At 56.4% G+C, this 55,741-nt stretch carries 60 protein-coding genes and 1 other RNA gene; 35 read left to right on the forward strand and 26 right to left on the reverse strand.

Translation table 11 applies throughout. The features are described 5' to 3' along the window. Positions 1–76 precede the first annotated feature (76 nt). From RQ738_RS02760 to RQ738_RS02845, 18 genes are all read right to left on the reverse strand, one after another. The gene (locus RQ738_RS02760; RefSeq protein ID WP_314161850.1) at positions 77–256 is read right to left on the reverse strand and encodes a DUF3012 domain-containing protein; all 180 of its coding nucleotides are present in this window, start codon (positions 254–256) and stop codon (positions 77–79) included. Positions 257–277: 21 nt separating this feature from the next. Beyond that, positions 278–1,675: a magnesium transporter gene (mgtE, locus tag RQ738_RS02765; protein WP_314161851.1), complete on the reverse strand. Its 1,398-nt coding sequence runs from the start codon at positions 1,673–1,675 to the stop codon at positions 278–280. 136 nt (positions 1,676–1,811) lie between these two features. Then, the gene (gene ptsP / locus RQ738_RS02770; RefSeq protein ID WP_314161852.1) at positions 1,812–3,557 is read right to left on the reverse strand and encodes a phosphoenolpyruvate--protein phosphotransferase; all 1,746 of its coding nucleotides are present in this window, start codon (positions 3,555–3,557) and stop codon (positions 1,812–1,814) included. 11 nt (positions 3,558–3,568) lie between these two features. Beyond that, positions 3,569–3,838 carry an HPr family phosphocarrier protein gene (locus tag RQ738_RS02775; protein ID WP_314161853.1) on the reverse strand — a complete coding sequence of 90 codons (270 nt, stop codon included), beginning with the start codon at positions 3,836–3,838 and terminating at the stop codon, positions 3,569–3,571. Beyond that, positions 3,835–4,227 (reverse strand): PTS fructose transporter subunit IIA, encoded by a 393-nt coding sequence (locus RQ738_RS02780; RefSeq protein ID WP_314161854.1) that lies wholly within the window; start codon positions 4,225–4,227, stop codon positions 3,835–3,837. Before RQ738_RS02780 ends, RQ738_RS02775 begins: the two co-directional genes overlap by 4 nt. Further along, positions 4,224–5,078 carry an RNase adapter RapZ gene (gene rapZ / locus RQ738_RS02785; protein WP_314161855.1) on the reverse strand — a complete coding sequence of 285 codons (855 nt, stop codon included), beginning with the start codon at positions 5,076–5,078 and terminating at the stop codon, positions 4,224–4,226. The genes RQ738_RS02780 and rapZ overlap by 4 nt, the downstream gene beginning before the upstream one ends. Then, positions 5,075–6,037, reverse strand: a complete 963-nt coding sequence (gene hprK / locus RQ738_RS02790; RefSeq protein WP_314161856.1) for an HPr(Ser) kinase/phosphatase — start codon at positions 6,035–6,037, stop codon at positions 5,075–5,077. Before hprK ends, rapZ begins: the two co-directional genes overlap by 4 nt. Position 6,038: 1 nt before the next feature. Continuing rightward, on the reverse strand, positions 6,039–6,503 hold the full coding sequence (ptsN, locus tag RQ738_RS02795; RefSeq protein ID WP_314161857.1) for a PTS IIA-like nitrogen regulatory protein PtsN: 465 nt from the start codon (positions 6,501–6,503) through the stop codon (positions 6,039–6,041). Positions 6,504–6,523: 20 nt separating this feature from the next. Continuing rightward, positions 6,524–6,865 carry a ribosome hibernation-promoting factor, HPF/YfiA family gene (hpf, locus tag RQ738_RS02800; protein ID WP_314161858.1) on the reverse strand — a complete coding sequence of 114 codons (342 nt, stop codon included), beginning with the start codon at positions 6,863–6,865 and terminating at the stop codon, positions 6,524–6,526. A gap of 34 nt (positions 6,866–6,899) precedes the next feature. Then, positions 6,900–8,387: an RNA polymerase factor sigma-54 gene (locus RQ738_RS02805; RefSeq protein WP_314161859.1), complete on the reverse strand. Its 1,488-nt coding sequence runs from the start codon at positions 8,385–8,387 to the stop codon at positions 6,900–6,902. Between the two features lie 87 nt (positions 8,388–8,474). After that, on the reverse strand, positions 8,475–9,200 hold the full coding sequence (gene lptB / locus RQ738_RS02810) for an LPS export ABC transporter ATP-binding protein (protein WP_314161860.1): 726 nt from the start codon (positions 9,198–9,200) through the stop codon (positions 8,475–8,477). Continuing rightward, on the reverse strand, positions 9,197–9,724 hold the full coding sequence (gene lptA / locus RQ738_RS02815; protein WP_314161861.1) for a lipopolysaccharide transport periplasmic protein LptA: 528 nt from the start codon (positions 9,722–9,724) through the stop codon (positions 9,197–9,199). Before lptA ends, lptB begins: the two co-directional genes overlap by 4 nt. Next, the gene (gene lptC, locus RQ738_RS02820) at positions 9,714–10,283 is read right to left on the reverse strand and encodes an LPS export ABC transporter periplasmic protein LptC (RefSeq protein WP_314161862.1); all 570 of its coding nucleotides are present in this window, start codon (positions 10,281–10,283) and stop codon (positions 9,714–9,716) included. The genes lptA and lptC overlap by 11 nt, the downstream gene beginning before the upstream one ends. Next, complete coding sequence (gene kdsC, locus RQ738_RS02825; RefSeq protein ID WP_314161863.1) at positions 10,280–10,804, reverse strand: 3-deoxy-manno-octulosonate-8-phosphatase KdsC; 525 nt, start codon at positions 10,802–10,804, stop codon at positions 10,280–10,282. Before kdsC ends, lptC begins: the two co-directional genes overlap by 4 nt. Before the next feature lie 14 nt (positions 10,805–10,818). Then, entirely contained in the window at positions 10,819–11,790 is a 972-nt protein-coding gene (locus RQ738_RS02830) for a KpsF/GutQ family sugar-phosphate isomerase (protein WP_314161864.1), read from the reverse strand. A gap of 100 nt (positions 11,791–11,890) precedes the next feature. Further along, entirely contained in the window at positions 11,891–12,856 is a 966-nt protein-coding gene (locus RQ738_RS02835) for a calcium/sodium antiporter (RefSeq protein WP_314161865.1), read from the reverse strand. A 456-nt stretch (positions 12,857–13,312) separates the two neighbouring features. Further along, positions 13,313–14,029, reverse strand: a complete 717-nt coding sequence (locus RQ738_RS02840; protein WP_314161866.1) for a VacJ family lipoprotein — start codon at positions 14,027–14,029, stop codon at positions 13,313–13,315. Between the two features lie 245 nt (positions 14,030–14,274). Next, on the reverse strand, positions 14,275–14,460 hold the full coding sequence (locus tag RQ738_RS02845; protein ID WP_314161867.1) for a hypothetical protein: 186 nt from the start codon (positions 14,458–14,460) through the stop codon (positions 14,275–14,277). Positions 14,461–14,547: 87 nt separating this feature from the next. Between RQ738_RS02845 and RQ738_RS02850 the strand changes: the two genes are divergently transcribed. From RQ738_RS02850 to RQ738_RS02920, 15 genes are all read left to right on the forward strand, one after another. After that, positions 14,548–15,153 carry a hypothetical protein gene (locus RQ738_RS02850; protein WP_314161868.1) on the forward strand — a complete coding sequence of 202 codons (606 nt, stop codon included), beginning with the start codon at positions 14,548–14,550 and terminating at the stop codon, positions 15,151–15,153. A gap of 106 nt (positions 15,154–15,259) precedes the next feature. Further along, entirely contained in the window at positions 15,260–16,090 is an 831-nt protein-coding gene (locus tag RQ738_RS02855) for an ABC transporter ATP-binding protein (protein ID WP_314161869.1), read from the forward strand. After that, positions 16,090–16,872, forward strand: a complete 783-nt coding sequence (gene mlaE, locus RQ738_RS02860) for a lipid asymmetry maintenance ABC transporter permease subunit MlaE (RefSeq protein WP_314161870.1) — start codon at positions 16,090–16,092, stop codon at positions 16,870–16,872. The genes RQ738_RS02855 and mlaE overlap by 1 nt, the downstream gene beginning before the upstream one ends. 175 nt (positions 16,873–17,047) lie before the next feature. After that, entirely contained in the window at positions 17,048–17,524 is a 477-nt protein-coding gene (gene mlaD / locus RQ738_RS02865) for an outer membrane lipid asymmetry maintenance protein MlaD (protein WP_314161871.1), read from the forward strand. 4 nt (positions 17,525–17,528) lie between these two features. Next, positions 17,529–17,843: an STAS domain-containing protein gene (locus tag RQ738_RS02870; protein WP_314161872.1), complete on the forward strand. Its 315-nt coding sequence runs from the start codon at positions 17,529–17,531 to the stop codon at positions 17,841–17,843. An 87-nt stretch (positions 17,844–17,930) separates the two neighbouring features. After that, positions 17,931–18,185 carry a BolA family protein gene (locus RQ738_RS02875; protein ID WP_314161873.1) on the forward strand — a complete coding sequence of 85 codons (255 nt, stop codon included), beginning with the start codon at positions 17,931–17,933 and terminating at the stop codon, positions 18,183–18,185. Positions 18,186–18,279: 94 nt separating this feature from the next. Further along, positions 18,280–19,539, forward strand: a complete 1,260-nt coding sequence (gene murA, locus RQ738_RS02880) for a UDP-N-acetylglucosamine 1-carboxyvinyltransferase (RefSeq protein WP_314161874.1) — start codon at positions 18,280–18,282, stop codon at positions 19,537–19,539. 14 nt (positions 19,540–19,553) lie between these two features. Further along, entirely contained in the window at positions 19,554–20,201 is a 648-nt protein-coding gene (hisG, locus tag RQ738_RS02885) for an ATP phosphoribosyltransferase (RefSeq protein WP_314161875.1), read from the forward strand. Between the two features lie 3 nt (positions 20,202–20,204). Continuing rightward, entirely contained in the window at positions 20,205–21,506 is a 1,302-nt protein-coding gene (hisD, locus tag RQ738_RS02890; RefSeq protein WP_314161876.1) for a histidinol dehydrogenase, read from the forward strand. Positions 21,507–21,766: 260 nt separating this feature from the next. Continuing rightward, complete coding sequence (gene hisC, locus RQ738_RS02895) at positions 21,767–22,849, forward strand: histidinol-phosphate transaminase (RefSeq protein WP_314161877.1); 1,083 nt, start codon at positions 21,767–21,769, stop codon at positions 22,847–22,849. 239 nt (positions 22,850–23,088) lie between these two features. Beyond that, positions 23,089–23,376: a ferritin-like domain-containing protein gene (locus RQ738_RS02900; protein WP_314161878.1), complete on the forward strand. Its 288-nt coding sequence runs from the start codon at positions 23,089–23,091 to the stop codon at positions 23,374–23,376. Between the two features lie 238 nt (positions 23,377–23,614). Then, entirely contained in the window at positions 23,615–24,226 is a 612-nt protein-coding gene (locus tag RQ738_RS02905; RefSeq protein WP_314161880.1) for a carbonic anhydrase, read from the forward strand. A gap of 362 nt (positions 24,227–24,588) precedes the next feature. Next, complete coding sequence (locus RQ738_RS02910; protein ID WP_314161881.1) at positions 24,589–24,990, forward strand: hypothetical protein; 402 nt, start codon at positions 24,589–24,591, stop codon at positions 24,988–24,990. Between the two features lie 238 nt (positions 24,991–25,228). Further along, the gene (gene nifJ, locus RQ738_RS02915; RefSeq protein WP_314161883.1) at positions 25,229–28,885 is read left to right on the forward strand and encodes a pyruvate:ferredoxin (flavodoxin) oxidoreductase; all 3,657 of its coding nucleotides are present in this window, start codon (positions 25,229–25,231) and stop codon (positions 28,883–28,885) included. Then, entirely contained in the window at positions 28,878–29,882 is a 1,005-nt protein-coding gene (locus tag RQ738_RS02920; RefSeq protein WP_314161884.1) for a dihydroorotate dehydrogenase-like protein, read from the forward strand. The genes nifJ and RQ738_RS02920 overlap by 8 nt, the downstream gene beginning before the upstream one ends. Positions 29,883–29,931: 49 nt before the next feature. On the opposite strand, the gene RQ738_RS02925 is transcribed toward RQ738_RS02920, so the two are convergent. Further along, entirely contained in the window at positions 29,932–31,089 is a 1,158-nt protein-coding gene (locus tag RQ738_RS02925; protein ID WP_314161916.1) for a Do family serine endopeptidase, read from the reverse strand. Between the two features lie 119 nt (positions 31,090–31,208). On the opposite strand from RQ738_RS02925, the gene RQ738_RS02930 reads away from it, so the two are divergent. The 7 genes from RQ738_RS02930 (at position 31,209) to RQ738_RS02960 (ending at position 35,918) form a co-directional block, all read left to right on the forward strand. Beyond that, positions 31,209–31,958 carry a Nif3-like dinuclear metal center hexameric protein gene (locus RQ738_RS02930; RefSeq protein WP_314161885.1) on the forward strand — a complete coding sequence of 250 codons (750 nt, stop codon included), beginning with the start codon at positions 31,209–31,211 and terminating at the stop codon, positions 31,956–31,958. A gap of 44 nt (positions 31,959–32,002) precedes the next feature. Further along, on the forward strand, positions 32,003–32,134 hold the full coding sequence (locus tag RQ738_RS02935; protein WP_314161887.1) for a hypothetical protein: 132 nt from the start codon (positions 32,003–32,005) through the stop codon (positions 32,132–32,134). Between the two features lie 42 nt (positions 32,135–32,176). Beyond that, entirely contained in the window at positions 32,177–32,770 is a 594-nt protein-coding gene (gene petA, locus RQ738_RS02940; protein WP_314161888.1) for a ubiquinol-cytochrome c reductase iron-sulfur subunit, read from the forward strand. Positions 32,771–32,775: 5 nt separating this feature from the next. Further along, a complete protein-coding gene (locus tag RQ738_RS02945; RefSeq protein ID WP_314161918.1) occupies positions 32,776–34,002 on the forward strand; it encodes a cytochrome b in 1,227 nt (408 codons plus the stop codon). Further along, positions 33,999–34,745 (forward strand): cytochrome c1, encoded by a 747-nt coding sequence (locus RQ738_RS02950; RefSeq protein ID WP_314161889.1) that lies wholly within the window; start codon positions 33,999–34,001, stop codon positions 34,743–34,745. Before RQ738_RS02945 ends, RQ738_RS02950 begins: the two co-directional genes overlap by 4 nt. Positions 34,746–34,843: 98 nt before the next feature. Continuing rightward, positions 34,844–35,473 carry a glutathione S-transferase N-terminal domain-containing protein gene (locus tag RQ738_RS02955; RefSeq protein WP_314161891.1) on the forward strand — a complete coding sequence of 210 codons (630 nt, stop codon included), beginning with the start codon at positions 34,844–34,846 and terminating at the stop codon, positions 35,471–35,473. 52 nt (positions 35,474–35,525) lie between these two features. Next, positions 35,526–35,918 carry a ClpXP protease specificity-enhancing factor gene (locus tag RQ738_RS02960; protein ID WP_314161892.1) on the forward strand — a complete coding sequence of 131 codons (393 nt, stop codon included), beginning with the start codon at positions 35,526–35,528 and terminating at the stop codon, positions 35,916–35,918. 14 nt (positions 35,919–35,932) lie between these two features. Here RQ738_RS02960 and RQ738_RS02965 read toward each other — a convergent pair whose 3' ends face one another. Further along, entirely contained in the window at positions 35,933–36,244 is a 312-nt protein-coding gene (locus RQ738_RS02965) for a DUF3301 domain-containing protein (RefSeq protein WP_314161893.1), read from the reverse strand. A 67-nt stretch (positions 36,245–36,311) separates the two neighbouring features. Here RQ738_RS02965 and RQ738_RS02970 point away from each other — a divergent pair, with 67 nt between their 5' ends. After that, positions 36,312–36,803 carry an O-acetyl-ADP-ribose deacetylase gene (locus tag RQ738_RS02970; protein ID WP_314161894.1) on the forward strand — a complete coding sequence of 164 codons (492 nt, stop codon included), beginning with the start codon at positions 36,312–36,314 and terminating at the stop codon, positions 36,801–36,803. Between the two features lie 7 nt (positions 36,804–36,810). On the opposite strand, the gene bioA is transcribed toward RQ738_RS02970, so the two are convergent. Genes bioA through RQ738_RS03000 form a run of 6 tightly spaced genes read right to left on the reverse strand, consistent with a single transcriptional unit; the run spans position 36,811 to position 43,059 of the window. Next, on the reverse strand, positions 36,811–38,082 hold the full coding sequence (gene bioA, locus RQ738_RS02975) for an adenosylmethionine--8-amino-7-oxononanoate transaminase (protein ID WP_314161895.1): 1,272 nt from the start codon (positions 38,080–38,082) through the stop codon (positions 36,811–36,813). Then, positions 38,079–39,461, reverse strand: a complete 1,383-nt coding sequence (locus RQ738_RS02980; RefSeq protein ID WP_314161919.1) for an FAD-binding oxidoreductase — start codon at positions 39,459–39,461, stop codon at positions 38,079–38,081. The genes bioA and RQ738_RS02980 overlap by 4 nt, the downstream gene beginning before the upstream one ends. 28 nt (positions 39,462–39,489) lie before the next feature. Further along, entirely contained in the window at positions 39,490–40,074 is a 585-nt protein-coding gene (locus tag RQ738_RS02985) for a BON domain-containing protein (protein WP_314161896.1), read from the reverse strand. Positions 40,075–40,078: 4 nt separating this feature from the next. Next, entirely contained in the window at positions 40,079–40,672 is a 594-nt protein-coding gene (locus RQ738_RS02990) for a phosphoheptose isomerase (protein WP_314161897.1), read from the reverse strand. 52 nt (positions 40,673–40,724) lie between these two features. Further along, positions 40,725–41,090, reverse strand: coding sequence for a YraN family protein (locus RQ738_RS02995; RefSeq protein WP_314161898.1), 366 nt, complete (start codon positions 41,088–41,090; stop codon positions 40,725–40,727). A gap of 25 nt (positions 41,091–41,115) precedes the next feature. Next, entirely contained in the window at positions 41,116–43,059 is a 1,944-nt protein-coding gene (locus RQ738_RS03000) for a penicillin-binding protein activator (RefSeq protein WP_314161899.1), read from the reverse strand. Between the two features lie 36 nt (positions 43,060–43,095). On the opposite strand from RQ738_RS03000, the gene rsmI reads away from it, so the two are divergent. The 12 genes from rsmI to murG form a co-directional block, all read left to right on the forward strand. Further along, positions 43,096–43,944 carry a 16S rRNA (cytidine(1402)-2'-O)-methyltransferase gene (rsmI, locus tag RQ738_RS03005; protein ID WP_314161901.1) on the forward strand — a complete coding sequence of 283 codons (849 nt, stop codon included), beginning with the start codon at positions 43,096–43,098 and terminating at the stop codon, positions 43,942–43,944. A 223-nt stretch (positions 43,945–44,167) separates the two neighbouring features. Next, positions 44,168–44,525: RNase P RNA component class A (rnpB, locus tag RQ738_RS03010), an RNA gene on the forward strand. A 253-nt stretch (positions 44,526–44,778) separates the two neighbouring features. Then, on the forward strand, positions 44,779–45,231 hold the full coding sequence (gene mraZ, locus RQ738_RS03015) for a division/cell wall cluster transcriptional repressor MraZ (protein WP_314161902.1): 453 nt from the start codon (positions 44,779–44,781) through the stop codon (positions 45,229–45,231). A gap of 51 nt (positions 45,232–45,282) precedes the next feature. Next, positions 45,283–46,227 carry a 16S rRNA (cytosine(1402)-N(4))-methyltransferase RsmH gene (gene rsmH, locus RQ738_RS03020; protein ID WP_314161903.1) on the forward strand — a complete coding sequence of 315 codons (945 nt, stop codon included), beginning with the start codon at positions 45,283–45,285 and terminating at the stop codon, positions 46,225–46,227. Continuing rightward, positions 46,227–46,493 carry a cell division protein FtsL gene (gene ftsL / locus RQ738_RS03025; RefSeq protein ID WP_314161904.1) on the forward strand — a complete coding sequence of 89 codons (267 nt, stop codon included), beginning with the start codon at positions 46,227–46,229 and terminating at the stop codon, positions 46,491–46,493. The genes rsmH and ftsL overlap by 1 nt, the downstream gene beginning before the upstream one ends. Further along, complete coding sequence (locus RQ738_RS03030; protein ID WP_314161905.1) at positions 46,493–48,226, forward strand: peptidoglycan D,D-transpeptidase FtsI family protein; 1,734 nt, start codon at positions 46,493–46,495, stop codon at positions 48,224–48,226. The genes ftsL and RQ738_RS03030 overlap by 1 nt, the downstream gene beginning before the upstream one ends. Further along, positions 48,223–49,797 carry a UDP-N-acetylmuramoyl-L-alanyl-D-glutamate--2,6-diaminopimelate ligase gene (locus tag RQ738_RS03035; RefSeq protein ID WP_314161906.1) on the forward strand — a complete coding sequence of 525 codons (1,575 nt, stop codon included), beginning with the start codon at positions 48,223–48,225 and terminating at the stop codon, positions 49,795–49,797. The genes RQ738_RS03030 and RQ738_RS03035 overlap by 4 nt, the downstream gene beginning before the upstream one ends. After that, positions 49,794–51,152, forward strand: a complete 1,359-nt coding sequence (gene murF, locus RQ738_RS03040; RefSeq protein WP_314161908.1) for a UDP-N-acetylmuramoyl-tripeptide--D-alanyl-D-alanine ligase — start codon at positions 49,794–49,796, stop codon at positions 51,150–51,152. Before RQ738_RS03035 ends, murF begins: the two co-directional genes overlap by 4 nt. A gap of 2 nt (positions 51,153–51,154) precedes the next feature. Beyond that, positions 51,155–52,237 carry a phospho-N-acetylmuramoyl-pentapeptide-transferase gene (gene mraY, locus RQ738_RS03045; protein WP_314161909.1) on the forward strand — a complete coding sequence of 361 codons (1,083 nt, stop codon included), beginning with the start codon at positions 51,155–51,157 and terminating at the stop codon, positions 52,235–52,237. Between the two features lie 18 nt (positions 52,238–52,255). Further along, a complete protein-coding gene (gene murD / locus RQ738_RS03050; RefSeq protein ID WP_314161911.1) occupies positions 52,256–53,593 on the forward strand; it encodes a UDP-N-acetylmuramoyl-L-alanine--D-glutamate ligase in 1,338 nt (445 codons plus the stop codon). Then, the gene (ftsW, locus tag RQ738_RS03055) at positions 53,587–54,798 is read left to right on the forward strand and encodes a putative lipid II flippase FtsW (protein WP_314161913.1); all 1,212 of its coding nucleotides are present in this window, start codon (positions 53,587–53,589) and stop codon (positions 54,796–54,798) included. Before murD ends, ftsW begins: the two co-directional genes overlap by 7 nt. Next, positions 54,795–55,741, forward strand: a 947-nt coding sequence (gene murG, locus RQ738_RS03060) for an undecaprenyldiphospho-muramoylpentapeptide beta-N-acetylglucosaminyltransferase (RefSeq protein ID WP_314161914.1), incomplete at its 3' end; no start/stop codon positions are given. The genes ftsW and murG, both read left to right, overlap by 4 nt.

Here is a 55,741-nt window from a genome sequence, read left to right on the forward strand (position 1 = left end):
TGAAATCGCCTTATATCACGCGCTTGGAGCGCTACCTGCCCCGAAAACTACCCATGAATTTTTCTGACGAGGCAATTTATTTAAGGATGCAATGCTTGGCAAAGCCGGAGAGTTCATTGGCTGTCCAGTCACCCTTCGGCTTTTCTTTCAGGCTGGCGCACCACTTGTCGCTGCCCATTTCCGGGGCACAGCCACTGATGGCGATGAAAAAGCCCAGGCCGAGAGCGGTCGCAAGTGTTTTGACAAGACTTTTCATGATGAGGTCCTCCTGCAAGGATTAAACGAGAAAAATGGCGGCCAGGCCGAGAAATGCCATGAAACCGATAACATCTGTAATGGTCGTCAGCACCACGCCGCCGCCGAGGGCGGGGTCGGCGCCAATCTTCTTAAGGAAGAGGGGAATTGTCACCCCGGCCAGTGCGGCAGTAATGAGATTAATGACAATCGCCACCCCAATCACAATACCGAGCTGAATATCATCAAACCAGAAAGTGGCGACCCCGGCGATAACCAGGGCCCAGAGGATGCCGTTCAACATCCCCACTGCAAGTTCTTTGACGACAAGCCGTCGGGCATTGCTGACGCCAATTTGACCGAGTGCCATGCCACGGATAACCAGAGTCAACGTCTGGCTGCCGGCAATGCCGCCCATGCTGGCGACGACCGGCATGAGCACGGCAAGGGCAACCAGTTTCTCGATCGTGGCATCGAACTGGGCAATGACGAGCGAGGCTATAAGGGCGGTAATAAGATTAATGCCGAGCCACAAGGCACGCCGCCGGGTACTGGTGACCACCGGCGCAAACATGTCATCTTCCTCACTCAGGCCGGCCATACTCATGATGGAATGCTCGGCCTCGTCACGGATAACGTCGACTACATCATCGATGGTGATACGACCAAGCAGTTCGCCATTATCGTCGATCACCGGGGCAGAGATGAGATCGCGTTGCTGGAACAGGCTGGCAACCTCGGTGGCCGGCATGTTGGCCGAGACCCCTTTCAGCTCACCATGGACGAGCTCACCAACCTGCAGGCTGGGTTCACGGGTGAGCAGATCCGCCAAATGTACCTGGCCGATGTAATGATTTTGACGGTCGACGACGAACAGGTTGTCCGTCATCCGGGGGATCTCACCACGGCGGCGCAGGTAGCGGAGTACAACATCAAGGCTCACATCCGGGCGCACGGTGATGGTGTCGGTGTTCATCAGACCACCGGCCGTATCCTCCGGGTAAAACAAGACCGCCTCGAGACGGCGTCGGTCGAGGCTGTCCATGGATTGCAGGACGAGCTGGGTGACGGTATCGGGCAGATCCTGGATAAAGTCCGCGAGGTCATCGGTTTCGAAGCCCTCGGTCAGGGCCAGCAGTTCGGTGGTCTCCATCTGCCTGATAAGGCGCTCGCGGATATCGTCATTGACCTCGAGCAGTACGTCACCCTGCAGCTCGGAGTCTACCAGTTCCCAGACAAATTCACGTTTTTCCGGGGGCAGGGATTCGAGCAGGTGAGCGATTTCGCCAGGATACAGGCCATTGAGCATACGCCGGACCTGCACGAGGGTGCCGCTTTCCATCAAGCGTGAGAAGGCTTGCAGACGCTGATGTGGTTGCTGGTCTTCCTCGTTGCCCTGATTGAGCGCAGAATCAGTTTGTTTTTCTGTGGTCTCCGACATACTGCGCCTTTTCAAACCAGGGCCTTTGGCAAATCATGCCTTATGTGAAGGCATTCTACCGTTACCGGGCAGTGCTTGCACGCGACGCCGGCGAAATTGTCATACAACAGTACGGGATTATGGTGGCAGCGAGGTGTCAGTCAAGCGCGTCGAGATTCATTTTGGCGATGATTTTCTCGACATCGCTCTTGCGGGCGCTGTTGACGGTTCGGCGCGCAGGCTTTAGCAGCAGGCGGGTATCACTGTTATTGATGATGCGCTTGATCTCAAGTAGCACAGACGGATGCATACTGAATTCACGCAGGCCGAGGCCGAGCAAGAGACGGGTCAGGCGCGGGTCACCGGCCATTTCACCGCACATTGAAACAGGGATGCCGGCCTTATCGGCGGCACGGATGGTTATGTGAATGAGATGCAATACAGAGGGATGTACCGGATCATAGAGGTAGTTGACCTCGTCATCGATGCGGTCGATGGCAAGCGTGTACTGGATCAGGTCATTGGTGCCGATCGAAAGGAAGTCGAGGTGCCTGGCAAAATGATTGGCGGCGATGGCTGCGGCCGGGATCTCGATCATGCCGCCAATGGGCACATTATCGGCATAGGCAAGACCCTGACGATCGAGTTCCAGCCGGGCTTCATCGATCAACTGTTTGACCTGGTGTAGCTCGGTCAGGTTGGAGAGCATCGGAATCATGATTCGCACCGGGCCGTGCGCAGAGGCACGCAGGATGGCGCGCAGCTGCGGCATGAACAGGGCAGTATCGCGCAGACACAGACGCACGGCGCGCAGGCCGAGGGCCGGGTTGGAGCCGAGCGGTTTCCGGTCAGTGATACCATCAACCTGTTTATCGGCGCCGAGGTCGAAGGTGCGAATGGTGATCGGCGCGCCCTTGAGGGACTTCACGACATGCCGGTAGGCTCGGTACTGTTCCTCCTCGCCCGGTGTATCGGCCCGGTTCATGTACAGGAATTCGGTACGGTACAGGCCCACGCCGTCAGCGGCAGCCTTCTTTACGGCCGGGATGTCTTCGGGCAGTTCAATATTGGCATGCAGCCTGATGGTCTTGCCATCGAGGGTGATCGCCGGCTTGTCCTTGAGCTGTTTAAGCTCACGAATGCGTTGCTTTTCCTCTCGCTGGCGGCGACGGTAATGACGCAGGATGGCCTCGTCGGCACCGGCAACAAGGTGGCCGGCGCGGCCATCAATAATGACTTCCTCATTATCGGCCAGGTAACGGCGCGCATTGCGCAGGCCGACAATGGCCGGGACACCAAGGCTGCGGGCGAGGATCGAGGTGTGTGAGGTCGGTCCGCCAAATTCGGTCACAAAGCCGGCGACACCATAGTGCTGCATGAGCACCGTATCGGCCGGGGTCAAGTCATCGGCAACAAGGATGCAACCCTTCAGGCGACTGTCAAGATCGGTGCTATGCGAGGATTCATCAAGCAGGAGTAACTGCACGCGGTTAATCACATGGTCGACATCATCACGGCGCGTGCGCAGGTAGGGGTCTTCCATTTCATCAAAAATGGCGACCACGCTGTCACGCTGCTGCTTGAGCGCCCATTCGGCATTACATTGCTGGCTGCGTATCAACTTGATGGGTTCATCGGAAAGCATGCCGTCTTCGAGCATCAGCAGGTGGGCGTCGATAAAGGAACTGATGTCAGCCGGGGTGCCGGCAGGAATGTGTTTCCGGATCGCCTTGAGTTGCGCCCGTGCCGTGCGTATAGCCGACTCCAGGCGCGCAACTTCCTCTTCGACGAATTTGGGGGGCACCACGTATTCCGGGATCTCGAGCTGGCCACGTTGCAACAAGTGGACCTTGCCGATTGCGACACCGCGGGAAACACCAACGCCGGAAAGTGAAATACTCATGCGCGTGCCCTTTACTCGTCTTCGCCAAAGCGATCAGCAACAAGTTCGCTGATCCTTTCAAGCGCCTGGTCTTCATCCTCGCCATTGGCACGCAAGGTCAGTTCGGTACCTTGTGAGGCCGCCAGCATCATGACACCCATAATACTTTTACCGTTGACCGCCTTACCGTTACGGAGCAGTTCAATCTCGCTCTCAAAGCCCGAGGCGAGGGTGACAAACTTCGCTGCTGCACGGGCATGCAAGCCAAGTTTGTTGATAATACTAATTTTTTTCTCAGTCATTCATCCTGTTCCGTTTTGCAGCTTAATACACCATCACGGCCACCGCTAATGGCTTTATCCACCAGTTCATCAAGGCTCAGACGCGGATAGTTGAGTACGCGTATCAGCATGGGCAGATTGATCCCGCCGACAACGCGTACGCTGGCCTGTGTATGCAGGCGGCAGGCGATGTTACTCGGTGTCGAGCCGTACATGTCAGTGAGGACCAGTGTCTGTTCGTGGTCATGTATAATACGTTCGGCTTCAGCGACGACGTCGTCGGGATTGTTGCCGCGGCGTACCGCAATAATATCAACCTGCATCGGACTGACGCCGAGCATGGCCGTCGCCGTGTCCATCAGGGCGGTGCCGATATTGTCGTGGGTTATGAGTAGCAGACTGACGCTCATGAAAGCTCCCGGTGGCGAATCAGGACATTGTCGCGTTGTTCCTGGAACAGGCTGGCGAGCCGATCGACCATGTATACGGAACGATGCTGCCCGCCGGTGCAGCCAATGGCAATAGTCATGTAATTACGGTTGGCTTGTTCAAATCGGGGTAACCATTTTCCAAGGAAGGCATGAATATCCTCAACCAGCAGACTGGTTTCAAGCTGCTGCACAAGGAATTCCTGAACAGGTTTGTCGCGTCCGCTTAACGGCCGCAGTTCCGGCTCCCAGTGCGGGTTGGGCAGACAGCGCGCATCAAAGATAAAATCGGCGCCGCCCGGCACGCCGTGTTTGAAGCCAAAAGACTCGAACAGCACAGACATGCCGTGCGCGGAATCGGTCAGATGCTCAGTAACGAAGTCCCGCAGGTCATGCGGGGTCATGTGACTCGTATCGACATGCTGCGAGGCCACCGCCGAGATACCGGCAAGCATCTCCCGTTCATGCTGGATGGCCTCTGCCAGGGAGACGTTATCACTGGTGAGCGGATGACGGCGGCGGGTCTCACTGTAACGCTTCAGGAGGTGGGCATCGTCTGATTCAAAGTAGATTATTCTGCAGTCGATGCCAAGCGCACGCATATCATCGAGTATGCCGTGTATGTCATCAGAGGCATCAAGCATGGTGCGGGCATCGATGCCAACGGCCGTATTACTCAGGATGTCACCCCGGTTGCTATGTATCTGGGCGCCAAGATTCGGCAACATCGACAAGGGCAGGTTGTCGATACAGTAGAAATCGAGGTCCTCAAGTGTACGAAGTGCCGTGCTCTTGCCCGAGCCCGACAGGCCGCTGATGATAAGTAACTTCATTCCCTGTCCTGTTCCAGAAAATGCTGTTGTCGTTGTATAAAGTCGTCTGCTGCGTGATAGCCCTTCAAGGCAAGAATATGGTTGCGTACCGCGATCTCGACCAGTACGGCCATATTGCGGCCGGGCGCGACCGGCAAGGTAACCTGATCGACCTCAACACCGAGAATGGAGTTCTTCTGGTGACAGCCGCAGAGACGATCGATATTGCGCATCTGTTCATCGTCCATTTTTTCCAGGTGCACAATCACCCGCAGGTACTTGGTGTCCTTGATGGCACTGTCACCGAACATGGCGCGGATATTCAGTATTCCGAGACCGCGCACCTCGAGAAAGTTCTTGATCGGTGGCGGACAGATGCCGCTCAGGGTATCCGGAGCAACGCGGGAAAACTCCGGCGCGTCGTCGGCGATCAATCGGTGGCCACGGCTGATTAGTTCAAGCGCAAGTTCACTTTTGCCGACACTACTCTCGCCGGTGAGCAGAACGCCAATGCCGATGACCTCCATGAAGACCCCGTGCACGGTCGTGCTGTCGGCGATACTGTGCGACAGGTAATACTGGAGATTGTTTACCAGGAACTGGCTGTTCTGGGGCGAGCGAAACAGCGGTAACCCGGTGTTTTCCGAACGCGTGATAAAATCATCCGGTACCTCTATGTCATTGGCGATGATAATACACAGGGGATTGCCTTCATAAAGACGATTCAGCGATTCTGTGCGCCCCTCTTTATAGAGATTATTGAAGTACTCAATTTCGCGATAGCCAATGATTTGAATGCGGTGCGGATGAATGAAGTTCAGGTGTCCGACATAGGAAATATCGGGCTCGTTTTCCGCTGATATCTGTTCACCATCAAACTGGATAATGCGGTTTTCGCCACTCGTGCCGGCGACGTGCTCGAGCTTGAGCTTTTTACGATGCCTCTCGAACAGGGTTTTGACAGAGATACTCTTGGTCATATCATTCCGCGGCGGGTTGCCAGTCAGTAATCAGATTATATAGTTCTTCCTCGCTCTGCGCGTGACGTAGTTGTGCACAGAATGGCTCATCGCTGAACATCTTTGCCAGGTGGGCAAGGATTTGCAGGTGTTCCTCGGTCGACTCAACAGGGACCAGAAGGCCGAACAGAAGGTCAACCGGTTGGCCATCAATGGCATCGAAATCGATGCCTTGAGACAGATGGATAAAGGCTCCAATGGCCTTGTTGCCGGTCGCGATGCGACCATGTGGTATGGCCACACCATGGCCAAGGCCAGTACTACCCAGGCGTTCACGCGATAGCAGGCTATCGAAGATCTCACCCTGGGTAAGACTGGCATCGGCATTCAGCATGAGTGCACTGACTTCCTCCAATGCACGTTTCTTACTTGCCGGACTCGCTGCACAACTGATGCGGTCTGCTGTAAGGATATCGCTGATTTTCATATTACCTCGATTATTCTTGGTTATTCAGTTTCCTGAGGTTCCTGGATTTCCTGATCCTTCAGGCTGTTTCTGGCACGATGGTCAGTGGCTTTTTCCTTGTGCTTGATAATCTGCCGATCAAGCTTGTCGGTCAGTGAATCGATCGCAGCGTACATGTCTTCATCAACAGATTCCGCAAACAGGTTGTGGCCCGCTATATGGACAGTGGCTTCGGCTTTCTGGCGGAGTTTTTCTACACTTAGAATAACGTGCGTGTTGGTGACATTGTCAAAGTGACGCTCAAGGCGTTCAAACTTGGTGTTCACATAATCACGCATCGAGTCAGTGATGTCGATGTGATGTCCAGTGAGGTCGATTTGCATAATAGTGCTCCTCTGGTTTAGTGCTGATGCGAGATTACATCAGCCGTTTACGTTCATTGGAAGGCGGGATCGACATGGCTTCCCGGTACTTTGCGACCGTGCGTCGAGCCACGTTAATACCCTGTTGTTCAAGTAGCGAAGCGATCTTGTTATCACTTAATGGTTTTTTCGGTTCTTCTGCCGCGACAAGTTTTTTTATCAGGGCGCGGATTGCTGTCGAAGAGCATTCGCCGCCGCTGGCGGTACTGACATGGCTGGAAAAAAAGTATTTCAGCTCAAAGATGCCACGTGGTGTGTGCATATACTTGCGCGTGGTTACACGGGAAATTGTCGATTCATGCATCTCTACCGCCTCGGCGACATCATGCAGCACCAGCGCCTTCATGGCCTCTTCGCCATGCTCAAGAAAGCCTCGCTGATGTTCAACGATACAGGTCGCCACCTTGAGCAGGGTTTCATTACGGCTTTGCAGACTCTTTAATAACCAGCGTGCCTCCTGCAGGTTATCCTTCAGGAAATTGTTGTCCTCGCTGTTATCGGCGCGACGGATCATGCTGGCATAAAGGCTGTTGATACGCAGTTTGGGCGCGACATCCGGGTTTAGTTCAACCCGCCACACGCCCTTGTACTTGCGGACATAAACATCAGGAACGATGTATTCGGTGCGCTGGCTGGAAAGGTGACTGCCGGGGCGAGGGTTCAGCGAACGAATCAATGCGATGACCTGTTGCATGTCCGTTTCAGCCAGCTTCATGCGCCGCATCAGTTGCGTATAATCATGGGCGGCCAGCAGGTCGAGGTGTTCGGCGACAACGTGTATGGCCTGTTCGCGCCAGGGTGTTGCCGGGTCGAGCTGGCGTAACTGCATGAGCATGCATTCACCAAGGTTGCGGCTGGCGACACCCGGCGGGTCAAAGTTCTGTACCTGGCGCAAGACGGCCTCGACCTCATCGAGTTCGAGTTCGGGCAAGTCTTTCTGCAAACTTTCAAACAGGTCTTCGGTGCTGCTTTCCAGGTAACCGTCTTCGCCGACGGCGTCGATGATCGCGGTGGCGATAGTTGTATCGGTTTCCGAAAAGGGGGTCATGTTCATTTGCCAGCTCAGATGATCATGCAGGTCTTGTTCGTCATCACTGTTGATCTCGAATTCACGCTGGCTGAACTCGGCGTTGGCAGCGCCACTGGACTGGTAAGTACCGGTTTCGTAAATGTCATCCCAGGCGGTGTCGACGGGCAGGTCATCCGGTATATCGGTTTGCTGCATGGCCTTGTCGGTATCGGTGGTAGCGAGATTTTCCTGGGCAGAGGCTTTTTCCTTCTCGCCGTTGCTGTCGTTTTGCGGATTAGCGGGTCCCTCTTCGCTATCGCCTTCGGCGATCTCGAGCATCGGGTTGCTTTCGAGGGCCTCCTGGATCTCTGAACTCAGCTCCAGTGACGACAACTGCAACAGCCGAATGGCTTGCTGCAGCTGGGGAGTCATGGTCAGGTTCTGACCCAGACGAAGCTGGATGGACTGCTTCATGTATGGTTCGAGTCTTTCATTAGAGGCGATGTATTATCTACCTGACATTCTAGCGCAACATCTGTGCCAGTACAGGGGCTTTCGGGCCTAAAGTGTAAAATGTTGTCCCAGGTAGACTTCGCGCACCTGTTTATTGGCCAGCAGGTCTTCCGGTGCACCCTCGGCGATGATTTCGCCGGCGTTCATGATGTAGGCACGTTCACAGATCCCCAGGGTTTCGCGCACGTTATGGTCCGTAATCAAAACACCAATGCCAAGATCCCGTAAGTGTTTGATAATAGAGTTTATATCGACGACAGAGAGCGGGTCTACGCCGGCAAAGGGTTCATCAAGGAGGATAAAGTGCGGGCGTGTGGCCAGGGCACGGGCAATCTCGACCCGGCGGCGTTCCCCCCCGGAGAGGCTCATGCCCAGGTTGTCGCGGATATGCGAGATATGCAGGTCGCGCAGGAGTTCCTCGGTCTCGATGTCGATTTGCTCGGTGGATAAATCCGGCATTGACTGCAGGATGGCGCGGATATTGTCTTCGACACTGAGTTTGCGGAAGACAGAGGCCTCCTGGGGCAGGTAACCGATACCGAGACGGGCACGACGGTGCATCGGCAAGCGACTGATGTCGGCATCGTCGAGAAAGATATGCCCGGTATCGGCTGCGATCAGGCCGACTACCATGTAAAAACTGGTTGTTTTGCCCGCGCCGTTCGGGCCGAGCAGGCCGACGACCTCGCCGCTCCTGATCTGCAGGGTGACATCGTTCACTACTTTCCGCGAACGGTAGCTCTTGAACAGGTTTTCGGCGCGCAGGCTACTCATTGCTTGCCGTCTTTCTTGCCCGGTTGCAGGGTCATTTGTACGCGACCCTTCTTGCCTTCGCCATCGTCAGTCTTGCCACCGCGTGCCTCGACCGTGTCACGTTTGGAATCATAGACAATATGCTCGCCGCGGAAGATATCCCCTCCCTGAATGACATTGCCCTGACGGCGGATGATAAGGACTTCCTTGAGCGCATCATAAAACAGTTCCCGGCCCTCGGCGACGACGTCATCGGGCTTGCCATCGGGGCGTTGCTGAAAATGCGCGAGGTTGCCGGTCGAGTGAATCTTGTCGAGGTCTTTTTGCTCATCACGATAGACCACCACCACGTCACCCTTGATGAGTATACTGCCGCGGGTCATAACCACGTTGCCGCGGAAGGTGCTGACACCTTTCTCATCATCGATGTCGACCCGGTCAGCCTCAATCTTCATGGGGTGATCCTTGTCGGTACTCAGGGCCAGGGCCTGCAGTGGCAGACACAGGCAAACCAGCAGGAAAACGAGATATTGTTTAATTTTCATAATGGGCCCGTACATCATCAAGCAGTTGTAATTGTCCCGTGCGCACATAGGCGCGCATGCCAACAGCAGTGGTTTTGCGGTTTTCACTTATCATAGTGACAGGTTGATCGGTTTCGGCAAAGTCTGTTTTCGGGTGAATGCGTAACCTGTCCGTGTACAGGGTAACAGGCCGGTTATTCGGGCCACTATGGCGTTCAATAATGACATTACCACTAAGCAGTACCAGCTCATTATCCGCGGCCACCCAGCCCCGTTCGGAGCGTACGATCCATGGTTTGCCGGCTTCACGATACAGGGTCATGACCGGCTCGTTGAGTTCAGTGCTGTCATCATCCGGGTAATGCAGCATCTTGTCGGAGACCAGTAACGAACTGGGCCGACCTTGATCGTCCATGGTGGTCATTTCAAAGTTCTCCATGTAATAGTCCGGTACATGGCGTGTTTTTGCCTGCTGCTCCGCGTCGGCAGTCGTCGCATCACGGCTGTCATTTTTCATCCAGATGCTGGCCCCGGCCAGCGATAACAGCACAAAGATGACAGCGAGCAGGCGCAGGTTCATTGCAAATAACTGTCCAGTGTCTCCTGCAAAACGCCCCGGGACTCCATGAGCATCTCACAGACATCGCGACCGGCGCCGCGGCCACCACAGCTTGGTGTTTGCCAGTGCGCATGCCTGACGACCAGCGGGTGTGCATCCTGCACGGCGATCGCCAGCCCCACTTTGCTCATCACAGGCAGGTCGACAACATCATCGCCGACATAGGCAACCTGCTCCGGCGTAAGTTGCAGTTTTTCCAGTAGTTTGCCAAAGGCGACGCGCTTGTCCTCCTGGCCCTGGTAGACATGCTCGATACCGAGGTTTTGCATGCGGTAGTCAACGACCTTTGATGTCCGGCCCGTGATGATGCCGACTGTAACGCCGGCTGCCTGCAGCATCTTCATACCGTGTCCGTCACGGGAGTTGAAGGCCTTGTATTCAAGACCATCGTCGCCGAGGAAGAGGCTGCCATCGGTGAGCACCCCATCGACATCAAAGATGACCAGTTTGATTGTCTTGGCGCGTTCGAGAATGTCTTTCATGGTTTTTTCCGTTGTCAGACGACGCCGGCGCGTAACATGTCGTGCATGTTGAGGGCGCCGACCAGGGTGTTGTTCTTGTTGACCACTAACAGGCCGTTGATTTTTTTCTCCTGCATGGTCAGCAGCGCCTCTTCGGCCAGGATGTCTTCCTGGACGCTGGTGAAGTCGGCGGTCATGCAATCGGTGATGCGTGTGTTGTGCACATCGACACCGTTATCGAGCACGCGACGCAGATCGCCATCGGTAAAAATACCGCACAGGTGATGTTCGTCGTCGACAATGGCAGTCATGCCGAGGCCCTTCCGGGTCATCTCTACCAGGGCATCGCGCAGGCCCACGCTGTCGGTTACCACCGGGATATCTTCTCCTGTATGCATGACATCATTGACGTGCAGTAACAGGCGTCGGCCGAGGCGGCCGGCCGGGTGCGAACGGGCAAAGTCCTGTTCGGTAAAGCCGCGCGCCTCAAGCAGGGCAATCGCGAGCGCGTCTCCCATAACCAGGGTGACGGTAGTACTTGAGGTAGGGGCGAGATTCAGCGGGCAGGCCTCGACCTCGACACTGATATCCAGGTAACTGTTGGCTGCCTTGCCAAGGCTTGAATGACGTTTGCCGCATAATGCAATCAGGGGCACGCCGAGGCGTTTTAACAAGGGTAACAGAGTGATGATTTCATCGGTCTCGCCGGAGTTGGAGGCGGCAATGACCACATCTTTGTTCGTGATCATGCCAAAATCACCGTGCGCGGCTTCGCCTGGATGTACGGAAAAGGCCGGTGTACCGGTGCTGGCCAGCGTCGCGGCAATCTTGTTACCGATATGGCCCGACTTGCCCATACCGATAACGATTATGCGACCTTCGCAGTCGAGCATGTAATGGCAGGCGCGGACAAAGTCATCGTCGAGTCGATCCCGAAGGGTTTCTACGGCGCGGGCCTCGGCTTCGATAACGGCCAGGCCCATTTTGCGCAGGGCATCATCACTCATAGGCAAAAATTAATCCGGGGCGGGTTCAGATTCAACGTCATCATTATCACTATATATAAAAGTATAACGCAAGCGGGCCGCTACTGTCAGCGACTCCCTCTCAGAGACTGCCAATGTACAGGTAGACCAGGTAGGCCAGGAAACTCGCCAGCAGGGCCACGCCCTTGAAACGGCTGATTACGCCATTGCGCCCAAACCCGTAAGACATGGCGAACAAGGCAATGGTGAAGGCAAACATCACCGCAAAATCCCGGCTCAGGGCCTCGACCGGTACCTGGAAGGGCATGATCAGGCCGGGTATGCCCATGACGCCGAGCAGATTGAACATGTTCGAACCGACCACATTACCCACGGCCATGTCATCTTCTTTTTTCAGGATACACATGATCGAAGCCGCCAGTTCCGGCAGGCTGGTGCCAATGGCAATCACGGTCAGGCCAATAATCAGATCGCTGATGCCCAGCCATTGCGCAATTTCGATGGCACCGTAGACCACCAGGCGGGAACCGAGTAGTAACAGCAGCAGGCCGATCAGCAACCAGATGCCGGCCTTCCACATCGGCATGTGCAGCGGGATTTCGCTGGCATATTCCTTCTGTAGCGGGTCAGAGCCACGGCTGCGCAGGGCGATTCGGGTGATCCAGTAGAGCATGAGGAACATGCCAGCGATCAGGGACACCCCATCCCACCACGACAGGTAACCGTCTACCAGTAACAGCAGGCTGAGCACCATGAAGATAAACAGCAGGGGGAACTCCCGGCGCAGGGTAGTGGAATGCACCGTGATTGGCACCACCAGCGCCGTGGTGCCGATGACCAGGCCGATATTGGCGATATTCGAGCCGATAGCGTTTCCGACCGAGATCTCCGGGCTGCCGTGCCAGGCGGCAAGGCCGGAAACAAGCATCTCCGGTGCTGAGGTTCCGAAACCGACCACGGTCAGACCGATGATCAGCGGGGGCACGCCAAGATTCCGCGCTGTCGCCGCGGCACCGATGACAAAGCGATCCGCGCCCCAGATGAGAATGGCGAAACCGACTGCAACAGCGAGAAAGTACAACAGCATGCTAATTGAGCCCTGTAAAAGGTATTAAATGAGGGCGCTATTGTCAGGGATTCGGCGCCCGAGGCCAAGCTGGATTTTATTTGTAGCCAACTGTATCCAACTTGAGGCTAAATGAGCTTTATTTCGCTGAATATCCATAAAATTCCAGATTTTTTGTTTGCGTGACAGAGGTAAAGTATGTGCCTGCAAACTAAAAAGGCTTTAACCGCAAAGGGCGCGAAGTTACGCAAAGAAAGTGTCAGAATTGATATGTTCGAAAGATATTAAATTTCACCTTTCTGTTTGAACCACCCAGGAATTATTTTCACAGAGGGACTTCATATAGCTACTTTGCGTAACTTCGCGTCCGTTGCGGTAGAAAAAACCATATCGAATCGAACACGGAAATAATGCTGGGTACGGTAATAAAAAGGCCCCGTCTCGGTGAGACGGGGCCTTTTAGTTAATGGCCTGGGTCTAGTCGAAGGATGGCTTCGGTGGATTGCCGTCGTAGACCAGGTTCTGGCGGCGCTGCAGGTAGGCATCGCGGGTGAACAGGTATTCATCCAGAGCGGCCTCCTGCAAGACCTTGCTGGCACTGAGCAGGCCGGCGCGCGTATCCACAACATTGAGCACGATCAGTCCGGTGCGGGTATCGTCCGGATTGATATCGTTCACTGGGTCAACATAGGCATCGCCAATCAGGCCGACTGTATCACGGATGTTGCTCGGCCCGAGTAGGGGCAATACCAGGTAGGGACCGGTGTTGACGCCCCAGTAGCCAAGGCTTTGACCGAGATCCTCGTTATGTTTTGGCAATTCCATGGCACTAGCGACATCAAAAAAGCCCAGCAGACCGATAGTGGTATTGAAGAAGACACGGGCAGTATCGTGAATGCCCTGTTCGAGTTTCAGTTGCAACAGGTCGTTAAAGATAATGACTACATCATTGAGATTGCTGAAGAAGTTACTGATGCCCTTGTTAACTGGGTCGGGCAGGACCGCATTATAGCCTTCGGCTGCGGGCTTCAGTATGGCCTTATCCACGGTCGTGTTGAAGCTGTACATTGCGCGGTTAAAAGACTCAAACGGGTCTTCCGGGTCAGTCGAGCCTTCAACAGTGGCACAGCCTTGCAGGACCAGGCTGAGCAGGAGAACGGAAAATAAAAGGCGTAAGCGAGTGAAAGTGTTCATTATTGTTTAGTTAGCTTCCATATAAAGTTGTTGCGTGAGGGCAACATGAACTTAAAATTATGTTCCGATCCCCCTTCTCATTAGACCGATCATGGCACTACGTTGTCATAAAATCAAGCGCTTAGCGCCCGGGTGGCCGGCTAATGATGTCACATGCCGGGCCCATAATTTGTAGTGTTTTTCTGACAAGTGCTATTATCAGCCGCCTACAGGTGTATCGGCCACGGGCATGTTAAATTGAGATGTTATTGTGCCTTGATGCGTATTGCGTCACAGCGCGAACAACGATATTCGGTGACCAGCTGGCCCTGTTTGACGTCAAAGCGGCGTGTGTTGACGATTTGCCATCTATGAAAACCGTTTTTGCACAGGGTCTTGCCCTTGTTTTTTTCCTGTGCCGTGGGTTTTTTGAATCGAACAATGTCGCCCATGCTGGCCCCGCTGAGAAGCATTTGCCTGTGATGGCTAAATAATGGATAGTCGCGGCCGGACTGTCAAAGTAATTTGGACTGCAAGGCATGGCTGAGAATAAAAACGGATTGGCGGAGCTGGTGGTGGGGGCATATGGCTGGCAGCATTCAGCATGGCAGGTGGCCTATTACCCGGATGACATGCCGGAAGAATGGCGACTGGCCTATTACGCCAATGAGTTTGGCTGTGTGGTCTTGCCGGCCGAACAGTGGCAAGCCGCCGATCAGGAAACCATCGAGCAGTGGTTGAGTGAAATGGCAGAAGACTTCCTGTTGTTTCTCGAGTTGCCCGCCCAGGCTGGTAACCTCAGTGCGCACATCAAGCTCTTTGCCGGGCGCTGCGCGGGGGCCATCCTGCAGGAAGGCGAGCCTGCCGACTGGTCGGCCGTACCGGATGGTATCCCGCTGTTATGCAGTGAGGAGAGCGGGCAGTTAAGGCGCTATCATCGTGTCGGCCAGACCGAAAGCGTATTGGCCTGGCTGGCGGCGCAGTCCGAAGAAAGAATTGAATTGCCGGTCTTGCGCGAACAGATCGAGACGGCATTAAAGGGTGTGACCGTGACCTCGCGACTGGCGTTTATTATTGGTAAACAGGCCCCGGCCATGGAAAATCTGCAGAATGCCCGGGTGGTCGCCGAGTTACTCGGTGCCTGAATTAAGGTAATGAAAGATATAAAATAGTTGACACATCGATAGCCGTTGTTGAAACTGCGTGCCGATCAGACAGAACATCAGGATAAACAAGCATCGAACAGGGATAATGACTAGCTCAACAGACGACATTCTCGTCCAGATCCGCAATCTGCATTTTTCGCGCGGCAAGAAAAAGATATTCGACGGTATCGATATCGACATTCACCGCGGCAAAGTGACGGCGATCATGGGCCCAAGCGGCACGGGTAAAACCACCCTGTTGCGCCTCATCGGCGGGCAGTTGCGCCCGGACGCCGGCAGCATCATCGTCGACGGACAGAGCGTGCCGCATCTGCGTCGTCGCCAGTTGTTTGAATTGCGCAAGCGCATGGGTATGTTATTCCAGAGCGGCGCCCTGTTAACCGATTTAAGCGTCTTCGATAATGTCGCCTTCCCGCTACGTGAGCACACTAAACTCAACGAGGCCATGATACGGGATCTGATCCTGATGAAGCTCGAAGCAGTGGGCCTGCGTAATGCGCGTGACCTGAAGCCGAGCGAACTCTCTGGTGGCATGGCGCGCCGTGTCGCGCTGGCCCGGGCCATTGCCCTTGACCCGATGATGATCATGTATGACGAACCTTTCACCGGCCAGGACCCCATTTCGATGGGCGCACTGGTGCAATTGATCCGCCTGCTCAATGATGCCCTGGGGTTGACCAGTGTTATCGTCTCGCACGATGTACAGGAAACCGCCACTATTGCTGATGATATTTATGTGATTTCCGAAGGCCGGGTTGTGGGACACGGTACCCCGGATGAACTCAATGCCACGGAGTCCGAGTGGGTACATCAGTTCATGCAAGGCCTGCCTGACGGCCCGGTGCCATTCCATTATCCGGGAACGCGCTATGCAGACGACCTGCTTGCCGGCGCCGGGCAGGGAGGAGAATCATAATGCTGGAACATCTGCAACGTCTGGGTCGCCAGGGCATAAGTTTTTTTCAGGGCATCGGTCACGCCAGTCTCTTTCTGCTGAACCTGCTTGTTAGCGTGCCCGCCGTGTTGGCGCGCTTTGGTCTGGTGGTGCAGCAGATTTTTTCAGTTGGCGTACTGTCCCTGTTGATTATTATCGTCTCGGGCTTGTTCGTCGGTATGGTGCTTGGTCTGCAGGGCTATAACACGCTGGTAGACTTCGGGGCCGAAGAATCCCTCGGTGTGGTGGTGTCGCTGTCGCTGGTACGTGAACTCGGACCGGTGATTTCAGCGCTGCTGTTCGCCGGCCGGGCAGGTTCGGCGTTGACGGCTGAAATCGGTTTGATGAAAAGCACTGAGCAACTTTCCGGGATGGAAATGATGGCGGTCGATCCGATGGAACGCGTTATTGCACCGCGTTTTCTGGCCGGCTTTATTTCCCTGCCGCTGTTGGCGGCCATCTTTAGTGCCGTCGGCGTGATGGGGGGTTTCTTTGTCGGCGTGGGCCTGCTCGGTGTGGATGACGGGGCTTTCTGGTCACAGATGCAGGCCAAGGTCAACCTGCAGGAAGATATTCTGAACGGTGTCATCAAAAGTATCGTCTTTGGTTTTGTCGTGACCTGGATCGCGGTATATGAAGGTTATGCTGCGGTGCCGACTTCAGAAGGCGTCGGTCGGGCGACGACGCGTACCGTGGTACATAGTTCGCTGGCGGTTCTTGGCCTGGACTTTGTCCTTACGGCACTTATGTTTAGTGATGTATAAAAAGGCGCTTCTGGTTAAAGTGATCAGACGGATGATGGCAAGGCGCATAGTCATGAAAAAAGCGGCGTTCACGGAGAACTGCGCATTTTCAATTGCTATGTCACATGCCAGCGCTGTCGCAGTGTTTTAATCAGTGGTTCCCGGGAAGAAACGAGCCTGAAAGGCGAGGTGTAAAATGCACAATTCAAAAGCATTGGAAATTATAGTCGGCCTGTTTGTGGTGCTGGGTCTGGCGGCGTTGTTTATGTTGGCAATGAAGGTCAGTAACCTGACAACTTTTGCGGGCGAAGACGGTTATGAGGTAACGGCACGTTTTGAAAACATAGGTGGCCTCAAGGTACGTTCACCGGTAACGGTTGCGGGGGTACGTGTCGGGCGGGTCTCGGCGATTGGTTTTGACAACAAGACTTTCGAGGCAGTGATTACGATGACTATCAGCAAAGATTACGATGTCCTGCCCACTGATACCTCGGCGAGTATCTTCACCTCGGGCCTGCTTGGCGAGCAATACGTCAGCCTTGAGCCGGGCGGCAGTGAGAAGTCTCTCAATCAAGGCAGCGAGATCCGTCTGACCCAGTCGGCCATTGTGCTGGAACAGGTCATTGGCCAGTTCCTGTATAGCCAGGCCGAGAGTGCCGGCGAGAGCAGGTAGGACGATGTCGCAGAGCAATGACATCAACCTGACGCGTCGCGAGGATGGCTGCTTTATCCTTGAGGGGGTGCTCGATTTCCAGAGCGTGCCAGGGATCTGGCAGCATGGCCTGGGTCTGTTTGCCGAGGCACAGAGCCTGGTGCTGGACCTGCAAGAGGTCAGCCGCAGTGACAGTGCCGGGCTGGCCCTACTGATCGAATGGATGCGTTTTGCCCGCAGCCACAACAAACCCATCAGTTTTATCAATATGCCGTCCCAGATGCTGGCCATTGCGCGTGTCAGCAGCCTCGACAATATTCTGCCGCTCGGCCGCGGCTGATTTCCTTATTCCCCCGTATTTTTAGCCTTCGCAGGCTTTTTTATATAGAATAGGCCGCCTTTAAGGCCCCTTTCAGGCAGGTGAGTTATGCAACCCGAAGCAATTAAGACATTGATTGAAGAAGGATTATCCGGCGTAGAAGCACGAGTAAGCGGTGATGGCAGCCATTTTGAGGCTATCGTGATCGGTGAGATCTTCGATGGCATGAGTCCATTGAACAAGCAGCGTACTGTGTATGGCACCCTCGGTGACCGGATTACCTCTGGCGAAATCCACGCCTTGAGCATCAAGGCATACACGCCGGCCGAATGGGAAAAGGCCAGCAAGATGCAGGTATCCTGAGCGGTAGCCCCGTCTTTCCCGGGGCAGGATGACAGGCCACCGCTAGAGGTGGCTTTCTTTTTGAAACGTTATGCAGGCACGAGAAGCACAAAAAATGGACAAGTTGATTATTACCGGCGGTACCCGACTCGATGGCAGTGTGCGTATTGCCGGGGCAAAGAATGCCGCCTTGCCGATTATTGCGGCTGCGCTGCTGGCAGATCAGCCAGTGATGATTCGCAACGTGCCACACCTGCACGATGTCACCACCACGCTCGAACTGCTTGGCCGTATGGGGGTGGACTTTGTTGTTGATGAAAAACTCAACATTGAGATCAATGCGCAGACGATAAAGAATTTCTACGTGCCCTATGAGCTGGTGAAGACCATGCGTTCTTCCATCCTGGTGCTGGGGCCCTTGCTGGCGCGCTTCGGCAAGGCCGAGGTTTCCCTGCCCGGTGGTTGTGCTATTGGCTCACGGCCGGTGGATCTGCACATCAAGGGTCTCGAGGCGATGGGTGCCGAGATCACTGTCGAGAACGGCTACATCAAGGCGAAGGCCAGCCGCCTCAAGGGTGCGCGCCTGGTCATGGATATCGTCACTGTAACCGGTACCGAAAATCTGATGATGGCGGCAACCCTGGCCGATGGCACCACCGTGATCGAAAACGCCGCACGCGAACCGGAAGTACTCGACCTGGCGCAGTGCCTGAACAGCATGGGTGCCAAGATCAGTGGTGCCGGTAGTGACACCATTACCATCGAGGGTGTCGAGAAATTACACGGCACGACCTATGACGTGTTGCCCGACCGCATCGAAACCGGTACCTACCTGGTCGCCGCTGCAATCACGGGTGGCCGTATCATGGTCAAGGATACCCGCCCGAATATTCTTGATGCGGTAATCGCCAAGTTGCGCGAGGCCGGGGCAAAGATCGAGATCGGTGAAGACTGGATTAGCCTGGATATGGAAGGCCGGCGGCCAAAGGCAGTCTCTATTCATACGGCGCCATACCCGGCCTTTCCAACCGATATGCAGGCCCAGTTCACGGCCCTGAATATCGTTGCCGAGGGTGCCGGCACCATTACCGAGACCGTGTTTGAAAACCGTTTCATGCACGTTTCCGAGATGCAACGCATGGGTGCCGAGATCCGTCTCGAGGGTAACACCGCGTTCAGTAATGGTAAGGAAAAGCTCACCGGTGCCCCGGTAATGGCTACCGACCTGCGCGCCTCGGCCAGCCTGGTGCTGGCCGGCCTGGTTGCCGAAGGCGACACGATTGTGGATCGAATTTATCACATCGACCGTGGCTACGATTGTATTGAAGAGAAACTGGCGGGGCTTGGCGCAACCATTCGCCGCATACCGGATTAAGCAGGATTGTAAAGATGAGTAATGACACGATCAGCATTGCCGTATCCAAGGGGCGTATCTATAAAGAGGCACTGCCACTGCTGGCGCATGCAGGTATCGTGCCGGTCGACGACCCGGAGACCTCGCGCAAGCTAATCCTTGATACCAACCAGCCTGACGTGAAGCTGGTGATCATTCGTGCCTCTGATGTGCCGACCTTTGTCGAGTATGGTGCCGCCGATATGGGCATTACCGGCAAGGATGTCTTGCTTGAGTACGGTGGCAGTGAGCTCTACGAACCACTGGACCTGAAGATTGCCGGCTGCAAGATGATGGTCGCCGGCCCGACTACACCGGCAGCGAAACACCCGGGGCGCACGCGTATCGCCAGCAAGTATATCAATATCGCCAAACAGTTTTACGCCGGCAAGGGTCAGCAGGTTGAAATCATCAAGCTCTATGGTTCGATGGAGCTTGCCCCGCTGGTGGGTCTGGCTGACCTGATTGTCGACCTGGTCGATACCGGTAACACGCTCAAGGCCAATGGCCTTGAACCGCTGGAACACATCATGGATATCAGTTCCCGGTTGATCGTCAACAAGGCCTCAATGAAAATGAAGCACGCCCGCATCAAGGCCTTTATCGCGACCATGGCCGAAGCCGTGGCGACGAAGGAGGCCTGACGCATGCCCGCGATCACTCGCCTGGATAGCACGCAAGATGATTTCCGCGCGCGTCTCGATGCCTTGCTGGCCTGGGAGTCGGTTTCCGATGCCGCCGTGTTCAAGACGGTCAATGAAATACTGAATGCCGTGCGCACGCGCGGTGACGCGGCGGTGCTCGAATACACGAAGAAATTTGACCGCCTCGATGTCGCCGTGATGAGTGAGCTGGAAATGTCGGCCGAGCGCCTGCAACAGGCGCTGGCGAGCATCCCTGCCGAACAACGTAGCGCGCTCGAGACTGCCGCACAACGTGTGCGCCAATACCATGACAAGCAACGCATGGAATCATGGTCATATACCGAGGCCGACGGTACCTTGCTTGGACAGCAGGTGACTGCGCTGGACCGTGCCGGCCTCTATGTGCCCGGTGGCAAGGCTGCCTATCCCTCTTCGGTGCTGATGAACGCCATTCCGGCCAAGGTCGCCGGCGTGAGAGAGCTGATCATGGTTGTGCCGACCCCGGATGGCACGATCAACGAACTCGTGCTGGCCGCGGCCGCCATCGCCGGTGTAGACCGGGTCTTCACCGTCGGTGGCGCACAGGCGGTGGCCGCGCTTGCCTATGGCACACAAACCATTCCCCAGGTAGACAAGATCGTCGGTCCTGGAAATATCTATGTCGCCACCGCCAAGCGCATGGTCTTTGGCACGGTCGGTATCGACATGATTGCCGGGCCTTCCGAGATCCTCGTTATCTGTGACGGCGAGACTGACCCGGACTGGATCGCCATGGACCTGTTCTCGCAGGCTGAGCACGACGAAGACGCACAATCTATTCTGTTGTGCCCGGATGCGGACTATCTCGACAAGGTTGCCGCGAGCATGGACAAGCTCATGGCGGAAATGCCTCGCGCCGAAATGATCACGACCGCCCTGAAAGACCGGGGTGCACTGATCAAGGTCAAAGACCTTGACGAGGCAGTGGAGATCGCCAATATCATTGCGCCCGAACACCTGGAGTTATCGGTGGCCGAGCCGGAGGCGATGAGCAAGAAGATCCGCAATGCCGGTGCCATCTTCATGGGCCGCTACACTGCCGAGGCGCTTGGTGATTACTGCGCCGGGCCGAACCATGTGCTGCCGACCTCGCGCACCGCGCGTTTCAGTTCGCCACTGGGCGTATATGACTTCCAGAAGCGATCCAGTTTGATCATGTGCTCGGCGGCAGGCAGTTCCGAACTCAGCAAGGTGGCCTCGACGCTGGCCCGCGGCGAAGGCCTGACCGCGCATGCCCGCTCGGCTGAATACCGAATTAAAAAATAATTGGACAGGATATACAGAATAAAAAAGATTAAAAAACATCTTTTTAAAAGGCAAAAGCCCAACGCAGAGGCGCGAAGACGCAGAGAACGCAAAGAGTTTTATTGATTTATTTCTACGTTAGCTTTTGAATTATGACGGATACAACGAGCATTTTAGAAAAATAACGACATAATGCAGAGGAACTGAAGAACCAGAGTATTTTAGTTCATTGTTCTCTGCGACCTTTGCGTCTTCGCGCCTCTGCGTTGGGCTTTTAAACTATGGCTGATACAAAAGAACTTATAGAAAAACTCGTTCGTGAGGAAGTGCGTGCCCTGTCGGCCTATCACGTGCCGGCCGCGAGCGGCTACATAAAACTGGATGCCATGGAAAACCCTTATCAGTTTCCCGCTGAACTCATTGATGAATGGCTGCAGGTCTTACGCGAGGTCGAGCTGAATCGCTACCCGGACCCGGGGGCAATCTCGCTGAAGGCCGAATTGCGCAAGGCGATGCATATACCGGTCGGCATGGAGGTGCTGCTCGGGAATGGTTCGGACGAGATTATCCAGATGATTATGATGGCGCTGGCCCGGCCCGGGGCCACAATGCTCGCGCCCGAGCCGGGCTTTGTCATGTATCGCATGATCGCGCTGTTCTGCAATATGGAATATGTCGGCGTGCCGTTGAATACCGACTTCAGTCTCGATATGCCCGCCATGCGGGCGGCGATAGAGCAGCAGCCAGCAGTGACCTTCCTGGCCTGGCCGAACAACCCGACCGGCAACCTGTTCGCCGAGACGGATGTGCTTGAGATTATCGAGCGCGCCCCGGGTCTTGTCGTCCTCGACGAGGCCTATACCAGTTTTGCCGGCAAGAGCTTCATGAACCGACTGGGCGAATATGCCAACCTCGTCGTCATGCGCACGGTCTCCAAGTCCGGTCTTGCCGGTCTGCGTCTTGGTTACCTGGCCGGTCCGGCGGCCTGGCTGAACGAGTTCGACAAGGTACGCCTGCCATACAATATCAATGTCCTGACCCAGGCCAGTGCCGGGTTTGCGCTTCAACATGCCGAGATACTCGATGAACAAGCTGCCCGTTTGTGTGGTGCGCGCGAGGAACTGTTTGCCGCCCTCAAGGCACTGGACGGCGTAACGCCTTACGAAAGCGCGGCCAATTTCATTCTGTTCCGTGTCCCGGCTGGCCAGGCGACATCGGTTTTCGAGTCCCTGAAGGCGCAAAACGTGCTGATCAAGAACATGCATCCGACCGGCGGTATGCTGGAAAATTGTCTCCGGGTTACGGTCAGCACACCGGAGGAAAATGCTGCCTTCCTCGACGCGCTAGGGCAGAGCCTCGACTGAGTGTCCGTTGCGCCACTCCACCGATGGATGTTAACGCGAGGCTTCCTGAAACGGCGTTTTATCGGAAAGCCATTTTTATCCATCCTGTTCAAGCCTTGTCCCGGGATACCTGGCGGCCACCAGGGAGTCGATTTTTTGACTTTATCCTGATACTGTATTTCCCGTCATGTTGCATGCCGCTGGCGCACTCGAATGCCATTTATATTAAAAGATAAAAAGCCAAGCTGGAGAGAATACCCATGTCGAATGAAGGCTACCACGAACCCATTGATGAACTAACGGATGAAACCCGGGATATGCACCGGGCCATAACATCCCTGATGGAAGAGCTGGAGGCAGTGGACTGGTATAACCAGCGAGTTGATGCGTGTAAAGATGAAGAACTCAGGGCCATACTCGTGCATAATCGTGATGAAGAAAAAGAGCACGCCGCAATGGTCCTGGAATGGATAAGAAGAAAAGACCCGAAAATGGATGAAGAATTAAAGGATTATCTCTTTACCGAAAAGCCGATTGCACATAAATAGTTATACCCCGCAAGATGGGCGCTATCGTCGATAATCATATTGGAAAGAACCCTTCTGCAAGAGCGGCAGGTATGGCACTGATATTAAATGGCGGTATTGATTTTTTTGTCCGGCTTCCATCACGCATTGAATATTATCACGGCAGTGGTGATTGCCTTGATAGCAAGACATAATAGCGCCATGTATAATACTGTCTCCGCCCGTTCCGAACTTTAGCCATCGCGAGAAATGAATAGCCATGCTTACCGCAAATGAAGCCCTGAAAAAATTAAAAGAAGGCAATGAGAGATTTATGTCGGGGGTACGTAGTATTGATGCCCTTATGAAACAAATGCAAAGAGCCGATTTTGTCGAAGGACAGGCGCCGTTCGCCATCATTCTTGGCTGCTCCGACTCTCGCGTGCCGGCGGAAATTGTCTTTGATCAGGGGCTGGGGGATCTGTTTGTTATTCGTGTTGCCGGCAATATCGTGGCGCCATCCCAGATCGGCAGTGTCGAATTTGCAGTAGAACAATTTGGCACACCCCTGGTGGTTGTACTGGGTCATTCCATGTGTGGTGCGGTTATGGCGACGATCGATGATCTGGAGCACCCATCGCATGAAAAATCCTCCAATGTATTGTCGATTGTCGACAGGATACGGCCATCAGTAGAGCCGTTATTCGATACGGAGCTACGCAATAACCCCGAGCAGCTATTAAAATCTTCCATTCGAGCCAATATCCTTGCTGCTACGAATCACCTGAGACATGGTTCACAAATGCTTGAACAGTTAATGCTGAAAGGTGAGCTGAGTATTGTTGCCGCCGAATATTCACTCGAATCCGGCAAGGTGGAATTCTTCGCCTGAAATCAGACGAATAGTTAGTCAGTTCAAGGTGAGACGCCAGGGGACTGATAACCATTCGTGACATTTTATAAATCTAATCTCACCGGGCAGGAATCATGCCTGTCTACAGCTGCTCGTAAACATATCAACCGGTAATAAAAGGCCGCCAACGGGATTTTCCGGTTGCCCGGCCCTTTATTGAGTTACCCATTCGTTAGCTTGTCTGCGCCGTGCAATACGGGTTTTACGTATTACCGGAAAAAATAGTAATGCTAATGTTGGCACGTTTCAGTTTATTCCTTTATGAATTTATCCATGTGCGGAGAGCAGCGACAGTTGTCGTTAGCTGGTATAACCGCCCTCATCTCAAGGAGTCAGTTACGATGAACAAACCGTTACTTATTGCAGTCTTTATGGCGACCCTGTTTTTCTTTACCGGCCAGGCAGCAGCTCAGGATCAAATTTATGGTAGCCAGATGATGACAGAACAAGAACGAATGGAATATCGGGAGAGGTTTCGTGATGCAGCGTCAGCCGAGGAACGTGAAAAAATCCGTAATGAACATCATAAGCAAATGCAGGAAAGAGCAAAAGAGAGGGGAGTCTCACTTCCTGATGAGCCTCCGGCACGCGGTGGTGGTATGGGACCCGGAGGTGGTATGGGGCCACAAGACGGGATGGGCCCCGGAGGTGGTATGGGGCCACAAGACGGGATGGGCCCCGGAGGTGGCATGGGACCACAAGACGGTATGGGTCCTGGCGGGGGTAAGGGACGCGGTAATTAAACCGGTCATCCATACCGGTCGCATTCAGGTAGACAAATAAATGCAGGACAGGCTCCCTGGTAAGAATACCAGGTGTGTCCTGCCCTTTATTTTGCCCGCCGTTACGGATACACATCCTGGCGGTATCCGCAAAGCATGCGGCCTTTTCCCGAATACGTGTTGTTAACGATGTCATGATGAATTAGTGTTCAAGTAACAATAAGGATTTCATCAATCACGTATCAGGACGAGGGTGGTTATGCCAAAAGCGCAGCACTTCATGACAGTGGATGGAAACCAGGCCGCCGCGCGTATCGCGCACCTTGGTCATGAGGTGATTGCCATCTACCCGATTACCCCGGCCTCGCCAATGGGGGAGTGGGCTGATGAATGGTCGTCGCGCCTGCAGCCGAACCTTTGGGGTACGGTTCCGGATATTATCGAGATGCAGAGTGAGGCAGGTGCGGCCGCGGCAGTCCACGGCGCCTTGCAGGCGGGCGCGCTGACCACTACCTTCACGGCCTCGCAGGGCCTGCTGTTGATGATCCCGAATATGTTCAAGATCGCGGGTGAATTAACGCCGACGGTCTTTCATGTGGCGGCGCGCTCGGTCGCCGCGCAGGCCTTGTCAATCTTCGGCGATCATAGCGATGTCATGGCGACACGTACCACCGGCTTTGCCTTTCTCGTCTCCAACTCACCACAGGAAGTGCAAGACCTGGCCTTGATTGCACAGGCCGCATCACTGGAGTCGCGCATTCCCATTGTGCACTTCTTCGACGGCTTCAGGACCTCGCATGAGATCACCAGGATCGAGGCCATAGACGAGGATGTGGCACGACAGCTGCTACATCACGAGCGTATCCTCGAACACCGGCGGCGTGCGCTATCACCCGAACACCCCGTGCTGAGGGGCAGTTCGCAGAACCCCGATGTGTTTTTCCAGGCACGTGAATCGGTCAATCCTTATTACCAGGCCATGCCGGCCAAAGTCCAGCAGGTCATGGACCAGTTTGCAGACCTGACCGGACGCCAATACCGGCTGTTTGAGTATCACGGCGATGACGCGGCGGAACGGGTACTGGTTCTCATGGGCTCCGGCGCTGAGACAGTGCAGGAGACGGTGGACTATCTATGCGCCCAGGACGAGCGGGTGGGGCTGGTGAAGGTCCGGTTGTTCCGGCCCTTTGATGCAGCAGCGTTGCTCGCGGCCTTGCCGGCGAGTGTAAAAAGTCTGGCCGTGCTGGATCGTACCAAGGAGCCCGGTGCCGACGGGGAACCGCTCTATAAGGACGTGCTAACGGCCCTGGCACAGGATTATGCTGGCGGTAAGTGTTCATTCAGTGGCTTCCCGCGTGTCATTGGCGGACGTTATGGCCTCTCCTCCAAGGAGTTTACCCCGGGGATGGTCAAGGCGGTTTTTGACGAACTGGCCAAAGCGGAGCCGAAGAATCAATTTACGATCGGTATCCGGGATGATGTCACTCACAGTAGCCTGGACTGGCAGCAGGACTTCCGTACCGATGCACATAAGGACAGCTTTCAGGCGGTATTTTATGGCCTCGGCAGTGACGGGACGGTGAGCGCGAACAAGAACAGCATCAAGATCATCGGCGAGCACACCACTAAGCATGTGCAGGGCTATTTTGTCTATGACTCGAAAAAATCAGGTGCCGTCACCGTTTCCCACCTACGCTTCGGTGACAAACCGATTCATTCGACGTACTTAATCGCCGATGGCGAGGCCAATTTTGTCGCCTGTCATCAACCGGTGTTTCTCGAGCGTTATCCCATGCTGGACAAGGCCACCGACGGCGCCGTGTTTTTGCTAAACACACCCTCGCCGCCAGAGCAGGTCTGGCAGACGCTACCGCAAAGCATGCAAAGGCAGATTCTCGATAAGCAGATCAAGTTCTACTGTATCGATGCCTACCGGGTCGCTGAGCTGACCGGCATGGGCAAGCGCATTAATACCATAATGCAAACCTGTTTCTTCTCGATTTCCGGCATCCTCCCTGAAGCGGAAGCGATCCAGTCGATCAAGCAGGCGGTGGAGAACACCTATGGCCGCAAGGGCAAGCGACTCGTCGATATCAATTTCCGTGCAATCGACGCAAGCCTCGAGAATCTACACGAGGTGGCCATCCCTGCCACCGCAGATAGTCCCCTGGAGATAGTCGACAAGGTAGCGGCCACGGCACCGGCATTCGTCAGGGAGGTGACCGCTGAGATTATTGCCGGTCGTGGTGATCAAATCCCGGTAAGCCGGTTCCCGGCCGATGGCAGTTATCCGACCGGCACCGCGGCGTATGAAAAACGCAACCTGGCGCTGGAGATCCCTGAACTCGACCCGGCGCTGTGTACACAATGCGGGAAGTGCCCGCTGGTTTGCCCGCATGGTGTCATCCGCAGCAAGGTCTTTGATGAAGGCCTGGCAGCCGCTGCACCGGAGACGTTCAAGTCCATGCCGATCAAGGGCCGTGACTACCCGCAGAACCTGCGCATGACTTACCAGGTGGCACCGGAGGACTGCACCGGCTGCGGTCTGTGCGCCGATATCTGCCCGATCCATGACAAGAGCAATGTCAGCCACAAGGCCCTGAACATGGTGCCTTATAACAAGGCCTTGCGAGAGCAGGAGAGTCAGAACTGGGCGTTTTTCCTGTCCCTGCCTGAGTATGACCGTGCCGTCGTCAAGACGGATACGATTAAAGGCGCCATGCTGTTACAGCCGCTGTTTGAATTTTCCGGTGCCTGCGAAGGCTGCGGGGAAACACCGTATATCAAACTGGCCAGCCAGTTATTTGGTGACCGCATGCTGGTGGCCAATGCGACCGGCTGTTCGTCTATTTATGGTGGTAACCTGCCGACCACCCCCTGGGCAAAAAACCTGCAAGGGCGAGGGCCAGCATGGTCGAATTCCCTGTTTGAAGATAATGCCGAATTTGGTCTGGGTATGCGTATGGCCGTAGACAGGCAGCAACAATATGCGCGGGAGCTGCTGGACCGTCTGCGCAGGGAACTGGATAGCGGGCTGGTTGACGGCATACTGAACGCATCGGAAACGAACGAGGAAGAGATACAACAACAACGGCAGCGTGTTCAAACACTGCGCGGGCAATTAGCGGCACTCGAGCCGCCGGCGGCGCGTGAGCTGGAGAGCGTGGCGGAGAACCTGTGTCGCAAGAGCGTCTGGATCATCGGCGGCGATGGCTGGGCCTACGACATTGGCTATGGCGGGCTTGATCATGTGCTGGCTGCGGGACGCGATGTGAATATCCTGGTGCTGGATACCGAGGTGTATTCGAATACCGGCGGACAGACGTCGAAGGCCACGCCCCGAGGCGCCGTCGCCAAGTTCTCTGCAAGCGGCAAGTCGACGCCGAAAAAAGATCTGGCCTTGCTGGCAATGGATTACGAACATGTCTATGTGGCGCATGTTGCCTATGGGGCCAAGGATATCCAGACGATTCACGCCTTTAATGAGGCCGAGGCCTATCCCGGGCCGTCGCTTATTATCGCCTATTCTCCCTGCATCGCCCACGGCATAGATTTGAAAAACAATCATCATCAGCAGCAACTGGCGGTTGATAGCGGGCACTGGCCGTTGTTTCGCTATAACCCCGGGCGGGCAAGGCAGGGAAAGAATCCCTTGCACCTGGATAGCAAGGCGCCTTCGATTCCATACCGTCAATTTATCGAAACAGAGGCGCGTTTCAGCATGTTATGGCGAAGCCATCCCGAGAGAGCCGAACAATTGCTCGAAGAGGCACAGCAAGACGTCTTGCATCGATATCATTACTACGAGCAGCTGGCCGGCCTGCCATGGGATGAAGAAGGCTCGCTGCGACCACCGCACCGCAAGCTGGCCTCGGCCATAAAGGCAGCAGAGACAGGGAAACGTGAACATGATTGATTTATCGACAGACTACCTGGGCCTGAAACTCACCAACCCGCTAGTGCCTTCTTCCTCACCACTGACAGGTAACCTGGAAGATGCCAAACGTCTCGAAGATGCCGGTGCCAGCGCCCTGGTGCTGCCGTCATTGTTCGAAGAAGAGGTTAAGCGGGAACAACAACAGCTTGAAGATTATGTGCTTTCGCAGGCATTAGGCCACAATGAGGCCGAGTCATACCGACCAGTGCCTGATGATTATACCAGCGAGCTGGACGCTCACCTCGCTCACCTCCAGCGTCTGAAGGCCGCGCTGGATATCCCCGTGATCGCCAGCCTGAACGGCAGTTCGAGCAGCGGCTGGCTGGAGTACGGCAAGGAATTGCAACAGGCAGGTGCCGATGCACTTGAACTCAATATCTATTACGTTGCCGCTGACCCGCGACAAAGCGGTGAAGAGGTGGAAAATCATTACCTGCGATTGCTGACCGACTTGCGTGCCCGGATCAGTATCCCGGTGACCATGAAGTTGTCCTCACAGTTTTCGTCTGTGGCGCATATGGTGACCAGGCTGCAGCAGGCCGGTGCGAATGGTGCGGTCTTGTTTAACCGCTTTTACCAGCCGGATATTGACCTGGAGACACTCTCGATCAGGCCGCATATCGAATTATCCAGCCCGGTCGAGGCATTGTTGCGAATTCGCTGGATTGCGTTACTCAGAGGCCGCGTTGATCTTTCGCTCGCCGCCACCGGTGGTTTTCATAATCTCGATGCGATCCTGAAGGCCCTGCTGGCCGGTGCCGATGCGGTCTATCTTTGCAGTATCTTGCTGGAAAAAGGGCCGGCTTTTTATGCCGAACTGTTGCAGCAACTCGAGCGCTGGCTGGAAGAACGAGAATATGAATCGGTGGCACAAATGCAAGGCAGCGTGTGCCAGGCGTGTGCCCTTGAACCGGCGGCATTTGAACACAGTAATTATTATGATGTGATTAAAAGCTATCCATTAAAAGGCGTTTGATTTACGGGTCTTTTTTTCCTGACAAAGTTACTAATGGTGGCTTGTGATGCTATATCTGCGACTGCGGTCGCTCTGCAACTTTCGCGCTTAACTCGAGTTCTTTGCCGTCACGTAAGATGCGTAACACCAGGGTCTCTCCCGGCTTATGTGCAGCGATGGTATTGAGCAGGGTAAAGGAACTGTCTATATGGGCATCGTTAATGTGGGTAAGAATATCACCAGGGCGCAGGCCGGCCTCTTCGGCAGGGCCACGGCGCAATACGCCGGCGATCACAACGCCCGCACCTGCCTCCAGGTTGAAAGACTCCGCCAGCTCCGGGCCCAGGTTCTGGGCCTCGACGCCCAGCCAGCCCCGTACTACGTGGCCGTTTTCGATGATCTGCTCCATGACATCCCTGGCCAGTGCGGCCGGAATGGCAAAGCCGATGCCCTGGGAACCACCGGTTTTGCTGAAGATCGCAGTGTTGATCCCCACCAGTTGGCCGTGAGCATTGATTAAGGCACCACCGGAGTTACCCGGGTTGATTGCCGCATCGGTCTGGATAAAGTTTTCAAAGGTATTGATGCCGAGCTGGCTGCGTCCGGTGGCACTGACGATACCAAGGGTAACAGTCTGGCCGACACCGAATGGATTGCCGATGGCCAGTACGACATCACCGACACGCAGGGCGTCGGATTTGCCGAGTGTGATCGCCGGTAACCTGATGTAGTTAATCTTGAGCACCGCCAGGTCGGTTTCCGGATCGGTGCCAATGACCGTGGCCAGTGGGGTATTGCCATTGGCCAGTGCCACGCGGACCTCATCGGCGCCCTGAATAACATGGTTGTTGGTGAGGATGTAGCCATTCGGGCTCATGATCACCCCTGAACCGAGACTGGTCTCGAGTCGTTGGCGCGGAGCGGGTAGCTGGTCACCAAAGAAACGCCGGAAGAACGGATCATCGAGCAGGGGGCTGCGTTGTTCGGTGACCAGTTTGGCGGTGTAGATATTGACGACGGCAGCGGCACTGCGCTCGACAGCGTCGGCATAGGAGACCGGTCCCCTGTTGCGTGCTTCGTCGGCCAGCGCCGGAGCGGGGGCCTGTTCGGTGATTTCAACCACCGGGGCGGGGCCTTGCAGCAATTCCGGCTTGAAGATCAGGACAAAAATCAATGCCGCCAATACAGCAGTGAGCAGCTGAAAGAAGAACAGCAGACTTTTTCCCATATTCATATTACCTCACTCCCTAATTGCGTTACTCTATCACCACTGGCCTTACCGCGTCAGCAGGCGGTTGCCGCGTATCATTCATAGATGCTAAAGACATTCACAAAATACAAAAGCCCATGGCCGACAGACAAAATATCATAGATCACCTCGACGACCTGCTGCGTGTAGGGCAGTTCACAGATTACTGTCCGAATGGGCTGCAAGTCGAGGGGCGAAACAGCATTGGCCATATCGTATCAGGAGTGACAGCCAGCCAGTCCCTCATCGAGGCAGCTATCGAGCAACAGGCCGATGCCCTGCTTGTGCACCACGGTTATTTCTGGAAGGGTGAATCCCCCTGTATTACCGGTCTGAAGCGTGAACGCATTGCACGCCTGCTGGAAAACAACATTAACCTGCTGGCCTATCACCTGCCACTTGATGCCCACCCGGAACTGGGGAATAACGCCCAACTGGCAAAAAAGCTGGGCCTGCAGGTCGAAGGCACGGCCGGAGACACAGGTCTCATCTGGTACGGTAAGCTGGCGGCGCCTTGCTCTGCCGCCGAACTGGCTGCCCGCATCGATACAGCCCTGGCTCGCACGCCTTTATATATAGAAGGTAACGAAGGGCCAATCAGCCGGGTGGCCTGGTGCACGGGGGCGGCGCAGGGCTATATCGAGCAGGCTGCCGCACTGGGTGTGCAGGCCTTTATTTCCGGCGAGATATCCGAACCAACCGTGCATGTGGCGCGGGAACTCGGGATAAATTATTTCTCGGCAGGTCACCATGCCACCGAACGCTACGGGGTGCAGGCGCTCGGCGAACACCTTAGCGAAGTCTTCGGAATTCGCCATACCTTTGTCGATATCGACAATCCGGTGTAAATCCGCACTTTTCGACTACCCGACTTTCCTTATAAGGTATTGTAATGGCTGATAAAAACAAGCTTCTGCTTGACGGCTTGCAGCGCATCGGCGAGAATAGCCGCTTATTTTTGGGCGGCAATTTACAATATTCTAACTTTATGATGGATATTGTCAGTTCCCGGACGAGTTGGTGAGACGTGGCGATGCTAAAAAGTGTGGTCACACAGGAGACGAACATGAGTACAGATGGCGTCGATAAGAGCAAACGCCGCTTCCTGACCGCCGCAACGACTGTTGTGGGTGGTGTTGGAGTAGCCTTTGTTGCCGTTCCCTTTCTGAAATCCTGGAATCCCAGTGCCAAGGCCAGGGCCGCCGGTGCACCGGTAGAAGTGGATATCGGAAAGTTGCAACCTGGTCAGCAGATGACCGTATTATGGCGTAAAAAGCCGGTCTGGATCGTGCGTCGCACGGAAGAAAGCCTGGCTACCCTGGCTGAAGAGTCAGGACATCTGGCCGATCCGGATTCCAGTGTGCCTCAGCAGCCAGAATACATTGAAGGCTACGCCCGCGCGATCAAGCCTGAATACTTTGTTGCCGTGGGTATCTGTACGCACCTGGGCTGTTCACCGACATACCGACCTGAACTGGGTCCGGATGACCTCGGTGCCGACTGGAAAGGTGGTTTCTTCTGCCCCTGCCATGGTTCGAAATTTGATTTGTCCGGCCGCGTCTACGCGGGTGTCCCGGCGCCGACCAACCTGGAAATTCCGCCCTACAAGTACTTGTCTGATACACGCCTGATCATTGGCGTTGATAAGGGAGCCGCCTAATGAGCATGCTGGAAAAGACTCTCGGTTGGGTAGACGATCGCTTCCCGCTGACAAAAATGTGGAAAGAGCATCTTTCCGAATACTACGCACCAAAGAATTTCAACTTCTGGTATTTCTTTGGTTCACTCGCACTGATGGTACTGGTCATGCAGATACTGACCGGCATCTGGCTGACCATGAGCTACAAGCCTGATGAAGCCATGGCCTTCGCCTCGGTCGAATTCATTATGCGTGACGTTGAATGGGGCTGGCTGATCCGCTACCTGCATTCAACCGGTGCCTCGGCATTCTTTATCGTCGTCTACCTGCATATGTTCCGCGGCCTGATGTACGGTTCCTACAAGAAGCCACGCGAACTTATCTGGATCTTCGGTATGTTTATCTATGTCGCACTGATGGCAGAGGCCTTTATGGGCTACCTGCTGCCATGGGGCCAGATGTCTTACTGGGGGGCGCAGGTAATCGTGTCCCTGTTTGGTGCCGTGCCCTTTGTCGGTCCGGACCTGGCAACCTGGATTCGTGGTGACTTCGTTATCGGTGATGCTACCCTGAACCGTTTCTTTGCCTTCCACGTGATTGCCCTGCCTATCGTGTTGCTGGGCCTGGTTGTCGCGCACATCATTGCCCTGCACGAAGTCGGTTCCAACAACCCGGAAGGTGTTGAAATCAAGAAGAACAAGGGACCGGATGGTATTCCGCTTGATGGCATTCCATTCCACCCTTACTACACCGTGAAAGACATCGTTGGTGTGGTGGTGTTCCTGTTCTTCTTTGCCCTGGTCGTGTTCTTTATGCCGGAGCTGGGCGGCTGGTTCCTTGAGAAGGACAACTTCGTACCGGCTAACCCGCTGAAGACACCGCCGCATATTGTGCCGCTGTGGTACTTCACCCCGTTCTACGCCATCCTGCGTGCCGTGCCACCGATCGGTGTGTCCCAGTTCCCGGGTGTGGTCGCGATGGGGGCCGCCATTGTGGTGCTGTTCTTCCTGCCATGGCTGGATCGTAGCCCGGTCAAGTCGATACGCTACCGTGGTGCTATCTACAAGTTCGCCCTTGCCGTGTTCGTGGTGAGCTTTGTCTTCCTCGGTTGGTTAGGTACACAGCCTGCCGGCGGTATCTACCTGACGCTTTCGCAGATATTCAGTGTCCTGTACTTCGCATTCTTTATCCTGATGCCCTGGTACACCACGATCGACAAGACCAAGCCTGTACCGGAGAGGATTACCAAATGAAAAAGCTGATTCTTGCATTCATGATGCTGGCCCTGCCGGGTCTGGCTGCCGCCGCCGGTGCCGGCCCGCACCTCGACCAGGCTAATATCGACCTGACGGACAAGGCCTCGCTACAGCGTGGCGCGCGTCTGTTCGTCAACTACTGCCTGAACTGTCACTCGGCCAGCTTCATGCGTTACAAGCGCATGGGCGATGATCTGGGCATTCCCGACAAGCTGGTGGAAGAAAACCTGCTGTTTACCACTGACAAGGTCAGGGAGCCGATGAAGGTCGCCATGTCGGTCAAGGATGCCGGCAACTGGTTCGGTACCGCGCCGCCGGACCTGTCTGTCATGGCCCGTGCCAAAGGCTCCGGTAACGAAGGTGCGAACTGGTTGTATACCTACTTCCGTTCCTTCTATGTCGATGAGTCACGGCCGTTCGGTGTCAACAACACGGTATTCAAGGACGTCGGTATGCCGCACGTACTCTGGGAATTGCAGGGTATGCAGACACTGGTGAACGCCGAAGAACTGGCCAAGCATGCCAGTGCCAAACCCGAGTTTGCCCTCAACCAGCCCGGCAGCATGAGTGCCGGTGAGTATGACCAGGCCGCGCGCGACCTGACCAACTTCATGGTTTACATGGGTGAGCCGGCCCAGCTGGAACGCAAGAGCCTGGGTATCTGGGTGGCGCTGTTCCTGATCTTCTTCTTCTTTATTGCCTACGCACTGAAGAAGGAATACTGGAAGGATATTCATTGATTCATCTGCCCCGGTGCGGCGTTTATGCCGCATCGGGGCAAGGTGTTGAACTATCCCAGGACGGGATAAAACTACATTAATCTGGGAGTACACCCATTATGGCGTCAATAGCAAACCGACGCTCCGTGATGACGTTATATTCAAGCGCGACCTCGCCTTACAGTCATCGTGCACGAATCGTTCTCGCCGAGAAAAATATTACTTATGAGATTCAGGACGTCGAGGCGGGTGCCTGCCCGGAAGATCTTGCCGAACTGAACCCGTACAACACGGTGCCAACACTCGTTGATCGTGACCTGGTACTGTTCGATTCGCGCATTATCATGGAATATCTGGATGAGCGTTTCCCGCATCCGCCATTGATGCCGGTTGACCCGGTTTCGCGGGCGAATTCGAAGCTTTACATGTACCGAATCGATCGTGACATGTATAGCATTATCGATCAGTTCGAGGCCGGCTGCGAAAGCCGCACAGCCACTAAATTACGCAAGGAATTGCGTGACAGCCTGACCGTGATTGCACCGATCTTTGATTCAAAGCCGTTCTTCATGAGCGATGAATTTACCTTGATCGATTGTTACATGGCCCCGTTGTTATGGCGCTTACCGAAATACGGGATAGAACTGCCCGCCCAGGCTCGTGCCGTGAACACCTACGCCGAGCGCCTGTTCTCACGCGAGTCATTCCAGACCAGTCTCACTGAGGCGGAACGCGAGATGCGCGACTGACGCCAGTCGCGCTCTGGCATTACCCCTGTCAGGCACTCGAGGAAGACCTGTTATGAACTCCAGTCGCCCATATCTCATCCGCGCACTTTATGAGTGGATTGTCGATAATGATATGACCCCTTACCTTCTTGTCAATGCCATGGATGAGAATGTGCGGGTGCCTGAGCAGTTTATCGAGGACGGCAAGATTGTCCTTAATATCAGTCCGACTGCCACCCAGGGACTTGGCCTGGGCAACGAGCTAATCGAATTCAGTGCGCGCTTCTCCGGCGCGGAAATGACAGTCAGCGTGCCAAGCATGTCAGTGCTGGCGATTTATGCGCGTGAGAATGGCCAGGGCATGATGTTTGCCGAGGAAGAGGGCGGCAGTGATGAACCCAGTCCGACCAGTCCCGGCGACGGTACACCTGCAGACAAGAAGCCGACGCTGACGTTGGTCAAGTAAGCACCCGCCAGGCCCTATAACAGCGTACGTTGTCCGCGAATGGAAACCTCCACCGGTGCCAGGCCGAGCATGACCAGTGTGCCGTGCTGGCGTTGCGCGATGTCATCACTATATTCAAAGCGGTAGCTGCGTTCGAACACGATTCGCCCATCCGCATTCCGGCGTAACCTCAATTTATCCAGGACCACGGCCTCATCAAGCAGGACGACGGCATGTTGTTCACAGAGATGACCACACAGGCCAACCGCGAACTCGTGGGCACGACGACTGTCGAGCCAGAACCAGAGCAGGGCCGAGATAAGCAAGAGCAATAACAAACCATTCATGGGAGAGGCGGCGACCGGGACAGGGCTGAAAGATATGCCTATTATAAGCCGCAGGGGAGAAAAAACTATGCTCACTGCCAAATGCACCGATATTACAACGCTTAAGGTGGATGCCGTCGTGAATGCGGCAAATAACAGCCTGCTTGGCGGTGGTGGTGTAGACGGGGCGATCCATCAGGCCGCCGGGCCGGAGCTGTTGCGCTTTTGCCACCAGCTGAACGGTTGTGAGACGGGCGATGCGAAGATCACGCCGGGCTTTTATTTGCCGGCAAAGTGGGTCATCCATACCGTAGGTCCGGTCTGGCGCGGCGGCGGCGAGAACGAGCCGGCCTTGCTGGAAAGCTGCTACCGGCGCGCACTGGAACTGGCCCTGCAGTACGAGGTGAAAACCATCGCCTTTCCGTCAATCAGCACCGGTGTGTATGGCTATCCGAAGCAGGCCGCCGCGAGGATTGCGGTGACCGTGATGCGTGAATACGAAGCGCGCTTTGCACAGATCATTGCCTGTTGTTTCAGCGAAGCTGATCTGAAGATTTATCAGGCCCTGCTGGGTAAATAGGCGTTTGTCATTGCCGCGTCAGCACGCTGACAACGGCGGCGGTCAGCGTGGCGAGATCGTCGTCATTGATAACAAACGGCGGCATCAGGTAGACGAGCTTGCCGAATGGTCGCACCCAGACGCCGTTCTCTACAAAGGCTGCGGTAATGGCTTGCATATTAACGGGCTGCTTCATCTCGACGACGCCGATGGCGCCGAGGACGCGCACCTCGGCAACCTGGTCGAGTTTCCGACAGGGGGCAAGACCCTGTGCCAGGCCCGCTTCGATACGACGAATATTTTCCTGCCAGTCGGTGGCGAGTAATAACCGGATACTGGTCAACGCCGCGGTACAGGCCAGCGGGTTGGCCATAAAGGTCGGGCCGTGCATGAATACGCCGGGTTCACCGTCATCAATGGCCTGGCTGATATGCTCAGTGGTGAGCGTTGCCGCGAGGGTCATATAGCCGCCGGTCAGGGATTTGCCTATGCAAAGGATATCAGGCGTGACATCGGCATGTTCGCAGGCAAACAGCTTGCCGGTGCGGCCAAAGCCGGTGGCGATCTCATCGAGTATCAGCAGGACGCCATAGCGCTCACAGAGTTGGCGGGCGCGTTGCAGGTATTCGGCCGAGTAAAACCACATGCCACCGGCACCCTGCACGATCGGTTCCATGATCAGCGCCGCACATTCATCGGCATGGGCGCGCAGGGCCTCTTCCAATGGCGCAATATCCGCATCGCTACAGGTTGCCCCGAAACGGCAGCGTGGTTGTTCGACAAAAATCTGTAAAGGCAGGTTATCCTTGAACAGCGAGTGCATACCGGTAACCGGATCACAGACCGACATGGTCGCAAAGGTATCACCATGGTACGCCGAACGCAGGGCGATAAAGCGGTGTTTGCCGGGCCTGGCCTTTGCCTGCCAGTACTGCAGGGCCATCTTCATTGCCACCTCAACGGCGACCGAACCCGAGTCCGAGTAAAAGACGCTCTGCAATGCTGTCGGGGTGATGGCGAGTAACTGTTCCGTAAGCCTTATCGCGGGTTCATGGGTCAGGCCGCCAAACATGACATGCGACATCTTCTGCAATTGCGCCTGCAGGGCGGCATTCATTTGTGGCTGGTTGTAACCGTGAATCACGCACCACCACGAGGCCATGCCATCAATGAGCTCGCGACCATCGTCGAGCGTCAGGCGTACGCCATGTGCCGATTCAACCATATAGACAGGCTGCCCGGAATGCATGGCACTGTAAGGATGCCAGATATGCTGTTGATCGATCGCCTGGTTACTCATGAGATGGCGGGCAGGGTCTTGCCGCTATTGAGGATAGCGTTTGGATCAAACTGCAGGCGGATGGCCTGCATCAGTTGCAAGGCCGTGGGGTCGATCTCGCGGGCGACAAAATCACGTTTCTCGATCCCGACCCCGTGTTCGCCCGAGAGACTGCCTTCCAGTTGCAGGACAAGGTCGAAGACGTCATCGAGGCACTGATGAGCGGCCTGCATCTCGGCCGGGTCATCGGGGTTGACCAACAGGTTGACGTGAATGTTGCCATTGCCGGCATGACCAAAATTGACGATCTTGATGTTGTGCTGGCTGGCGAGCCTTTCCAGGCCAGAAATCAGTTCAGGGATCCGCGAGACCGGCACGACCACATCTTCGTTGATCTTTTTCGGGGCGATCTTGCGCAACGCCGGTGAGAGCGCCTTGCGTGTTGCCCACAGGGCGGCAACCTCGGCCTTGCCTTGCGCGGCCATAAAATCAAGCAGGCCGTCATTGGTCGCGGCGTAACGGATGCTCTCGACCGCCGCGTCGATACTGGCAGTTGAGCCATCGACCTCGATCATCAGCAGGGCACCGGCCTGCGCCGGTAGCTCGGCAGCCGAGTAATCGCGAATCATGTCGAGCGCGGCCTTGTCGATAAATTCCAGCGCACAGGGGGTCACCGCTTGCGCCATGATCGCGGCCACGGCCCGGCTGGCACTCTGGATATCACGGTATATCGAGCGCAGGGTGCGCCTGGTCTCGGGCAGGGGTGTGAGTTTCAGTGCCGCCTCGGTGATGATGGCGAGCGTGCCTTCCGAACCGATCAACAGGCGGGTGAGATCATAACCGACCACGCCCTTGGTGGTATGGGTGCCGGTACGCAGTTCTTCACCGTGGCCGGTCACGGCGCGCAGGCCCAGGGTGTTTTCTCGCGGGGTGCCGTATTTGACCGCCCGTGGTCCGGCGGAATTATAGGCCAGGTTACCACCAATACTGCAGAAGGCCGCGCTGGTCGGGTCCGGTGGCCAGAAGAAACCATGCTCGGCGGCGGCATCCTGCACCGCCTGGTTTGTGACCCCGGGTTCAACAATCATTAAACGGTTATCAGGATCAATGCGCAGGATCCGGTTCATGCGTTCCAGTGACAGCACCAGCCCACCCTGTAGCGGTACAGTGGCGCCAGTAGTACCGGTGCCGCGACCGCGGGTCGTTAACGGGATCTGGTAGCGGTTGCAAAGACGGACGATCTGTAACACCTGGGGATGGCTTGTGGCAAAGGCCACGGCCTGGGGCAGGCAATGCCGACGGCTGTTGTCATAGCCGTAGCTCCAGCATTCGCTTTCGCCGGTGAGGACATTATCTGCGCCAGCAGCTGCACGCAGCGCCTCCAGAAAATCGTCGTTCAGGATTTGCAATCTGCCCGGGGCCTGCAATCTAGTTGAGATACTCGAAAAGCTTGACGACGCGCTGTACGCCCTTGACCGTGCGTGATGCTTCTACTGCCGCATCGGCCTCGGCGCGGGTTACGATACCCATGAGGAAGACTGTGCCGTTTTCACTCACAACCTTGATGCGTGTCGGGTCGAAGCCTTGCAGATGCTTTATGTTGAACAGGTTGGTTTTTACCTTGGTGGTGATCCAGGTATCGCTGCTGCGGGTCAGTAGGGAACTGGGGGCAGCCAGGACCAGTTCATTATGTACCTTGCGCACCTTGGGAATGCCCGACACGAGTGAGAAGGCCTTGCTGCGCAAGGCATCAGTCGGCGCTTCGCCACTGAGCAAAATGATGTTGTTGTAGGAGGTGACGTTGATGTGAGTCTGGTCAAACAACTCCTTGTCGGAAATGATTTTCTCCATGGCCTTGATCTCAATGATCTCGTCATCCACAAAGGTACCGACGCTACGCCGATCATGTGCCATGCCGGCACCGGCCGCGGCACCGCCAACAACAGCGCTGGCACAGCCTTGTAACAAGACCACAAGCAACAGAATCGAGGCACCGGGCAGTATTCTTGACATGGTATTAGTTCTCCTGTTTCAGTAATTGTTGATCAATAAGATCACACAGGCAGTGCACGGCGAGGATATGGACTTCCTGTATGCGTGCCGTTGAATCCGAGGGTACGCGGATTTCAATATCACGTTCGCCGAGTGCCGCGGCGATGTCGCCACCATCCCGGCCACTCAGGATAATACAACGCATGCCACGTTCCTGTGCCGCGTGCACGGCCTGCAGGACATTGGCCGACTGGCCACTGGTCGAGATACCCAGCAGGATATCACCGCTGCGGCCGAGCGCCCGGACCTGTTTGGCAAAGATCTCATTGAAACTATAGTCATTGGCAATCGACGTTAGCGTCGATGCATCGGTGGTCAGGGCGATGGCCGGCAGGCCGGGGCGTTCCATCTCGAAACGATTCAGCATCTCGGAGGAAAAGTGTTGCGCATCGGCAGCAGAGCCACCGTTACCACAGCTCAGAACCTTGCCATCGGCAAGCAGGGCGGCAGTTACCGCGGTTGCCGCATGGGCCAGCGGCCCGACGAGGACCTCGACCGCCTCGGTCTTGGTACGGATACTGTCTGCAAAGTGTTGCCTGATACGTTCTTCCGGATCCACGTGGTTGTGTCCTTCGTCAATAAGTATCCCGCATTATACCGGTTGTCTGCGGCTACGTCCTGAATGCATCAGGTATCCATTCGAGCTGCAGATCAGCCTCGCTGCCGCTGATGGCGACAACATCAAAACGCGCCGGCGGCTGTTTTTTGCCCTCGTGCAGCAGATAGTACCCGGCGGCCGCGATCAGGCGCTGTTGTTTGTGCCAGTTCACCGACTCGCTGGCCGTGCCGAAGCGCGCCTGGCGCCGGTATCGGACCTCGACAAACACGAGGCTGTCTTTGTCGCGCATGACCAGGTCGATCTCGCCCCGGCGGCAGTGATAGTTACGGGTGAGCAGCGTCAGGCCTTGTCGGCGCAAGTGTGCGCAGGCCATGTCTTCATAGTATTTACCGCGACGTTGCTGGGGTGTTTGGGGCATGTGACATTCCTTGTCGGTGCTGTTGTCAGCCGGGTGGTTGCCCCGGCGGGATAGCCCCGGGCAATGCAGGGCCGGTGGGGGCTTGTTGCAGCCGGGTCGCGGATTGCTCAATCAGCCGCGGCTTGCCGTTTTCGAACTTTGCCCACATTAATTGACGACGCAGGCGCCGCTGTTCATCCATGCGCAGGCTGCCGGTCTGGCCGCTGAAGCGTTCGAACGGGTATTGCTGCAGGCGTTGCAGATGCGGGATGACACGATAGGCATCAAGGCCGAAGGCATACAGGCGGGCGTACTTTTCACTGCGGGCCGGCCACAGTTCACTGATGGCTGAGTGCAGTGGCGAGGTGTGACGACCGTTCAGGGTCCACGGCATGTCACCAAAGGTGATACCGTTCATGTCCCGATCCAGGCTCGTGTCGATATGGCCGCTATAGACATGTGAGGTCGCGTAAACAGGCAGGTCGCCGGCATCATAAAACTTCAGTTGCGGCCGTATCTGCCGAACCTGTTCCGGGAAGCCGGCAATAAAGGCAAAGTCCACGTCCTGTCGGCGGCGAGCGTTAAACTCGACACTTCTGCCCAGTACCCGGCGCAGGGTTTGATAACGTTTCTTACTGTCATCGACATTAAGCAGGTCGCGAATCGATTTTGCATAATCCGGTGCTGCCAGCGGATAGGCCTGGATCTCGGTCAATTGGCCGCCGAGCTGCTGCCAGTGTTTATTAAAGGCTGCAAGCAGGCGTTCGCCCAGGGTCGTCTGCGGATAGATCATCACGCCCTGACTGTAGCCATCGAGCCAGATGCGCTCGGCAACCTGGCGTGCCTCATCCTCGGGCAACAGGGCAAACTGGTACAGCGCGGTGTTCGCCTGTTGCCCCTGTGTATTGTTCAATGCCAGCGTGGGCACGGAGAGCGTCACCTCTTCAACAAGCCTGCTGACGGAGGTTTTGCTTAGCGGCCCGACGACAAGCTCGGCGCCATCCTTTACGGCCTGCTGGTAAACGAGGGCAACATTCTCGTCATCGGCTGCATAGAGGCGCAGCCGGGTCGCCTGTTCGGCGGGTTTGTCTGCGTAATAGGCGGCGAGAAACCCGTCGCGGACCGCGCTCGCCGCGTCGGCATAGTCACCCTGCATGGGCAGCAACAGGGCAATTTGTTTCGCTCGCGGGCTGATGATGGTGTTGATGTCGCGCAGGGTATCGATAAAACGCCGGGCGGCCGGATGCCCTGGATGACGGTTACGCCATTGTTCCAGCTGCTCCTGGGTGGAGCGGCCGCGCTTGTTCATTACCGCCAGCTCCAGCCACGCCCGTAAAGGCCCGGGCGTGCTGGTCGCATAAAGACTGCTCAGGGCCACTTCATTCAGCATATTCAGTTCGGTCCACAGGGCAGATTGGTTGGCATCCTGCTCAAGGGGATCCGTGAGCAGGCTATCCAGCACGACATACTGGCGCGCGGCCTCATAATGATTGCCGAGGCGGGCATACGCGGCTGATTGCACGGCGAGCAGTTGACGTAACTGTGCGGTTTCCATGGGCTCGTCACGCAACAGGGCAAGCTGCTCCAGTGCGGCGGCGGGCCGGTTCATGGCCAGTTGCAGGCGGGCGCTATGCAGGCGTACCGGCAGGGCATTGTGCTGGCGAATTTGCCCCAGGGTCTCGGCCGCGGCGTCGACCTGCCCGTCTAAAAGTAAGGACTTACTTGCCTGTAACAGGTAGTTATCCTGTTGTTCGGGGCTGGCGGTCGCCGCGAGCGCCAACCAGGCCTGCGCGGCGGCGGCATGCTGCCCCTGGCTGGTCAGGGCCGCGGCGGATTCTGCCGGGGTCCTGGTGGTGTCGGCTGGCTTGTCGGGTGCCTCGCCGGGCGTGGTACAGGCGCTGAGCGAGAGCAGCAATGCTCCGCCCATTAATAATAATGAGAGTTGTCGGGCGGCAGCCAGGAAACCGGGGTGTGTTACAGTTGCGATCATGGCAGCACAGTATCTTGGCCTATTCGAGGCCTGTCAATGAATTCGGGCACACTCTTTGTCGTCGCGACCCCTATTGGTAACCTTGGTGACCTGAGCCCGCGCGCCTCCGCGATCATCTCCCAGGTAGCGCTCGTCGCCGCCGAAGATACCCGCGTGACCCGGCGACTGTTGCAGCATATTGGTTGTGACACGCCGATGCTGTCCTTGCACGATCATAATGAAAACCAGCGTATCGCCGGGTTGCTGGCGCGTTTGCAGGCCGGAGAGGATGTGGCGCTGGTTTCGGATGCCGGCACCCCCCTGATCAGTGACCCAGGCTATAGCCTGGTCCGGGCCGTGCGCCAGGCGGGGGTGAAGGTGGTTCCTGTTCCGGGACCATCGGCCCTGGTCACGGCATTGTCCGTGGCCGGCTTGCCGACAGACCGCTTTGTTTTTGAGGGCTTTCTGTCCGCCAAGCCAGCCGCACGCCGGACCCGCCTGACAGAATTGGCCCCGGAAACGCGAACCCTGGTCTTTTACGAATCCCCACATCGTATCCTTGCGACGCTGGCCGATTTGCGCGATGTGCTCGGGAGTGAGCGCGAGGCCGTAGTGGCACGTGAGCTGACCAAGACCTTTGAAACCCTGCACGGCGACACGCTTGGCGCCCTGTATGAATGGGCCGCGGCAGACAGCAACCAGCAGCGTGGTGAATTTGTGCTGGTGGTCGCCGGCGCGAGCGAGGAGCCGTCAGCCAGCAAGATTGATGAGGATCACCTGCTCCAGGTCCTGCTCAAAGAGCTGCCGGTTAAACAGGCCGCCGGACTCGCGGCGCAGATCACCCGCGGCAAACGCAATGCCCTTTATGCCCGGGCCCTGGAATTACAAAAAGATAAATCCGACTAATTTATTCCCCGCCTCGTTCTGCCATTTCCTTAACAGGTATCAACAGCTGGCAACGAACAAAGGGACAAAAGCGGTTTTCTTCTGCCCTTTTCGGGCTCTCCGGGACACCGGCCCTCCGCCTTCTCCGCAGCAGGATCGGACCATCGGCAGGTCTGGCCTGTGGCGGTGCATTAATTGTCTATGTAAGGTCCGCCCAGCGTTTGCTTCAGGTATAATAAAATTGGAAGTTGGCCAGGCGATCGCTGTTCCGCAAGGGATGGAGGAAAGTCCGGGCTCCACAGGGCAGAGTGCCAGGTAACGCCTGGGAGGTGAAAGCCTACGGAAAGTGCCGCAGAAAATATACCGCCTAAGCGGGCCCGTTTATTCGGGGTCGCCGGTAAGGGTGAAATGGTGCGGTAAGAGCGCACCGCGCAGCTGGTAACAGCTGTGGCAGGGTAAACCCCACTCGGAGCAAGACCAAATAGGGGAACGTTGGTGTGGCCCGCACTGTTCCCGGGTAGGTTGCTTGAGGTACGTGGTGACACGTATCCCAGATGAATGGTCGTCCACGACAGAACCCGGCTTATCGGCCAACTTCCACCTTTGTGTTTTCTTAATAATCCCCTCTAAGTTATCCATGTAACCTGTTGTTTTTATTGATTTGCAATTTTTCTATTGTTGCTTTTTTGCGACGTATTTCACAGTTCCTGACCTCCTCTAAGTCCTTGTGTGTAAAGCAAGAAATCCCAAATAGGGTGGGATGTATTCGCTTGACAGTGGTATAGGTGAGGCATATAGTGCAAATAAGTGGTATAAAGTGGAAATAAATGGATCGAAGAGGCGGAGAGGAACAGAGTGTTTCGAGGGGTCAACAACATCACGATGGACGCGAAAGGTCGCATGGCTATGCCGACGCGATATCGCGACCGCCTGCACGAGCGTTGTGATGGCCAGCTCGTCATCACGGTTGACCGTGATCACTGCCTGTTGCTGTACCCGTTACCTGAGTGGGAAGAGATCGAGCGCAAGCTGGTGCGGTTGCCGAGCTTCAACAAGCAGAGCCGTCGTCTGCAGCGCTTGCTGATTGGCCACGCAACCGAGTGTCAGCTGGATGCGAATGGGCGCGTGTTACTGCCCCCGCCGCTGCGTGAATTTGCCAGTCTGAATCGGCAGGCAGTGCTGATCGGGCAGGGCAACAAGTTTGAGCTCTGGGATGAGCAAATCTGGAACGAACGTCGGGATGTCTGGCTGGCGGAAGAGGATGACGAACTTGATATGCCAGACGAACTTGAATCGCTGTCACTTTAGGCGAAGCCGGCTGCTGCCGGCGACAATTGCAACGGTATAGATGCGGCACATATGAGCGGCCCAGCTGAAAAAGATTATCACCATAAGCCGGTCATGCTCGAAGCAGTGCTTGCCGGTTTGAACATCAAACCCGACGGCGTGTACGTCGATTGCACTTTCGGCCGCGGTGGACATGCACGAGCAATACTCGAACAACTCGGGCCGGAAGGACGATTACTGGCCCTGGACAGGGACCCGCAGGCAGTTGAGGCGGCGCAGGAACTGGCAGAGCAAGACGAACGATTCAGCATACAGCGAGGTTCGTTCACGATGTTAAAGGCGCTGGTCGAAGATAGTGACTTACTGGGCAAGGTCGATGGCTTGTTTCTCGACCTTGGCGTCTCGTCGCCACAGCTTGATGATCCCGGGCGCGGCTTCAGTTTTCAATACGAAGGTCCGCTGGACATGCGCATGGATTACGAGAGTGGCCAGTCGGCCGCCGAATGGCTGGCGACAGCCGGTGAACGAGAGATAAGCCAGGTGCTGTTTGATTACGGTGAAGAACGTCATGGCAAACGTATTGCCCGTGCGATCTGCAAGGCCCGCGAGGAAACCCCGATTACCACGACAGCGCAACTGGCCGAGATTATCTCCGCGGCCAACCCCTCGCATGAAAAACACAAGCACCCGGCTACCCGTAGTTTCCAGGCCATTCGTATTTTCATTAACAGGGAACTGGATGAACTGCATGAAGTGCTCGCCCAGGTACTCGAGGTGCTTGCTGCCGGTGGTCGACTCGTCGTTATCAGTTTTCACTCACTGGAAGACCGTATCGTGAAACGCTTCATTCGCCAGCAGGTTCGCGGTGATGACTTGCCGCGTGACCTGCCGGTCACCGCCGACATGTTAAATCCACGCATGCGCGCCATTGGCAAAGCCATTTATGCAGATGAGGCTGAGCTGAGGTTTAACCCGCGCGCCCGTAGTGCCGTGTTACGTATCGCGGAGCGACTCTGATGCAGATCCCGGCAGGTATGACATTGCTGGGTGTAGCGGTCATGGTTTCGGCCCTGGCGGTCGTCTATAGCCGACATGAAAGTCGCAAATTATTCGTCGAGTTGCAGGCCTTGCAGGAAGAGCGCGATGAAATGAATGTGGACTGGGGGCGTTTGCAACTCGAGCAAAGTACCTGGACCACCCATGGGCGTGTTGCCGATACGGCGCGTGAACGCCTCGACATGGTAGTACCTGAAACCGCGAAAATCAGGATACTCAGATACTAATGACGACGTCAGATAAACAACCACTTTATCGCTTTCGCAGCCGCTTTGCGCTGGGGCTGTTGTTGCTGAGCGCGGTTCTCCTCAGCTGGCGGATTGTTGACCTGCATGTGGTGCATCATGACTTCCTGCAGGGACAGGGCGATGCGCGCTCCCTGCGCGTGGTCGCGCTGGCTGCGCACCGTGGCATGATCACGGACAGGCACGGCGAACCCCTCGCCATCAGCACGCCGGTAGATTCGATCTGGGCCAATCCACAGGAATTGTTACTGGCACGGGAACGCCTGCCGGAACTGGCGCGGGTACTGGAACTCGAGCCGGATAAACTGCAGCAGACCCTGGCTTCGCGTCGCGGCCGCGAGTTCGTTTACCTGCGGCGGCACAGTCACCCGGATATGGCACAGCAGGTCGTCAACCTGGCGCTTCCCGGCGTCTCATTGCAACGTGAATATCGCCGCTATTACCCGGCGGCAGAAGTCACCGGGCACCTGGTGGGTTTTACCAATATCGATGACGAAGGTCAGGAAGGTATCGAGCTGGCCTACGATGACTGGTTGCGCGGTCAGCCGGGCAGCAAACGGGTGTTGAAAGACCGGCTTGGTCGTACTGTTGAGAATGTCGAAAGTATCAGCGTGCCACAGCCGGGTGGTTCGCTGGCCCTGAGTATTGATCGCCGGATTCAATACCTTGCTTATAGCGAACTCAAGGCTGCGGTACAGAAACACAAGGCCCGCTCCGGCTCAGCCGTGGTGCTGGATGTCAGGAGCGGCGAAGTACTGGCGATGGTCAACCAGCCGGCGTTTAATCCGAACAATCGACGTAACCTGCGGGGTGATCATTATCGCAATCGAGTGGTGACGGATGTCTTTGAGCCCGGCTCGACACTGAAACCCTTTACGGTGGCCGCTGCGCTTGAATCCGGTGCGTTTACTCCTGAGACACCGATCCAGACAACGCCTGGCTATTACATGGTTGGTACGAATACGGTTAAGGACCATAGAAATTACGGCCTCATTGATGTGGCAACCGTGTTGCAAAAATCCAGCAATGTCGGTGCCAGCAAGATGGCCCTGACCCTGACTGCCGAGCAGCAGTGGGAGATGCTGACGCGGGTAGGCCTGGGTGAGATCACCAGCAGCGGCTTCCCTGGTGAATCGAGCGGCATGTTAACCGGATATCGTAATTGGCGTGAGATTGACCGTGCCACGCTCGCATTCGGTTACGGAATCTCGACTACCGTGCTGCAGTTGGCGCAGGCTTATAGCGTATTTGCCACAGGCGGTTACCTGCGCCCGGTTTACTTGCAGCGTACTGAAAACCTGCAGGCCGTCAGCGATAATCAGAAGCGAGTCATGACCAGTAAAACCGCCATGCAGATCCGGCAGATGCTCGAAACTGTAGTGCAGGACGGCGGCACAGGAACGCGCGCGGCAGTAGCCGGTTACCGCGTGGCCGGTAAAACCGGCACCGTGCGAAAATCCGGAGTCGGTGGCTATGTCGAGGATCGTTATCTGGCGCTGTTTGCCGGTCTGGCACCGGCAAGCAACCCCCGTCTGGTCATGGTGGTGATGATCAACGAGCCGGATAACGGCGAGTATTATGGCGGTGTCGTCGCGGCACCCGTGTTTGCAAAGGTTATGGCAGGCGCCTTGCGTTTGCTGAATATTGCACCGGATGCCCTGCCGGCAGAAAGCGGACAACTGCTTGCCGCCGCTGACAGTGGAGGTCAGCCATGATGGCCACCGCACAGAATATCCAGCCCAGCTACCCGCTTGCCGGCTTGCTTGCCGGTCTTGCCGAGCAGCCTGTCGAAACTGCCTGCGAGATAACGGGCCTGAGCATGAACAGTCATGCTATTGACCAAGGGGATTTGTTTCTTGCCTGCGCCGGCACGCAGCGGCACGGCCTGCACTATGCGGAAGAGGCAGTGGCAAAGGGTGCGGTTGCGGTTGCCTATGAGGTGACTGTCGGGAATGAATTACAGGGCGAGGCAGCTGAAATCCTGGGGCGTCTACAGGACAAGGCGATTCCACTCGTTGCCGTTCGGGAGCTAAGTCTCAAGGCCGGCATGATTGCCGAACGTTTTTACGCCGAGCCTTCAAAGGCCATGCATGTGATCGGCATTACCGGCACCAATGGCAAGACCTCCTGCAGCCATTTTCTGGCCGCGTTGTTATCGACAGACAAGCTGCCGTGCGGGGTCATCGGTACGCTTGGCAATGGCAAGTTCGGCCAGCTAAAGACAACCACGCATACCACGCCCGATGCGCTCAGCCTGCATAAACTGTTTGCCGATATGCGCGACGACGGCTTGCAGTATGTGAGCATGGAGGCTTCCTCGCACGGTCTGGAGCAGGGCCGTATCAGCGGGGTGGCTTTTGATACCGCGGTGTTTACCAATCTCAGCCGCGACCACCTTGATTACCATGGTGACATGGAAAGTTATGCGCGCAGCAAACAAAAACTGTTCGAGCAGCCGGGGCTGCGATACGCCGTGATCAATGCCGATGATAGTTTTGGTCGTGAGTTACTCGAGAGCCTGCCGGACAGCGTGCAGTCCGTGGCCTACAGCCTGAGTGATGAAGGTAATGCCGAGGCAAGTGAATTACGTAACAGCGTGATGCATCTAGGTTGCGTGCAGGGCAGTGATTTGCATTTCACCCAGGAAGGCATGTCGATGCAGGTCAGTACGCCATGGGGGGACGGTGAACTGCATAGCCACCTGTTTGGCCGCTTCAATGCCAGCAACCTGCTGGCGGTGCTGGCGACCGCATTGCTGACCGGTATGCGTCTGCCGCAGGCCCTGCAAGGTATTGCAAAACTGCATAGCGTGCCGGGCCGCATGCAGCATATCGAGGTCACTGACGGAAAGCCGCTCATCGTCGTTGATTATGCACATACCCCGGATGCCTTGCAGCATGTGCTTGAGGCCTTGCGCGTGCATTGCGAGGGCAAACTGTGGTGCGTTTTCGGATGTGGTGGTGAACGTGATCGCGGCAAGCGGCCGTTGATGGGCAGCATCGCCGAACAACTGGCGGATGAGATTATCCTGACCGATGACAATCCGCGTGGTGAAGACAGCGCGGCGATCATTGAAGATATCCGTGCCGGTATCCATGCCACCGGGAAACTGCACATTGAGTCGAATCGACGCGCCGCCATCGCTTATGCCATCGAACGGGCCTCGGCAGCAGATATTGTGCTGGTTGCCGGCAAGGGGCATGAAGATTACCAGCTGATCGGTCACGAACGCCTGCCGTTTAACGATGCCGCGGTCGTCACCGAGTTGCTCGGAGGTGCGCAATGAACGCCTGCAGCATGCAACTTTCCGAGGTCGCCAGCGTACTGGGTGTACAGCATCGGGGTGCCGACGTGCACTTCAAAGGTGTCAGCACCGATACCCGCCATGTCCAGCCGGGTGAACTGTTCGTGGCCTTGCAGGGTGAGCGCTTCGATGCGCACGAATTCATTGCCGACGCGGCGGCCGGTGGTGCGGTGGCGGCGATTGTCAGTCGACCGGTCGACGCCGCTATGCCGGTAGTGCTGGTCGAAGATACGCAACGTGCACTCGGCCAGCTGGCGCATGCCTGGCGGGGCAGGTTTGATATCCCGGTTGCTGCCGTCACTGGCAGCAATGGCAAGACCACGGTCAAGGAAATGATCGCCAGCATCCTCAGCGTCAAGGGCAAACCGCTGGTCACCCGGGGCAACCTGAATAACGAGATCGGTGTCCCTCTCACCCTGTTACGCATGGACAAGTCGCATAGCCATGCCGTGATCGAGATGGGCGCCAATCATATAGGAGAGATCGCCTACCTGGTTTCCCTCGCGGAGCCGGATGTTGGCCTGGTAACCAATGCCATGTCGGCCCACCTTGAAGGCTTTGGCAGCCTGGATGGCGTGGCACAGGCCAAGGGTGAAATGTTCGAATACCTGGGTGAGTCGGCAACGGCGATTGTGAATGCCGATGACAAATATGCAGATGCCTGGCGCGAACGCACCCGCCCGGCACGGGTCATCAGTTTTGGTATCCGCCAGGCCGCCGATGTGTCGGCCGGCGAAATCGAGTTTGACCCGCGTGACTGGCAAACGTGTTTCACGATGCGGACACCGGCAGGCGAAGCGCTTGTCCGCCTGCCGCTCGCCGGCCAGCACAATGTCATGAATGCCCTGGCCGCTACGGCTGCCTGCCTGGCGCTGGGCGTGTCATTGGCAGAGGTGTGTGACGGGCTGGCGGGAATGGAAAACGTCAAGGGACGCCTGCGCGCTCAGCCAGTCAGCAACGGCGCCCTGTTGATCGACGATACCTATAACGCCAACCCGTCTTCCTTGCAGGCCGGTCTCGATGTGCTGGCGATGATGCCGGGGAAGCGCTACCTCGTACTGGGTGATATGGCCGAGCTGGGTGAAGAGGCCGTTGCCTTGCACAAAAACGTTGCCAGCCAGGCACGCGAGGCCGGTGTGCAGTTTCTGTATGCAGTGGGCGAAAACAGCCGGCATGCGGTCGCAGCGTTTGGTGTCGGTGGGCAGCATTTTTCTGATCATGAAAGCCTGCTCTCGGCCTTGAGGGCCGAGCTGAATGAAAACAGCGTGGTATTGATTAAAGGCTCAAGGCTTATGCAGATGGAACGCATTGTCAGCGGCCTGCTGGGGGGAGAATAAACATGCTGTATTACCTGACACAACAACTCGCCGAGACCTATAGTGGCTTTTATGTCTTCCAGTACCTGACGCTGCGCACCATCCTCGGGGTGCTGACCGCGTTGCTTATTTCTTTCATGATCGGCCCGGTCATGATCCGTCGTTTGACCATGCGCCAGCTTGGCCAGCCGATCCGTGCCGACGGTCCACAGACCCACCTGAGCAAGGCCGGTACGCCGACCATGGGTGGTTCGCTGATCATTGTCGCCATTGCGGTCAGCACCTTGCTCTGGGCTGATTTGAATAACCGCTATATATGGGTGGTGCTTGTGACCATGCTCGCCTTCGGTGTGATCGGTTTTTATGATGACTACATCAAGCTGGTAAAACAGGACCCGCAGGGGCTGAAGTCACGTTACAAATACCTGTGGCAGTCCGTGGTGGGGATCATGATTGCCGTTTTCCTTTATCAAACGGCGACACTCAGTGCAGAAACCACGCTCATCGTGCCTTTCTTCAAGGATGTCTCGATTGAGCTGGGCTGGTTGTTTATCCCGCTCACCTATTTTGTTGTTGTCGGTTCGAGTAATGCCGTCAACCTGACCGATGGACTGGATGGCCTGGCCATCATGCCAACCGTCATGGTCGGTGGTGCACTGGGGATATTTGCCTACACCACGGGCAACGTAAAGCTCGCCTCCTACCTGTTGATCCCTTACGTGCCGGGGGTCGGGGAGGTCGTGATTTTCTGTGGTGCCCTGGTCGGTGCCGGGCTGGGCTTTCTCTGGTTCAACGCCTACCCGGCGCAGGTTTTCATGGGCGATGTCGGTGCGCTGGCACTGGGCGCGGCACTCGGTGTGGTGGCCGTGGTAGTGCGGCAGGAACTTGTGCTCGTCATTATGGGCGGGGTATTTGTCATGGAAACCGTATCGGTGATCCTGCAAGTGGCCTCGTTCAAGTTAACCGGCAAACGTATCTTCCGCATGGCACCGTTACATCATCATTTCGAATTAAAGGGCTGGCCGGAACCGCGCGTGATTGTGCGCTTCTGGATCGTGACCGTGATCCTCGTGCTCATCGGTCTGGCAACACTGAAACTACGTTAAGGGCAATCGGCTAACAACGTGAATAAACAGGCACAACAAACACTCATCGTCGGCCTTGGCAAGACCGGCCTGTCGTGTGCGCGCCACCTGGCCGCGAAGGGTGTGCCGTTTATGGTGACCGACAGCCGCGCCGAGCCACCCGGCCTGCAGCAGTTGTGCGCCGAAATGCCCGGGCTTGACGCCCATGTCGGCGGCTTCGTGGACAGCGACTTTGCCAACGCCAAACAGATTATCCTGAGCCCGGGGATCTCCCGTCGTGACCGGCATGTGCAGGCCGCCGAACAACACGGTGCCGAGGTGCTCGGTGACATTGAATTATTTGCGCGCGAGGTCAGCGCACCGGTCGTGGCGATCACGGGCACCAATGGCAAGAGCACCGTGACCACCTTGCTTGCCGAGATGGCGAAGGCGAACGGCAAACATGTCCAGGTCGGCGGCAATCTCGGCATGCCCGCTTTAGAGTTGCTGCATGACGAACAAACGGAACTGTATGTGCTCGAGCTTTCCAGTTTCCAGCTCGAGACCACTTACTCGTTGAACGCGGTAGCCGCCGTTGTCCTGAACATCACGGCTGACCACATGGATCGTTACGACAGTCTCGAGGCCTATGCGCAGACCAAGCAGGGCGTCTATCACGGTGACGGCGTGATGGTGATCAACCGTGATGACCCGTTGGTCGAGGCCATGGCCGATGCACAGCGCCGCGTGATCCGCTTTGGCCTGTCGATACCGCAAGACGATGATTTCGGCCTGCTGGAAAAGCATGGCGAGGTCTGTCTCGCCAGGGGGCCGCAGGCCCTGCTGCCGGTCAGTGAGATGAAACTGGCAGGGCGCCATAACCAGGCCAATGCGCTGGCGGCACTGGCCCTGGGAACAGCCATTGAACTGGACCTCGCGGCGATGCTCGGCGTGTTACGCCGCTTCAGGGGCCTCGCCCATCGCAGTGAATGGGTTGCCGAAATCAACGCGGTCCGCTGGTATAACGATTCCAAGGCGACCAATGTTGGCGCCACCGTCGCTGCCCTCTCCGGCATGCCGGGCACACTCGTACTCATTGCCGGCGGTGATGGTAAAGGTGCTGATTTCACCGCCTTGCGCGAGGCTGTAAAGGAACGCGTACGCTGTGTCGTCTTGCTCGGCCGCGATGCGCCGCTAATCGAGCAGGCCATTCAGGGGGCCGTGCCACTTTGCCATGCGACAGATATGCAAGACGCCGTGCAGCAGGCGGCCGCATGTGCTGAACCCGGCGATAGCGTGTTGCTGTCACCGGCCTGTGCCAGTTTTGATATGTACACGAATTTCGAGGCGCGCGGGGCGGATTTCATTGCCGCGGTGCAGGAGCTTGCGGCATGCTGACGACCACGCATAACGCCGCCGCCTTTGCCGGTCACCCGGCAGGTAATCGCAAACGTAGCAACGTGCAGGCGACGTTTGATCATGCCCTGTTGATGGCTGTTCTAATCATCATGGGCCTGGGGCTGGTGATGGTTGCCTCGGCCTCGATTTCGATTGCTGACCGACAGCTTGGCGAGCCCTTCTACTACCTGTTTCGCCAGGGGCTGTATGTCGTACTGGGTCTCGGGATGGCCGCCGTGGTAACCCGCATCCCACTGGATGTCTGGGAACGCATTAGCGCCGTGTTGCTGATGATAGGTCTGCTACTGCTTGTTTTTATCCTCCTGCCGGGCGTGGCACGGGAAATCAATGGCAGTACCCGCTGGCTGTCTCTCGGCCTGTTCAACCTGCAGCCTTCCGAGTTTATGAAGCTGTTTGTGATTATCTACCTGGCCAGTTACCTCGTGCGCCGTGGCGACGAGGTGCGGACCACCGTATGGGGCTTTCTCAAACCGATGCTGGTGCTGGTGCTGGCGGCACTCTTGTTGCTGCTGGAACCTGACATGGGCGCGGCTGCCGTGATCTTCGCGACGGCGCTCGGCATGATGTTTCTCGCCGGCGTCCGCATCTGGCATTTTGGTGTGCTGCTGTTGCTCATCGCGGGCTCGGTGGTGACACTGACGATTACCTCGCCATACCGGATGGAGCGCGTGACTGCCTTCCTCAACCCCTGGGCAGATCCATTCAACAGCGGCTTCCAGTTGACCCAGTCCCTGATCGCGTTTGGCCGCGGCGAGTGGTTCGGGGTGGGCCTGGGCGGCAGTGTGCAAAAATTATTCTATCTGCCCGAGGCACATACCGATTTTATGTTTGCCGTGCTGGCCGAAGAACTGGGTATGTTTGGCGCCCTGGCTGTCGTCTTGCTGTTCGTCTTTGTCGCCGTACGCGCCTTCCGGCTTGCCGGCCAGGCGCGTCAGCTGGGGCTCGATTTTGCCGCCTATACGGCCTACGGCATTAGCCTGTGGCTAAGCATGCAGGCCTTCATCAATATCGGCGTGAATACCGGTGTCTTGCCGACCAAGGGCCTGACCCTGCCACTCATGAGTTACGGCGGCAGCAGCATGCTGGCCACCTGTATCGCGGTGGGCCTGCTGCTGCGGGTGGATATCGAAACCCGCGAAGCCTGGGTGCGCTCGGTCGATGTGAAACGGGGAGGTGGCCGATGAGTAAAGCACAGCCGCGTATCCTGATCATGGCCGGTGGCACGGGCGGGCATGTCTTTCCGGCACTGGCCGTGGCCGACAAGCTGCGCGCAGAAGGTATCGAGATCGCCTGGCTCGGTACACGGCACGGTCTCGAATCCCGCGTGGTGCCGGCGGCGAATATCCCCCTGTATACGATCCCGATCAGCGGTCTGCGCGGCAAAGGTGCGCTGGGCTGGTTACTGGCGCCGTTCCGCATCACGTATGCCGTGCTGGTGGCCATGGGGATTGTGCATAAACTGAAACCCGGTGCGGTACTTGGCATGGGTGGTTTTGTTACCGGCCCCGGCGGCATCGCCGGCTGGTTATTGCGTCGGCCCCTGCTTGTCCACGAACAGAATGCGATTGCCGGCCTGACCAACAGACTGCTGGCACGTTTTGCCGACACTGTCATGGAGGCCTTCCCGGCGGCATTCAGTGATCGTTACCACCCGGTGCAGACCGGTAACCCGGTACGCAAGGACATCGCCGCGCTGGCCAGCCCTGAACAGCGACTTGCCGATCGACACGGTGCCATTCATATCCTTGTGATTGGCGGCAGCCTCGGGGCGCGGGCCCTGAATGAAGTCGTGCCGGCCGCACTGGCAGAACTGGATGCACAAGCCCGCCCGCAGGTCTGGCAGCAAACAGGCAAGGCCATGCACGAACAGACGTGCGCTGATTATGCGGCGCGCGCTATCCCGGCACGCGTCGATGCCTTTATTGATGATATGGCCGAGGCCTATGCCTGGGCGGACGTGGTGATATGCCGCGCCGGTGCCCTGACTATTGCCGAACTGGCCGCCGCCGGGGTGGCCTCGATCCTCGTGCCTTATCCGCATGCGGTGGATGACCATCAGACCGCCAATGCCCGTTTTCTCGAACAGGCCGGGGCCGCCGTCCTGTTGCCACAGGGGAAGTTGACCGC

This window comes from Sulfuriflexus sp., from assembly GCF_032250955.1.
GTDB lineage: Bacteria > Pseudomonadota > Gammaproteobacteria > AKS1 > AKS1 > Sulfuriflexus.

Coding starts and splice junctions, on each gene's coding strand:
- hisC (WP_314161877.1), top strand. CDS start 21,767: ATGGCTGATACAAAAGAACTTATAGAAAAACTCGTTCGTGAGGAAGTG.
- RQ738_RS02760 (WP_314161850.1), bottom strand. CDS start 256: ATGAAAAGTCTTGTCAAAACACTTGCGACCGCTCTCGGCCTGGGCTTT.
- lptB (WP_314161860.1), bottom strand. CDS start 9,200: ATGAGTAGCCTGCGCGCCGAAAACCTGTTCAAGAGCTACCGTTCGCGG.
- RQ738_RS02775 (WP_314161853.1), bottom strand. CDS start 3,838: ATGACTGAGAAAAAAATTAGTATTATCAACAAACTTGGCTTGCATGCC.
- RQ738_RS02920 (WP_314161884.1), top strand. CDS start 28,878: ATGATTGATTTATCGACAGACTACCTGGGCCTGAAACTCACCAACCCG.
- RQ738_RS02910 (WP_314161881.1), top strand. CDS start 24,589: ATGAACAAACCGTTACTTATTGCAGTCTTTATGGCGACCCTGTTTTTC.
- RQ738_RS02930 (WP_314161885.1), top strand. CDS start 31,209: ATGGCCGACAGACAAAATATCATAGATCACCTCGACGACCTGCTGCGT.
- RQ738_RS02780 (WP_314161854.1), bottom strand. CDS start 4,227: ATGAGCGTCAGTCTGCTACTCATAACCCACGACAATATCGGCACCGCC.
- mlaE (WP_314161870.1), top strand. CDS start 16,090: ATGCTGGAACATCTGCAACGTCTGGGTCGCCAGGGCATAAGTTTTTTT.
- rapZ (WP_314161855.1), bottom strand. CDS start 5,078: ATGAAGTTACTTATCATCAGCGGCCTGTCGGGCTCGGGCAAGAGCACG.
- RQ738_RS03000 (WP_314161899.1), bottom strand. CDS start 43,059: ATGATCGCAACTGTAACACACCCCGGTTTCCTGGCTGCCGCCCGACAA.
- RQ738_RS02970 (WP_314161894.1), top strand. CDS start 36,312: ATGCTCACTGCCAAATGCACCGATATTACAACGCTTAAGGTGGATGCC.
- RQ738_RS02995 (WP_314161898.1), bottom strand. CDS start 41,090: ATGCCCCAAACACCCCAGCAACGTCGCGGTAAATACTATGAAGACATG.
- RQ738_RS03030 (WP_314161905.1), top strand. CDS start 46,493: ATGACGACGTCAGATAAACAACCACTTTATCGCTTTCGCAGCCGCTTT.
- RQ738_RS02960 (WP_314161892.1), top strand. CDS start 35,526: ATGAACTCCAGTCGCCCATATCTCATCCGCGCACTTTATGAGTGGATT.
- RQ738_RS02935 (WP_314161887.1), top strand. CDS start 32,003: ATGGCTGATAAAAACAAGCTTCTGCTTGACGGCTTGCAGCGCATCGGC.
- hisD (WP_314161876.1), top strand. CDS start 20,205: ATGCCCGCGATCACTCGCCTGGATAGCACGCAAGATGATTTCCGCGCG.
- mgtE (WP_314161851.1), bottom strand. CDS start 1,675: ATGTCGGAGACCACAGAAAAACAAACTGATTCTGCGCTCAATCAGGGC.
- bioA (WP_314161895.1), bottom strand. CDS start 38,082: ATGAGTAACCAGGCGATCGATCAACAGCATATCTGGCATCCTTACAGT.
- ftsW (WP_314161913.1), top strand. CDS start 53,587: ATGCTGACGACCACGCATAACGCCGCCGCCTTTGCCGGTCACCCGGCA.
- RQ738_RS02985 (WP_314161896.1), bottom strand. CDS start 40,074: ATGTCAAGAATACTGCCCGGTGCCTCGATTCTGTTGCTTGTGGTCTTG.
- lptC (WP_314161862.1), bottom strand. CDS start 10,283: ATGAACCTGCGCCTGCTCGCTGTCATCTTTGTGCTGTTATCGCTGGCC.
- RQ738_RS02925 (WP_314161916.1), bottom strand. CDS start 31,089: ATGGGAAAAAGTCTGCTGTTCTTCTTTCAGCTGCTCACTGCTGTATTG.
- mlaD (WP_314161871.1), top strand. CDS start 17,048: ATGCACAATTCAAAAGCATTGGAAATTATAGTCGGCCTGTTTGTGGTG.
- ptsP (WP_314161852.1), bottom strand. CDS start 3,557: ATGAGTATTTCACTTTCCGGCGTTGGTGTTTCCCGCGGTGTCGCAATC.
- RQ738_RS02945 (WP_314161918.1), top strand. CDS start 32,776: ATGCTGGAAAAGACTCTCGGTTGGGTAGACGATCGCTTCCCGCTGACA.
- ptsN (WP_314161857.1), bottom strand. CDS start 6,503: ATGAAAATCAGCGATATCCTTACAGCAGACCGCATCAGTTGTGCAGCG.
- RQ738_RS02855 (WP_314161869.1), top strand. CDS start 15,260: ATGACTAGCTCAACAGACGACATTCTCGTCCAGATCCGCAATCTGCAT.
- RQ738_RS02965 (WP_314161893.1), bottom strand. CDS start 36,244: ATGAATGGTTTGTTATTGCTCTTGCTTATCTCGGCCCTGCTCTGGTTC.
- petA (WP_314161888.1), top strand. CDS start 32,177: ATGAGTACAGATGGCGTCGATAAGAGCAAACGCCGCTTCCTGACCGCC.
- rsmI (WP_314161901.1), top strand. CDS start 43,096: ATGAATTCGGGCACACTCTTTGTCGTCGCGACCCCTATTGGTAACCTT.
- RQ738_RS03035 (WP_314161906.1), top strand. CDS start 48,223: ATGATGGCCACCGCACAGAATATCCAGCCCAGCTACCCGCTTGCCGGC.
- RQ738_RS02950 (WP_314161889.1), top strand. CDS start 33,999: ATGAAAAAGCTGATTCTTGCATTCATGATGCTGGCCCTGCCGGGTCTG.
- mraY (WP_314161909.1), top strand. CDS start 51,155: ATGCTGTATTACCTGACACAACAACTCGCCGAGACCTATAGTGGCTTT.
- RQ738_RS02850 (WP_314161868.1), top strand. CDS start 14,548: ATGGCTGAGAATAAAAACGGATTGGCGGAGCTGGTGGTGGGGGCATAT.
- RQ738_RS02845 (WP_314161867.1), bottom strand. CDS start 14,460: ATGGGCGACATTGTTCGATTCAAAAAACCCACGGCACAGGAAAAAAAC.
- murF (WP_314161908.1), top strand. CDS start 49,794: ATGAACGCCTGCAGCATGCAACTTTCCGAGGTCGCCAGCGTACTGGGT.
- RQ738_RS02870 (WP_314161872.1), top strand. CDS start 17,529: ATGTCGCAGAGCAATGACATCAACCTGACGCGTCGCGAGGATGGCTGC.
- RQ738_RS02805 (WP_314161859.1), bottom strand. CDS start 8,387: ATGAAGCAGTCCATCCAGCTTCGTCTGGGTCAGAACCTGACCATGACT.
- lptA (WP_314161861.1), bottom strand. CDS start 9,724: ATGAAAATTAAACAATATCTCGTTTTCCTGCTGGTTTGCCTGTGTCTG.
- kdsC (WP_314161863.1), bottom strand. CDS start 10,804: ATGAAAGACATTCTCGAACGCGCCAAGACAATCAAACTGGTCATCTTT.
- RQ738_RS02875 (WP_314161873.1), top strand. CDS start 17,931: ATGCAACCCGAAGCAATTAAGACATTGATTGAAGAAGGATTATCCGGC.
- nifJ (WP_314161883.1), top strand. CDS start 25,229: ATGCCAAAAGCGCAGCACTTCATGACAGTGGATGGAAACCAGGCCGCC.
- murA (WP_314161874.1), top strand. CDS start 18,280: ATGGACAAGTTGATTATTACCGGCGGTACCCGACTCGATGGCAGTGTG.
- rsmH (WP_314161903.1), top strand. CDS start 45,283: ATGAGCGGCCCAGCTGAAAAAGATTATCACCATAAGCCGGTCATGCTC.
- ftsL (WP_314161904.1), top strand. CDS start 46,227: ATGCAGATCCCGGCAGGTATGACATTGCTGGGTGTAGCGGTCATGGTT.
- RQ738_RS02900 (WP_314161878.1), top strand. CDS start 23,089: ATGTCGAATGAAGGCTACCACGAACCCATTGATGAACTAACGGATGAA.
- RQ738_RS02830 (WP_314161864.1), bottom strand. CDS start 11,790: ATGAGTGATGATGCCCTGCGCAAAATGGGCCTGGCCGTTATCGAAGCC.
- RQ738_RS02905 (WP_314161880.1), top strand. CDS start 23,615: ATGCTTACCGCAAATGAAGCCCTGAAAAAATTAAAAGAAGGCAATGAG.
- hprK (WP_314161856.1), bottom strand. CDS start 6,037: ATGACCAAGAGTATCTCTGTCAAAACCCTGTTCGAGAGGCATCGTAAA.
- RQ738_RS02955 (WP_314161891.1), top strand. CDS start 34,844: ATGGCGTCAATAGCAAACCGACGCTCCGTGATGACGTTATATTCAAGC.
- hpf (WP_314161858.1), bottom strand. CDS start 6,865: ATGCAAATCGACCTCACTGGACATCACATCGACATCACTGACTCGATG.
- hisG (WP_314161875.1), top strand. CDS start 19,554: ATGAGTAATGACACGATCAGCATTGCCGTATCCAAGGGGCGTATCTAT.
- RQ738_RS02840 (WP_314161866.1), bottom strand. CDS start 14,029: ATGAACACTTTCACTCGCTTACGCCTTTTATTTTCCGTTCTCCTGCTC.
- RQ738_RS02835 (WP_314161865.1), bottom strand. CDS start 12,856: ATGCTGTTGTACTTTCTCGCTGTTGCAGTCGGTTTCGCCATTCTCATC.